At 60.4% G+C, this 57,671-nt stretch carries 49 protein-coding genes and 1 pseudogene (1 of these 50 only partly in view); 25 read left to right on the plus strand and 25 right to left on the minus strand.

What is annotated here, in order from left to right:
• The 9 genes and pseudogenes from GSVR_RS03755 to GSVR_RS03795 all read right to left on the minus strand — a co-directional run.
• Nucleotides 1–182, minus strand: partial view of an Rne/Rng family ribonuclease gene (locus tag GSVR_RS03755; protein WP_239077449.1) — the start only. 2,047 nt of this gene lie to the left of the window's left edge; the window shows 182 of its 2,229 coding nt (coding positions 1–182); the start codon lies at nt 180–182; its stop codon lies off the left edge, out of view.
• A gap of 213 nt (nt 183–395) precedes the next feature.
• A complete protein-coding gene (locus tag GSVR_RS03760; protein WP_173202060.1) occupies nt 396–803 on the minus strand; it encodes a bacteriohemerythrin in 408 nt (135 codons plus the stop codon).
• A gap of 76 nt (nt 804–879) precedes the next feature.
• Complete coding sequence (locus GSVR_RS03765; protein WP_239077529.1) at nt 880–2,958, minus strand: methyl-accepting chemotaxis protein; 2,079 nt, start codon at nt 2,956–2,958, stop codon at nt 880–882.
• A 211-nt stretch (nt 2,959–3,169) separates the two neighbouring features.
• Nucleotides 3,170–3,501, minus strand: a pseudogene (locus GSVR_RS03770) (TVP38/TMEM64 family protein); the annotation flags it as partial.
• Nucleotides 3,502–3,531: 30 nt separating this feature from the next.
• Complete coding sequence (locus GSVR_RS03775; protein WP_173202059.1) at nt 3,532–5,055, minus strand: mercuric reductase; 1,524 nt, start codon at nt 5,053–5,055, stop codon at nt 3,532–3,534.
• Nucleotides 5,052–5,606 carry a peptide-methionine (R)-S-oxide reductase MsrB gene (gene msrB / locus GSVR_RS03780; protein ID WP_239077450.1) on the minus strand — a complete coding sequence of 185 codons (555 nt, stop codon included), beginning with the start codon at nt 5,604–5,606 and terminating at the stop codon, nt 5,052–5,054. The genes GSVR_RS03775 and msrB overlap by 4 nt, the downstream gene beginning before the upstream one ends.
• Before the next feature lie 19 nt (nt 5,607–5,625).
• Nucleotides 5,626–6,474: an epoxyqueuosine reductase gene (locus GSVR_RS03785; protein WP_173202058.1), complete on the minus strand. Its 849-nt coding sequence runs from the start codon at nt 6,472–6,474 to the stop codon at nt 5,626–5,628.
• 102 nt (nt 6,475–6,576) lie between these two features.
• The gene (locus GSVR_RS03790) at nt 6,577–7,050 is read right to left on the minus strand and encodes a ferritin family protein (protein ID WP_173202057.1); all 474 of its coding nucleotides are present in this window, start codon (nt 7,048–7,050) and stop codon (nt 6,577–6,579) included.
• A gap of 256 nt (nt 7,051–7,306) precedes the next feature.
• Nucleotides 7,307–7,822, minus strand: coding sequence for a peptidylprolyl isomerase (locus tag GSVR_RS03795; RefSeq protein WP_173202056.1), 516 nt, complete (start codon nt 7,820–7,822; stop codon nt 7,307–7,309).
• A 287-nt stretch (nt 7,823–8,109) separates the two neighbouring features.
• Here GSVR_RS03795 and GSVR_RS03800 point away from each other — a divergent pair, with 287 nt between their 5' ends.
• The 3 genes from GSVR_RS03800 (at nt 8,110) to GSVR_RS03810 (ending at nt 10,356) form a co-directional block, all read left to right on the plus strand.
• The gene (locus GSVR_RS03800) at nt 8,110–8,766 is read left to right on the plus strand and encodes a peroxiredoxin (protein ID WP_173202055.1); all 657 of its coding nucleotides are present in this window, start codon (nt 8,110–8,112) and stop codon (nt 8,764–8,766) included.
• A gap of 23 nt (nt 8,767–8,789) precedes the next feature.
• On the plus strand, nt 8,790–9,650 hold the full coding sequence (gene prmC, locus GSVR_RS03805; protein ID WP_203978783.1) for a peptide chain release factor N(5)-glutamine methyltransferase: 861 nt from the start codon (nt 8,790–8,792) through the stop codon (nt 9,648–9,650).
• 154 nt (nt 9,651–9,804) lie between these two features.
• Complete coding sequence (locus tag GSVR_RS03810) at nt 9,805–10,356, plus strand: hypoxanthine-guanine phosphoribosyltransferase (RefSeq protein ID WP_173196367.1); 552 nt, start codon at nt 9,805–9,807, stop codon at nt 10,354–10,356.
• A 19-nt stretch (nt 10,357–10,375) separates the two neighbouring features.
• On the opposite strand, the gene GSVR_RS03815 is transcribed toward GSVR_RS03810, so the two are convergent.
• Together GSVR_RS03815 and GSVR_RS03820 are read right to left on the minus strand one after the other, a co-directional pair.
• Nucleotides 10,376–13,246, minus strand: a complete 2,871-nt coding sequence (locus GSVR_RS03815; RefSeq protein ID WP_173196365.1) for a diguanylate cyclase — start codon at nt 13,244–13,246, stop codon at nt 10,376–10,378.
• A 114-nt stretch (nt 13,247–13,360) separates the two neighbouring features.
• Nucleotides 13,361–13,831 carry a peroxiredoxin gene (locus GSVR_RS03820; protein ID WP_173196357.1) on the minus strand — a complete coding sequence of 157 codons (471 nt, stop codon included), beginning with the start codon at nt 13,829–13,831 and terminating at the stop codon, nt 13,361–13,363.
• A 206-nt stretch (nt 13,832–14,037) separates the two neighbouring features.
• On the opposite strand from GSVR_RS03820, the gene GSVR_RS03825 reads away from it, so the two are divergent.
• The 14 genes from GSVR_RS03825 (at nt 14,038) to GSVR_RS03890 (ending at nt 31,828) form a co-directional block, all read left to right on the plus strand.
• The gene (locus tag GSVR_RS03825) at nt 14,038–14,838 is read left to right on the plus strand and encodes a c-type cytochrome (protein ID WP_173196355.1); all 801 of its coding nucleotides are present in this window, start codon (nt 14,038–14,040) and stop codon (nt 14,836–14,838) included.
• On the plus strand, nt 14,838–18,419 hold the full coding sequence (locus GSVR_RS03830) for a nitrate reductase subunit alpha (protein WP_173196354.1): 3,582 nt from the start codon (nt 14,838–14,840) through the stop codon (nt 18,417–18,419). The genes GSVR_RS03825 and GSVR_RS03830 overlap by 1 nt, the downstream gene beginning before the upstream one ends.
• Nucleotides 18,420–18,422: 3 nt before the next feature.
• The gene (gene narH, locus GSVR_RS03835) at nt 18,423–19,874 is read left to right on the plus strand and encodes a nitrate reductase subunit beta (protein ID WP_173196352.1); all 1,452 of its coding nucleotides are present in this window, start codon (nt 18,423–18,425) and stop codon (nt 19,872–19,874) included.
• Nucleotides 19,871–20,416 carry a nitrate reductase molybdenum cofactor assembly chaperone gene (gene narJ / locus GSVR_RS03840; RefSeq protein ID WP_173196350.1) on the plus strand — a complete coding sequence of 182 codons (546 nt, stop codon included), beginning with the start codon at nt 19,871–19,873 and terminating at the stop codon, nt 20,414–20,416. Before narH ends, narJ begins: the two co-directional genes overlap by 4 nt.
• Nucleotides 20,409–21,092 (plus strand): respiratory nitrate reductase subunit gamma, encoded by a 684-nt coding sequence (locus GSVR_RS03845; RefSeq protein ID WP_173196348.1) that lies wholly within the window; start codon nt 20,409–20,411, stop codon nt 21,090–21,092. The genes narJ and GSVR_RS03845 overlap by 8 nt, the downstream gene beginning before the upstream one ends.
• Nucleotides 21,093–21,325: 233 nt before the next feature.
• The gene (locus GSVR_RS03850) at nt 21,326–22,846 is read left to right on the plus strand and encodes a nitrate/nitrite transporter (RefSeq protein ID WP_173196695.1); all 1,521 of its coding nucleotides are present in this window, start codon (nt 21,326–21,328) and stop codon (nt 22,844–22,846) included.
• Nucleotides 22,847–23,029: 183 nt separating this feature from the next.
• Nucleotides 23,030–24,415: a NarK family nitrate/nitrite MFS transporter gene (locus GSVR_RS03855; RefSeq protein ID WP_173196346.1), complete on the plus strand. Its 1,386-nt coding sequence runs from the start codon at nt 23,030–23,032 to the stop codon at nt 24,413–24,415.
• Nucleotides 24,416–24,597: 182 nt separating this feature from the next.
• Complete coding sequence (locus GSVR_RS03860; RefSeq protein ID WP_173196344.1) at nt 24,598–25,986, plus strand: sigma-54-dependent Fis family transcriptional regulator; 1,389 nt, start codon at nt 24,598–24,600, stop codon at nt 25,984–25,986.
• A 176-nt stretch (nt 25,987–26,162) separates the two neighbouring features.
• The gene (locus GSVR_RS03865; protein ID WP_173196343.1) at nt 26,163–26,411 is read left to right on the plus strand and encodes a chaperone NapD; all 249 of its coding nucleotides are present in this window, start codon (nt 26,163–26,165) and stop codon (nt 26,409–26,411) included.
• A 30-nt stretch (nt 26,412–26,441) separates the two neighbouring features.
• Nucleotides 26,442–28,772: a molybdopterin-dependent oxidoreductase gene (locus tag GSVR_RS03870; RefSeq protein ID WP_173196341.1), complete on the plus strand. Its 2,331-nt coding sequence runs from the start codon at nt 26,442–26,444 to the stop codon at nt 28,770–28,772.
• A gap of 101 nt (nt 28,773–28,873) precedes the next feature.
• Entirely contained in the window at nt 28,874–29,179 is a 306-nt protein-coding gene (locus GSVR_RS03875) for a hypothetical protein (RefSeq protein ID WP_173196339.1), read from the plus strand.
• Nucleotides 29,180–29,190: 11 nt separating this feature from the next.
• On the plus strand, nt 29,191–29,547 hold the full coding sequence (locus GSVR_RS03880; protein ID WP_173196337.1) for an ATP-binding protein: 357 nt from the start codon (nt 29,191–29,193) through the stop codon (nt 29,545–29,547).
• Nucleotides 29,548–29,653: 106 nt separating this feature from the next.
• Nucleotides 29,654–31,267, plus strand: a complete 1,614-nt coding sequence (locus GSVR_RS03885) for an ammonia-forming cytochrome c nitrite reductase subunit c552 (RefSeq protein WP_173196335.1) — start codon at nt 29,654–29,656, stop codon at nt 31,265–31,267.
• Nucleotides 31,268–31,429: 162 nt separating this feature from the next.
• A complete protein-coding gene (locus GSVR_RS03890) occupies nt 31,430–31,828 on the plus strand; it encodes a response regulator (protein WP_173196333.1) in 399 nt (132 codons plus the stop codon).
• Nucleotides 31,829–31,871: 43 nt separating this feature from the next.
• On the opposite strand, the gene GSVR_RS03895 is transcribed toward GSVR_RS03890, so the two are convergent.
• Genes GSVR_RS03895 through GSVR_RS03910 form a run of 4 tightly spaced genes read right to left on the minus strand, consistent with a single transcriptional unit; the run spans nt 31,872 to nt 35,922 of the window.
• Nucleotides 31,872–33,047 carry a hybrid sensor histidine kinase/response regulator gene (locus tag GSVR_RS03895; RefSeq protein WP_308936456.1) on the minus strand — a complete coding sequence of 392 codons (1,176 nt, stop codon included), beginning with the start codon at nt 33,045–33,047 and terminating at the stop codon, nt 31,872–31,874.
• Nucleotides 33,048–33,051: 4 nt separating this feature from the next.
• Nucleotides 33,052–33,768 carry a 2-C-methyl-D-erythritol 4-phosphate cytidylyltransferase gene (ispD, locus tag GSVR_RS03900; RefSeq protein ID WP_173196331.1) on the minus strand — a complete coding sequence of 239 codons (717 nt, stop codon included), beginning with the start codon at nt 33,766–33,768 and terminating at the stop codon, nt 33,052–33,054.
• Nucleotides 33,765–35,186 carry an L-seryl-tRNA(Sec) selenium transferase gene (gene selA, locus GSVR_RS03905; RefSeq protein WP_173196329.1) on the minus strand — a complete coding sequence of 474 codons (1,422 nt, stop codon included), beginning with the start codon at nt 35,184–35,186 and terminating at the stop codon, nt 33,765–33,767. The genes ispD and selA overlap by 4 nt, the downstream gene beginning before the upstream one ends.
• Nucleotide 35,187: 1 nt before the next feature.
• A complete protein-coding gene (locus GSVR_RS03910; RefSeq protein WP_173196327.1) occupies nt 35,188–35,922 on the minus strand; it encodes a GntR family transcriptional regulator in 735 nt (244 codons plus the stop codon).
• 224 nt (nt 35,923–36,146) lie between these two features.
• Between GSVR_RS03910 and GSVR_RS03915 the strand changes: the two genes are divergently transcribed.
• The 5 genes from GSVR_RS03915 (at nt 36,147) to GSVR_RS03935 (ending at nt 41,043) form a co-directional block, all read left to right on the plus strand.
• On the plus strand, nt 36,147–37,199 hold the full coding sequence (locus GSVR_RS03915; RefSeq protein WP_173196325.1) for a TrkA family potassium uptake protein: 1,053 nt from the start codon (nt 36,147–36,149) through the stop codon (nt 37,197–37,199).
• Nucleotides 37,192–37,959 (plus strand): sugar phosphate isomerase/epimerase, encoded by a 768-nt coding sequence (locus tag GSVR_RS03920; RefSeq protein WP_173196323.1) that lies wholly within the window; start codon nt 37,192–37,194, stop codon nt 37,957–37,959. The genes GSVR_RS03915 and GSVR_RS03920 overlap by 8 nt, the downstream gene beginning before the upstream one ends.
• A gap of 171 nt (nt 37,960–38,130) precedes the next feature.
• Entirely contained in the window at nt 38,131–39,123 is a 993-nt protein-coding gene (gene galE, locus GSVR_RS03925; protein ID WP_173196321.1) for a UDP-glucose 4-epimerase GalE, read from the plus strand.
• A gap of 11 nt (nt 39,124–39,134) precedes the next feature.
• Nucleotides 39,135–40,022 carry a LysR family transcriptional regulator gene (locus GSVR_RS03930; protein WP_173196319.1) on the plus strand — a complete coding sequence of 296 codons (888 nt, stop codon included), beginning with the start codon at nt 39,135–39,137 and terminating at the stop codon, nt 40,020–40,022.
• 103 nt (nt 40,023–40,125) lie between these two features.
• On the plus strand, nt 40,126–41,043 hold the full coding sequence (locus tag GSVR_RS03935; RefSeq protein ID WP_173196317.1) for an AEC family transporter: 918 nt from the start codon (nt 40,126–40,128) through the stop codon (nt 41,041–41,043).
• 194 nt (nt 41,044–41,237) lie between these two features.
• Here the strand turns inward: GSVR_RS03935 and GSVR_RS03940 are convergent, their stop codons facing one another.
• The 10 genes from GSVR_RS03940 to GSVR_RS03985 all read right to left on the minus strand — a co-directional run bounded on the left by GSVR_RS03940 (nt 41,238) and on the right by GSVR_RS03985 (nt 55,477).
• Complete coding sequence (locus tag GSVR_RS03940) at nt 41,238–41,942, minus strand: response regulator (protein WP_173196315.1); 705 nt, start codon at nt 41,940–41,942, stop codon at nt 41,238–41,240.
• A 194-nt stretch (nt 41,943–42,136) separates the two neighbouring features.
• Entirely contained in the window at nt 42,137–44,809 is a 2,673-nt protein-coding gene (locus GSVR_RS03945) for a sensor histidine kinase KdpD (RefSeq protein ID WP_173196313.1), read from the minus strand.
• 12 nt (nt 44,810–44,821) lie between these two features.
• Entirely contained in the window at nt 44,822–45,145 is a 324-nt protein-coding gene (locus tag GSVR_RS03950; protein WP_173196311.1) for a hypothetical protein, read from the minus strand.
• 58 nt (nt 45,146–45,203) lie between these two features.
• A complete protein-coding gene (gene kdpC, locus GSVR_RS03955) occupies nt 45,204–45,779 on the minus strand; it encodes a potassium-transporting ATPase subunit KdpC (protein ID WP_173196309.1) in 576 nt (191 codons plus the stop codon).
• A gap of 105 nt (nt 45,780–45,884) precedes the next feature.
• Nucleotides 45,885–47,954: a potassium-transporting ATPase subunit KdpB gene (kdpB, locus tag GSVR_RS03960; protein WP_173196307.1), complete on the minus strand. Its 2,070-nt coding sequence runs from the start codon at nt 47,952–47,954 to the stop codon at nt 45,885–45,887.
• A 3-nt stretch (nt 47,955–47,957) separates the two neighbouring features.
• Nucleotides 47,958–49,742, minus strand: coding sequence for a potassium-transporting ATPase subunit KdpA (gene kdpA / locus GSVR_RS03965; RefSeq protein ID WP_173196305.1), 1,785 nt, complete (start codon nt 49,740–49,742; stop codon nt 47,958–47,960).
• Complete coding sequence (locus GSVR_RS03970) at nt 49,739–49,954, minus strand: hypothetical protein (protein WP_173196303.1); 216 nt, start codon at nt 49,952–49,954, stop codon at nt 49,739–49,741. The genes kdpA and GSVR_RS03970 overlap by 4 nt, the downstream gene beginning before the upstream one ends.
• 214 nt (nt 49,955–50,168) lie before the next feature.
• On the minus strand, nt 50,169–52,490 hold the full coding sequence (locus tag GSVR_RS03975; protein ID WP_239077452.1) for a PAS domain S-box protein: 2,322 nt from the start codon (nt 52,488–52,490) through the stop codon (nt 50,169–50,171).
• Between the two features lie 55 nt (nt 52,491–52,545).
• Nucleotides 52,546–53,961 (minus strand): diguanylate cyclase, encoded by a 1,416-nt coding sequence (locus tag GSVR_RS03980; protein WP_173196299.1) that lies wholly within the window; start codon nt 53,959–53,961, stop codon nt 52,546–52,548.
• A 196-nt stretch (nt 53,962–54,157) separates the two neighbouring features.
• Nucleotides 54,158–55,477 (minus strand): radical SAM protein, encoded by a 1,320-nt coding sequence (locus tag GSVR_RS03985; RefSeq protein ID WP_173196290.1) that lies wholly within the window; start codon nt 55,475–55,477, stop codon nt 54,158–54,160.
• A 223-nt stretch (nt 55,478–55,700) separates the two neighbouring features.
• Between GSVR_RS03985 and GSVR_RS03990 the strand changes: the two genes are divergently transcribed.
• The 3 genes from GSVR_RS03990 to secF all read left to right on the plus strand — a co-directional run bounded on the left by GSVR_RS03990 (nt 55,701) and on the right by secF (nt 57,628).
• A complete protein-coding gene (locus GSVR_RS03990; protein WP_173196288.1) occupies nt 55,701–56,066 on the plus strand; it encodes a nuclear transport factor 2 family protein in 366 nt (121 codons plus the stop codon).
• A 136-nt stretch (nt 56,067–56,202) separates the two neighbouring features.
• Nucleotides 56,203–56,547, plus strand: a complete 345-nt coding sequence (locus GSVR_RS03995) for a hypothetical protein (RefSeq protein ID WP_173196286.1) — start codon at nt 56,203–56,205, stop codon at nt 56,545–56,547.
• A 157-nt stretch (nt 56,548–56,704) separates the two neighbouring features.
• Nucleotides 56,705–57,628, plus strand: coding sequence for a protein translocase subunit SecF (gene secF / locus GSVR_RS04000; protein WP_173196284.1), 924 nt, complete (start codon nt 56,705–56,707; stop codon nt 57,626–57,628).
• Nucleotides 57,629–57,671: the final 43 nt, after the last annotated feature.

Consider the following 57,671-nt stretch of genomic DNA (forward strand, 5'->3'; position numbering starts at 1 on the left):
AAGGCTGCCTGCAGGCCAGGTTCTACCCGCAGAACCACTCCCTTGTAAATATTTCCCTTGGTCTGCTCCTGGCCGGTGATCTCGATGTTCAGTTCCATCATACGGCCGTCATGCACGATGGCGACCCGCGCCTCCTCGGGGTGCATCACGTTGATCAACATCTTTTTGCTGGTGGTTGCCATGTATTGGATAAGCCCTTTCGCGCAATACGGTATCTTTACGATCTGTTTAAAACTATCAAATTATATCGATTTCAGCCCTGAAAGCAAGGAAAAGGGAGGTGGGACGGAAAATGGCGGATTTCGGGTGTCTGTCGCGCAAACGCCGGATGGATGTCCGAACTTTTTCGGACCGCCATCCGGCGCGTTCTGAAAGGCCAGGAAGTATGGCGAAAATCAGGATATGCCTTTCGCATTCAGGAAAACGCCGTATTTCTTGTCGCTCCCCTGGATGTGGGTGTTCAGCCAGTCTTTGAGAAAACTCATCACACTCAGTGTCAGTACCGCGCCCCCTGATTGAAACTTTTTCTGCAGTTCGAGCACATGTGCGACCAGTTTTTCGTGCTCGATCTTGTGCTTTGCCAGATCGGGATACCCGTTGACCTGCATGACCTTCTCCTCGTCCGCGAAATGGGTAGCGGTATAGGAGATCAGCGACTGCAGCACGAGACCGAGCATGGCGTCCCCCTGTCCCGCTTTCATGGCATCATGCAGTTGATTGACAAGTTCCACCAATTTTTTGTGCTGATCGTCGAACTTTTTTACCTTCACACTCAGTGTCGGACCCCATTCCATCAGTGCCATTGCTGACCCCCTTGTATATTTTCGCCGGCCGCGACCGTCTTTGTCCTGACACGGCGAGGTATGATCAATTCTGATATTACTGGCCGTCCGCCAGATATCCCACCCGGACCGCGCCCCAGTGCTGCCCGCCGATTACGATCGGCGTGGACATGTCGTTCATGACTTCACCGGTATCGCGCAGGTAGGTCTGCAGAAGAAACGAATCCTGATTGGTGGCGGCGCGCAATCCTGTCTTGTCGTTGAAGATGCGCTTGGTGCGGTTGCCGTCCTTGTCCTTCATCATGTCGCCGGTCAGGGGCTGGGTATAGCGCAGGTTGTGCGACGGATTGTACCCCGAGCGATCCACGCAGATCGCATAGAACATGCGCTTGTTCTTGGTGACGATTTCCTCCTGGATCGGAGAGACGATCTCGTCGAACAGCCGGTCGAAGCGGGTGGAAAATTTGGGAGGAAACGTATTCGGAATGGGGGTGTACTCGGTCGAGAAGAGCGCTTCCCTGCTGATCCGACCATCGGCAAGAACGCGCTCGAGAACGGCTGTCACGCGATCGCGCAACTCGACTGCATGTCCCTTGATCGAATCGTGTTCGTTGCCGACATTGAATCGCCCGACGGTGTTGTAGATCTTTTCGGCAGTCTTGGTCAACTGGCCGAAGGTTGCACTGGCGTTTTCCATGTGGAGTTCGATCTCGTTGGCAGTCTCGGAGACCTGATGGATCTTGGTGGATATGTCCAGGGTGGTGTTGCTCTGTTCTTCGGTGGCTACGGCAATGGTGTTGATCATCCCGGCCGATTCCGACGCCAGGTTGAGGATCGTGGCGATCTGTTCGCTGGCTCTTCCGGAGTTGACGATGCCGTGCTCCACCCGTTCCCGTTCCTCGCTTATGGAACTCATGGCTTCCCGGATATCGTTCTGGATGGTCTTGATGATCGATGATATCTGCTGGGTGGAAGCCGAGGTCTTGCCGGAGAGGTTTTTTACCTCGTCGGCCACCACGGCAAATCCCCGGCCGGCTTCTCCCGCCCGCGCCGCTTCGATGGCCGCATTCAGGGCCAGCAGGTTGGTCTGGTCGGCAACGTCCTCGATCATGCCGACAATCTCTCCGATCTGCCCCGATGACTTCTCCAGCCTGCTCATCACCCCCAGCGTTTTTTGAACCCCGATCCGGATCTGGTCGATGCTGTCAGCGGTTTCACCGACGACCGTGCGCCCCTCAACCGCCGATTCATCGACCTGTCGTGACAGGGACGATGCCTTGGCTGTGGTTGCCGCAACATCGTTCAGCGTAGCCGACATCTCCTCACTGGCAACGGCCACTGAAGCCGACAGTTCCTTCTGCTCGAAGACCGTGGCGGCCAAGCGTTCAATGCCTGACATGGTGCGGCAGGAGGTGATGGCAACATGGCCGGCCTGGACATACAACTCGGAGATGATATCCCTGAGTTTCGCCACCAGCTTGTTGACCTCTTCGGTGAGCGTCCCGATTTCGTCGGAAGAGGTCACTGGAAGCTGCATCGTCAAGTCCCCTTCACCCCGCGACAGCACTGTAATGTTTTCCGAGACGTTGACGATGTTTTTGATGATGGTAAGCCTGAAAAACAGGTACATGGTGCCGACGATCAGCACGAAACAGGCGGCACCCACGGCGCACAGCAGGATCGCCAGATGCTTGGCTCCCGTATACCCCTCTTCCAGCGAGGTGGTCAGCATGATGGCGCCGGTGGGGCCTTTTTCGGGGTGGCATGGCATGCAGCGCTGCTCGTTCGGCAGCGGAATGACGGTGGTGAGGGTGTGGATGCCGTTGGCAGTGCCTTTGACGTCGATGGTCTTGCCGCTCTTGAACGATTCGAGCACCAGCGGGTCAGCAGGAGCCTGCCCGCCGGCTGGTTTGCCCTCCTTACCGAAAATTTTCAGTTCAAGCACGATCTTCTTGTGCTTCAGCTGTTCGACATAGGGGCCAATGGCGCTGGTCTCATTTTTCATCATGAGATCTTCGACCGATTGCCGGATGGCGGAGGCCAGGGCCTTGGAAGACATTTCGTACTGCCGGATGGTCGATTTCAGTCCGAGCCAGAGCGAAGAGATGCCCATCACGCTGAATCCCAGAAACAAGGTAATGCCTATGATGCAGAACACCTTCAGCGCCAGTTTCATCTTCACGATGGTACCTCTCTCATAAGGAAAGTATGGGGAGCAATCCGGAGGGGCAACAAAATTTTTAATTAGATATCACATCCATGAAAATTATAAAACGTTTTTGTGAATGATTTCATGGTCCCTGATGTTGCCATGTGCGGTCTGGTGGGGACGCCCCTGGCACTATCGCCACAGGCGCCGGGATCGGCGGGGGTATGGCAGGTTTCAATCAGTCGATGTTTCTTCGGAATTGGGCATACAGCGCCGGTATCAGTGCAAACAGCCTGAGGAAGGCGAATGAGGCGAGGACGCGCGGCGTGGCGATCCCGGAAAAGGAGTCAACTGTAGCCAGGCTGGCGCCGGCATCGACGAACACGAAGCCTCCGGGGATGATGCCGAACAAGGTACCTGTCATGAAAGTCCGCAGCGGCAGCCGGGTCAGGCTGGCGGCCAGGTTGATCAGGAGAGAGGGGAACAGCGGCACCAGCCGCAGAAATAACAGTAACTGATTCCGCGGAGCTCCAACTCGCGATTGAGTCCCTCCAGCCGCTGCCCATATCTGGACAGCATCCCGTGTATCATGATGGGCAGCTACCGGCGCTGCCATTGCAGCCATGTTCTCAGCAGCCTTCTGGGGAACGGTGTCAGGCGGGTACGGTTATAGGCGTCAGCCAACTTTTTGATGGCCTCGGCCTGGGTCGGATAAGGGTGGATTGTTGCGGCTATGGACCGCAGGCCCAGGCCGTTGGCGATGGCCAGGGAGAACTCGTTGATCATCTCGCCGGCATGCCGTGCAACGATGGTGGCGCCCAGAATCCTGTCGGTACCCCTGCGAAGGTGCACCCGTGCAAAACCTCCGGTTTCGCCGTCCAGCACAGCCCGGTCCACCTCGGTCAACGGCACGGTCAGGGTGGCGATCTCAAGGCCTTTTTTGTTCGCATCCCATTCATACATTCCGACATGGGCGATTTCCGGATCGGTGAAGGTACACCAGGGGATGGTCAGATCCGAGGTCTTCTGTCTGCCCCTGAACAGCGCGTTGGCAATCACGATGCGCGCCAGGGCGTCGGCGGTGTGGGTGAATTTGAAAGGAAAGCAGATGTCGCCGGCAGCGAATACGTTCGAGTTGGAGGTCATCAGGGTTTCGCTGACCGTGACCCCCCGCTTGTCGTAGGCAATGCCCGCCGATTCCAGGTCGAGCCCTTCCACATTTGGACGGCGTCCTGCGCCGACCAGGATCGCATCCACTGCCGTTTCCAGCCAGTGGCCATCTCTCCGAAAGGAGAGCACCCGCTCGTGGCCATGCCGTTCCACCCGCTCGATCGTGGCCCCGGTTTGCAGGTCAATCCCTTCGGCAATCAGGGTGTCATGCAGAATCCGTGCGGCATCGGGGTCCTCGCGCTCCAGGATCTGATGCCCGTGCTCCAACAGGGTGACCCGGCTGCCGAAACGGGCAAATGCCTGCGCCATTTCACAGCCGAGCGGGCCGGCGCCGATTACCGCCAGCCGTGCCGGCAGCTCGGTCAGCGAAAAGATGCTCTCATTGGTGAAATAGCCGGCTTCGGCCAAGCCGGGGATCGGTGGGGCAGCGGCCCGGGCGCCAGTGCAGATGGCTGCCTTTCTGAAAAGGAGGCTTTTTCCGTCCACCTCTACACAATCGGGGCCGGTAAAGCGTCCTTCGCCGATATAAACATCCACCCCCAGTTCGTCCCGGAACCGTGCAGCCGAGTCATGTCGGCTGATATCTGCCCGCAGGCGGCGCATGCGCTGCATGACCGCCGGGAAGTCGATCGCTGCTTCTTCGTTGCCGACAATCCCGAAACCTGCACCGGAACGGGCATCCCACAACGCCCTGGCAGCGCGGATGAGCGCCTTGGAGGGAACGCAGCCAACATTGAGACAGTCGCCCCCCATCAGGTGTTTCTCGATCAGGGCCACTCGGGCCCCCAGGCCGGCGGCCCCGGCGGCGCAGACCAATCCGGCGGTGCCGGCGCCGATCACCACCAGATTGTAGCGCCCGGCCGGCTGCGGATTGACCCAGTCGGGCGGATGGACGTTCCGGGCCAGTTCTCTGTTTTCGGCGGAATCGGGGAGGACGGTGACCGGTTTGGTCATGGAGACGTGATGAACGTCATGGCGGCCGAATTCATGCAGTAGCGCAGTCCGGTCGGCTTGGGACCATCCTCGAAGACGTGTCCCAGGTGCGCGTCGCAACGGCTGCAGACCACCTCGGTACGCTTCATGAACAGGCTGTTGTCGGGGCGTGTAGTGACGTTCTCCGGAGCGATCGGCTGCCAGAAACTGGGCCAGCCGGTGCCGGACTCGTATTTGTGTTCCGAGCTGTACAGGTCGTTGCCGCAGCAGACGCATCGGTAGATGCCTTTTTCGTGGTTGTTCCAGGTGGCGCCGCTATAGGCGGGCTCGGTCCCCTTTTCCCGGGTCACGTGATACTGCTCGGGCGTCAGCTGCTGGCGCCATTCCGCCTCGCTCTTGATCACTCTCTCGCTCATGACGTATCCTTTCGCGGCAGCCGAATACAATCTGATGGAGGCAGGCTGCTTGCCGGCCGCGCTGTGATCACCAGCCGGTGTTGTGGCCTGTCCGTCACAGGCTGCGAAAAATGCCGTGCCTATCAGCAGGACAACTGCTCGAAATATGGCTTTCATGGAGACCTCCTCGTGCCAGTCAGGCGGACAGGGTGCTTCTGCCGGGAGGAATGCGGTCTTCGCAGGGTACTTTGGTCTGGCACAGGCCGCAGCCGGCAGCGCTAACGCCGTAGGTTCCGGCAACGGCTTCCGTGACAGTGTCGTAGACGTAGGCGCGGCACAGCCGCTTGTCGTGCCCCTGGCTGGACAGGGCCTTCACCGGACAGCGCCCGATGCAGGCGCCGCAGGTTCCTTCCCGGTAAAACAGGCAGTTGGCGCGCCGGTCGGCATAGGTCTGCAGGGAGGGCTGCAGCCCAAGATCGGTGATGACGCTTCCCAGGCGGTGGGCGATTCCCACCGGGGTGATCAGGGCATCGTTCAGGCTGAAGGTGCCCAGCCCGGCGGCATAGGCGGCATGGCGTTCCGACCAGGTGGAAGCCACCCCTGCCGGCGAATCGCCCACCTCCCGCCAAGCCGGCATCAGTTGCGGGGGGGCAGCGCGATGTCCCTTCAGTTCCAGCCAAGCGGTGATGTGCCTGCGCAGGGCGACATTGACCTGCTCACCGAAAAATCTGGTAAGAGCCCATTGCCGGGAAGGAAATGTGGATTGTTGGCGGTTGCTGGCGCGTGTGGAAGCGGTGATCGGCAACACCCAGCAGATGACGGTGGCCGGTTGCCAGGGGGCCTCCGGAAAGGAAGCGGCGACCAGTTCGGCCGGGGTGAGGTGAAACTGCCCGATCACGGTTTTGTATTCGGTGAAGAGGGGGTTGTCGGCGCGGGCAAATGCGACCAGTGGTTCATCGAAGTAAGGTTGATCGCTGTCCGGAAAACGATTGGCAGGGGTTTCGCGAATAAATCTGCTGATCTCGTCCCGAATGATCTGTTCCATGGCTGCCTCCGGGGGTCGGCCCGCATGCGCGCCGGATGGGAAATCCGTATGATGATGGGTATGGCGCGGGGCGACCGGTAGGGTATGCCCCGCGTCAGGGATCTAGTTCTCCGTCATGAAGTGCCGTTCGTACAGATCCTCCAGTGCCTGGAGGTGACGGCTCTCCTCCTTGAGGAGCTGACCAAAGAGGTTCCCCATGGGCGCGCCGGCACAACCGTTAGCCACCTTGCCGTAGAAATCCACCGCCCCCTTTTCCAGGTGGATCGCATAAATCAGTGCTTCGCGCACGCCGGATTCGGGACCCAACTCCTGTTTCTTGAGGGTGTAGTCCAAATGCATGGTGGGAATGGTCTGGCTGAAGGCGGCTTCGCCTTCCATGCGCCCCTCCAGGAGTGCCTTTTCCAGCTGGTGCTTGTGCTCCAGTTCGTCAAGGGCGTTCTCCCTCAGTATCTCGCGTGCCCCCTTGTTGGTTACTTTACGAATAGCGGCAAGATAGTTGCGGAAACCTTCCTCTTCCATCTCGATCGCTTTTTCCACGGCAGCGTCGAACGTATAACAGACCTGGTTTTCTTCCATTGGTGACATCCTCCTGGGCATGGTACTTGGATCCTGAACCGATAACGCCATAATGCCGGAGCCCTGGAAGGGCTCGGACGCCACCGATTCAGATTAAAGAGCAATCTGCGGGAATGTTTTAGTTTAACGTAAACACACCTGCGTTTCAACAGCCATTTCCCGCTTGATGGCAGGTATGGCGCGGCTCAGGTCCGCCTAAAAAGACGCCCCGTCTCCGGAAGGAAGCGGGGCGTTGTGCATGGGAAGTCAGCGGCCGTTATGGCTCTATCAGGCGCGCGCTCTTGATGAAAACAGGTTCAACGGGCACATCGCCATGTCCTCCCTTGGTGCCGGTCTTGACCGCTCTGATCTGGTCGACCACCTCCATGCCGTCCACAACCTGGCCGAAGACGCAATAGCCGAAGCGGTCGGCCTGCTTGCTCTGGTGGTTGAGAAACGCATTGTCGACCACATTGATGAAAAATTGTGAGGTGGCCGAGTCGACTACTGCAGTACGGGCCATGGCCACGGTGCCGCGCGTATTGGACAAGCCGTTGGTTGCCTCGTTCTTGATGGCGAACTTGGGCTTCTTCTGTTCCAGGGCCTCGTTCAAGCCCCCTCCCTGGATCATGAAGTCCTTGATGACGCGATGGAATATCAGGTTGTCATAGAAGCCATCCTTGACATAACCGAGAAAATTCTTAACCGTGATAGGGGCTTTCTCTTTAAAGAGTTCAATGGTGATATCCCCCATTGACGTTTCAATCAGGACCTTCGGGTTCTGCTCGGACATCTGAAACCTCCCGTTAATTCGCAACCTTGTGCTCGATGCACGACGCGACTGTATACCACATTATACCGCGAAATTAAACTCCTTTTTCGTTTGTTCTGAAACGGCGGCAACGGGAATGCCTGCCCGGTCGCGTACGGATGGTTCCGCTTGCCGGTACGCACGTGTGTCCATCCCGCTCCGACAGGCGAAGAAACGGCGATCTCACCGATTCGGCGTTGCCAAAACAGGGGCGCTGGAGTATGGTTTGCTAAAACGTACATAACTGATGCTGTAATGGGGAGGAATTCATGAAAACTTCCGTTATGTGTGTGACACAGCTGTTGTTGGCAGCCTGTCTTTGGGCAGGGACGGCCTCGGCCATGCCGGACGGGCCCGGCTGCGAAAATGGAAAGCCGGCCATGCACCGGCATGCCTGCGGCGGGGTGGAGATCGGCGCGCCGGCGCCCCCGTTTACCCTGGAGGGGGTGGCGAATCTGGAGTTCAAAAACGTCAGCCTGAGTGATTTCCGGGGCAAGTGGGTGGTGCTGTTTTTCTATCCCGGCGATTTTACCCTGGTCTGTCATTCTGAAATCAAGGGGCTCGGCGGAGCAGTGGCCGAATTTACCCAAGCGAATGCCCAGGTGCTGGCCGTATCGGCTGACAGCAAATTTTCTCATCTGGCCTGGATCAAGAGTGGTGCTCTGGACACTCCGCAGTTCCCGCTTCTGTCTGATTTCAACAAACGTACCGCCCGGGCTTACGGCGTGCTGGACGAGAACAGTGGCCGTGCCCGGCGCGGTCTTTTCATCATCGATCCCAACGGGGTGGTACAGTACCAGGTCGTGCACAGCGACAAGATCGGTCGCAGCGTCGAGGAAACCCTGCGTGTGCTCAGGGCGCTGCAGACCGAAGAACTCTGTCCGCTCAACTGGAAGCCCGGTGAAAAACCCCTGGGGAAACCCTGATCTCGCAGCGGGAATAGTTCGTCATGGCACATACTGAAATCTGGACAACTCTCAAGGTCCTCAATTGGACCAGGGATTATCTGACCGAAAAAGGGGTAGAAAACGCCCGCCGGGAGGCTGAATGGCTGCTGTGTGCAGCCACCGGGCTGGATCGGGTCGGCCTGTACCTGAACTTCGAGCGGCCGCTCAACGAGGCGGAATTGGCCTCCTACCGCGGAATGGTGGCCCGGCGGAGCCGGCGTGAGCCGCTGCAGCACATTCTCGGGACCCAGGAATTCTGCGGACTGGAATTCGAGGTTTGCCCGGATGTGCTGATTCCCCGTCACGATACGGAGACCCTGGTAACGGAGGCGCTGGCACGGGCGCCGGGCGCCCGCAGCGTCCTGGACATCGGCACCGGCAGCGGTTGCATAGCGATTGCCCTGGCACGGCAGTTGAGTTCCGCGGCAATCACGGCCAGCGATATTTCCGGGGAGGCGCTGGCAGTGGCGCGCCGCAACGCCGAACGCAACGGAGCGACAGTGGAGTTTGTCCAAGGGTCCCTGTTCGAACCGCTGGTGGGAAGGCGTTTCGATCTGATCGTCTCCAATCCCCCTTACATTCCCAGCGCGGATATTGCGGGACTGGAGCCCGAGGTGCGCGAATGGGACCCCCGTGGGGCACTGGACGGCGGCCTGGACGGCCTGGATCTGTACCGCATCCTGATTCCGGCGGCGGTGGAACATCTGAATCCCTCAGGATGGCTGCTGGTCGAACTGGGGGCCGGCCAGGCGCCGGAGGTTGCGCGGATATTCCGTGAGTGCGGCAAGTATCGGGAGCCGATTATTGCTTCCGATCCGGCCAGCATCGAGCGGGTGGTGGGCGCGCAAAGTACCGCTCTCTGAGTCCTTTGGAAAACTATGACAGACTGTGCGGCGGCTGCCAGAACACCGGCGTGGTCCCTGTGCGTCGGAGACGCCGGTTCCCGTTTTTCGGGCGGATGGGGATGAGGCATGAAATCAGGAGATCCGATCACGGCAGCGCAAAGGGGATGGGACAATGACCGTCGATGAAATCAACCAGGTGCTGGCCGAGGCGGACCTTTTGGCCGGCGAAGCCGAGGTTTCGGCCGCCGTCGTGCGATTGGGCGCCGAGATCACGGCACGCCTGAAAGATGCCAATCCGGTAGTGATGTGCGTCATGAACGGCGGCCTGATCTTTGCCGGCCAGTTGTTGACCCGGCTGGTCTTTCCGCTGGAGGTGGATTATGTCCATGCCACCCGGTACGGGCACAAGACCAGCGGCGCCCGGCTGAACTGGACCGTCAGGCCGCAGCTCGACCTGCAGGACAGGACGGTGCTGCTGTTGGACGATATTCTGGACGAGGGCATCACTCTGGCTGCAATCGCCGAGCACTGCTGTCGGCAGGGGGCCTCCCGGGTGCTGACGGCGGTATTGGTGGAAAAGCTGCATCTGCGCAAGGTCACGCCGGGCATGCGGGCCGATTTTTCCGGAATAGAAGTGGGGGATCGCTTTCTGTTCGGCTACGGGCTCGATTACAAGGGGTACTGGCGCAATGCCCCGGGAATCTATGCCGTCAAGGGACTGTAGCCGCCGTTTCCGCCATTCATCAGGAGAGAACCACTGAAGTCTTCTTGGAAAATTTCTCGCGGTACATCCGCCTGTCGCTCGTTTTCAGGGCGAGCGGGAGTTCCGGTCCTGCATGCGCCGTAGCAACGCCAATCGATACGTTCAGGTTCAAGTGCAGGTCCGTAGCGTTCGCCTCATCACGGTATCTGCGTATCCTCTCGACCGTCGCTTCCGCTTCCCGCTCGTCCGTTCTCGGCAGCAGGATTGAAAACTCATCCCCCCCGATGCGGGCCACAATGTCTTCGGTACGAAAGGCCTGGAGGAGGACCAGGGCCGCCATCCGGATCAATCGGTCCCCTGCCTCGTGTCCCAGAGCGTCGTTGACTCCCTTGAGCCCATCCATATCGACCGTGATGATGCTTATCGGAAACTCCCTGCCTCGGGCCAGTCTCTTCAACTCCGCCTCGAAAAAGGCCCGATTGTAAAGATCCGTAAGAGGATCGTGGGTGCTCCTGTAGACCAGTTCCGCTTCAGCCTTTTTCCGCTCCGAGATGTCCTCTCCGATACTCGCCACCCCGCTTACCCTCCCGTCCGAGCCGTACAGGATGGTCCGGTTCCACGAGATGAGGCGCCGCACGCCGCTGCGGGTGGAGATCTCGTACTCGCCATGGCTGGGCAGGGACCCGTCCGCGATCTCCACCATGAACCTCTCTGTCAGGCCCCGGTGGCCGGGATTGAAGATCTCGAACCACCTGCGTCCCAGGACCTCTTCCCTGGGCCATCCGGTCAGCCTGAGAAGAAAGTCGTTGCAGAAGACGATGCGGCTGTCGAGATCGAGCTCTACTGCCAGGAGTTGGATGTTCTCCAGCGTTTCCCTGAAGCGCCGTTCCGATTCACGCAGGGATTGTTCGACCCATTTGCGTTCGAACAGTTGTCCGATCTGGCTGCCGAGCGGAGCTATCGCGTCGAGCAGGCCGGGATCGGGCTCCCGGGCGTCACGGCTGAAGAACTCCATCACCCCCGCTACGGTCCCACCCAGCACAATGGGAAAGGCAAAGGCCCCGCGCAGGCCGCTTTTCTCCGCAGCGGAGCGGCGGGGGAAATTCTCTTCCATCAGCACATCCGACACCCAGGCCGGGCTGCCGGCCGACCACACCCGCCCCGGCAGCCCCTCCTCGGGGTAGAAGGACATGATGCGGTTCAGCGCCTCAAACGAGGCGATATCCAGGTCCGGCCGATGCCACATGTCCAACAGCAGCAGCGTTTCCTTCTTTTGATCCATCCACCAGACGGTGCCCACTTCCCAGCCGATTGCCTCGCAGATCGTCTTCAGCACCCGCGGAATCGCTTCGCCGACCGTTGTCGACTCGGCCAGAATGCTGTTCACCGCGTGTTGCGAGGCGAGGCGCCATTCGGTCAGTTTGCGTTTCGAGATGTCCCGTACCAACTCGACCGCGGCTACGATCCTGCCCGTGGAGTCCCGTACCGGCGATACGGCGAACTCCAGTTGGCGGCGGGAGCCATCGGCAAAGAGCATCTCCCGCTCACCGCAGTGCACCTCTCCGTCCCGCAGCGCTTCGACCACGAGACATCCCTCACAATGGGACTCCCTGCCGTGATAGGCCCTGAAGCAGAGTTCTCCCGCATGGTCTCCCAGTAGTTCCGAAACGAACAGGTTCTGATAAAGAATGCGGAGATCCAGATCAACTACGGTGACCATGTCGGCAATGGCAGCGATGAACGCCTCGGTCCTGGCTCGTGCTTCCTGCGCCTCTGCCAGGGCGGCCGCGACCTCCTGGGCGAACTCCCGGGATATCCTGTGCATCTCATCCTGCTTGTCGTGGAGATCCTTGATCATGGTGTTGAAGGCGACGGCCAGTTCCTCGATCTCATCTCCGCTCTTGATCCGGATTTCCTTCTCCCCCCCTTCGAGGCCGGACAGACTCCTGATGTGGCCGGTCAGCGTGCGAAGCGGTGCGGTGAGGGCCCTCATGCTCAGCCAGACGATCGCCAGGGACACCAGTACGCCGACGATCACCGCCATGATCGCGAAACGGGTGGCCTCCCGAACCGGCGCATAGGCTTCCTCCAGGGGGTAATTGGCTGCCAGGATCCAATTGGTGGTTTTCAGTCCCAGGACGGAGGTCAGGGCCCGTAATCCCCTTGAATTCACGGTTTCCTCAGTCCCGTTGAATCCGGTGATCCCCTTGTCGAAGACACGATTGACCCCCGGCGGTACGTCCTGTTTCAGGATCCTGCTCCGGTCGGGATGCATGATCATGGTCCGTCGGGTGTCGTAGATGTAGATGTAACCGGTCGTGCCTATCCTTGTGCGGGCGTGTTCTCCCAGGAGGTTGTCCTTTGTCAGGTCGATGCTCCCCCCCAGCACGGCGATGATCGTGCCGTCAGGGCCGAAGACGGGGGCGGTGAACATCATGGTCGGATGGTGGTGGGTCTGCGACGAGAGAAAAGGGGCGGATATGACCGGTTTGCCCGACTCGATCGTTCTGCGGAAGTACTCGCGAAAGGCGTAACTTTGCCCCTGACGCCTCAGATCGGGAGATTCGGCGATCAGCCTGCCCTGTGAAGAGAAAAGGTAGATGCCGTTGTCGAAGAGCGTCAGCAGACCGGAGTCGCTACTTAGCAGGCGCTGTGCCAGGGAGTGGTCGGTGACGGCCCTGCCGGGAATGGTGGCCGCCTTGGCGATGATGGCATCCTGCGTGCGCTTGATGGTGTTGTCGAGGTCCCGTGCGATCTCGGTGATGAGGGCGTACTGCTGGGCAGCGATGGTGTCGCGGAAGCGCTTTTCGAAATAGGAGATGATCGGGAACGCGGATGCGACCATCAGCGCCGTTACCAGCAGGGAGACGACCAGGGACATCTTGGTTTTCAGGCTGACGAATCTTCGCACGAGTGCTCCATTATCGGTGGGCGCTGGACTGGCCTGCCAAACAGGGGAGAGACCGGGAGAAGGTTCCCGGCAGCCGCTACTGGCCGCGTGGTCGCCGTAGCTCCCGGTGCGGGATCATGATCGGACCGTTTTCAGATACTCCAGTACCTGTGCGGGATGCTGCTCGGCTTTCGCCACGGTGGGCCAATGTTTGCGGACAACTCCGTCCGGTCCGATTATTACGGTGGAGCGGATCGTGCCCATGGTCTTTTTGCCGTAGCTTACCTTCTCCCCATAGGCGCCATAGGCCTGCATCATGGAGGCATCAGGGTCCGACAGCAGTACGAAGGGCAGGTTGAAGGCCTCGATGAACCTGCCGTGGCTCGCCAGGCTGTCTTTACTGACACCCAGCAGCACTATGCCGCTGTCGTTCAGTGTTTGATGGCTATCCCGAAAGGCGCACGCCTCTTTGGTGCAGCCGGGGGTGTTGTCCTTGGGGTAGAAATAGATCACTACGGTCCGGCCGGCATACTGTTTCAAGTCATGTTGTTGCCCGTCGCTGCCGGGCAGCGAAAAATCGGGTGCCTGCTTTCCTTCCAATGCCATATCGCTTCCTCCTGAGATTATCCGTCGATTAGAGACGAGTCAATTTGTTCATTGTAATTGCAAAAAGGGCAAGATCAATCCTTTTTGAAGGCCGCAGATAAAAATGTTCGTCTTTTGACTTGGGTCAAAACATTTGCCCAGAGAAATAATAAAAAGGTGTTACACAAATCATAGGGCTTGCGGTTTCCATGAAAGGAGGCTGAAACATGTTTACGCGTCGCCAGTATCTCTGCGGGTTCATCCTGCTGCTTTCTCTATTGGCAAATGGCGTTTTTGCCCAGGGTGATCAGGGCAAAGAGCTGTTTGAAAAACACTGCGCCAGTTGTCACACCATCGGTGGCGGCGACTCCGGGGGACCTGATCTGAAAGGTGTCACTGCCAGGCGTCCGACCGATTGGCTGGAGCGGGTGATTGCCGAGCCCGACAAGCTGACCGCCGGAAAGGACGCCACCCAGGCCGAACTGGTCAAGAAGTACGGTTTCGAGATGCCGAATCTGGGGATCAGCAGGGACGACGCCAGGAAAATCATCGCCTTCCTCGGTGCCGAGGCATCGTCCGCCGCCAGTGGGGCTGCTACACCGGCCGCGGCGCCCCCTGCCGCAGAGAAGGCCATCACGGTCACGCCCGAACTGATCGCCACCGGCAAACAGCTCTTCACCGGGGAAAAGCGATTCAGCAAGGGAGGGGCCCCCTGCGGCGCCTGCCACGCCTTTACCTATCCGGGCGTACGGGGTGCCAACCTGGCATCCGACCTGACCCAGCTCTACGAGGGTATGGGAGAACAGGGCATGCGCGGGGTGCTCACCTCGCTCAAGTTTCCGATCATGAGATGGGTTTACGCCGACCGGCCGCTGAGTGACGAGGAAATCGCTGCCCTGATCGCTTTCAGCAAGGATGCCGGCGAGCAAAAGGGGGGACAGCCCGGTAAGGGGGTGGCTGCATCGGGAGCGGCCCTGTTCCTGTGCATCATCGTTGGGTTGACTCTTTACAAGAGGAGGATCGGATAATGTCGAACGATCGCATCAGGGACGAACATAGCCCGGAAGCCAGGGAATGGGAGCAGTTTTACCGGAACCGCTGGCAGTACGACAAGGTGGTGCGCAGCACCCACGGCGTCAACTGTACCGGCGGCTGCAGTTGGATGGTGCACGTCAAGGACGGCGTGGTGGGCTGGGAGCTGCAGGCCAACGATTATCCGCAGTTCAACGCTGATATTCCCAACCACGAACCGCGCGGCTGTCCTCGCGGGATCAGCTTTTCGTGGTACCTCTACAGTCCGCTGCGGGTGAAATACCCCTACCTGCGCGGCGTGCTGCTGGATCTCTGGAAAGAGGCCCGGGCGCGGCACGACGACCCGGTGGAGGCCTGGGCCAGCATCGTTGAGAACGAGGAGACCCGCAAGGCCTACACCAGCAAGCGCGGCATGGGCGGTTTCCGGCGCGGTACCTGGGAAGAGGTGCTGGAGATCATCGCCGCCTCCACCATCTACACCGCCAAGAAGGACGGACCGGACCGGATCATCGGCTTCAGCCCGATTCCGGCCATGTCCATGATCAGCTATGCGGCCGGCACACGCTTCCTGCAGCTCCTGGGGGGGGTGGCCATGAGCTTTTACGACTGGTACTGCGACCTGCCTCCAGCCTCGCCCCAAATCTGGGGCGAACAGACCGATGTGTGCGAGTCGGCCGACTGGTACAACTGCAGCTATTTCGTGCTGTGCGGTTCCAACGTCCCCATGACCCGCACCCCGGACGCCCACTTCCTGAGCGAGGCACGCTATCGCGGGGCCAAGGTGGTGGTCATGTCTCCCGACTACAACATGGCCACCAAGTTCGCCGACAGCTGGCTGCCGGTGGAGCAGGGGCATGACGGCGCCTTCTGGATGGCGGTCAACCACATCCTGATGAAGGAGTTCTATCTCGATCGTCAGACCCCCTACTTTCAGGAGTATGTCTCCAAATATACCGACATGCCCTTCCTGGTGAAGCTGAAACGAGAGGGAGCGAGCTGGTGGCTGCCGGGGGATTTCCTGCGGGCCGGCGAGATCGGGCGCGGACAAGCGGTGGACCTGCCGGAATGGACCCTGTGCGTACTGGACCAGGCGGGCCAGGTGCGCATCCCCAAGGGGAGCATGGGCAGCCGCTGGGGCAAGACCGAGGGGCACTGGAACCTGGATATGGTCGACTTGGTGGACGGTGAGCCGATCGACAGCCGCCTGACCCAGATCGGCGGCAAGAGCTGCATGGTCCGTTTCACCTTCGAAGGCTGTGGCAATGTGCTGCGCGAGGTGCCGGTTTCGCGCGTGGTGACCGCCTCTGGCGAAGAGGAACTGGTGGTGACGGTCTTCGACCTGCTGGCAGCGCAGCTAGGGGTATCGCGCGGCCTGGGAGGGGACTATCCGCAGGATTACAAGGACGACAAACCCTTTACTCCGGCCTGGCAGGAGAAATATACCGGTATCAGCCCTGAAACTGTGCTGCAGATCGCCCGCGAATGGGGCGAAAACGGCGAGAAGACCCAAGGGCGCAACATGATCATCGTCGGCGCCGGCATCAATCACTGGTACCACAACGACCTGATCTACCGCGCCGCCATTACCGCCCTGATCCTGACCGGCAGCGTCGGTAAGCAGGGGGGCGGGCTAGGGCATTACGTCGGCCAGGAAAAGGTCGTGCCCCTGGCCCCTTGGACCTCCGTTGCCATGGCCCAGGACTGGATCAAGCCGTCGCGCCTGCAGAACACCCCCAGCTTCTGGTACATGCACTCGGACCAGTGGCGTTACGACCGCAGCTTCGTGGATTACTTCAAGCCCGAGACCGGCGAGCCGATGCCGCTGCATGCCGCCGATTTCAACGCCAAGGCGGTGCGGCTCGGCTGGCTCCCCTTTGCCCCGCATTTCAACGACAGCCCGGTGCGGATCGTCGCGGAGGCGGCCAAGGCAGGGGCTCAGAACGACGACGAGGTGAGAAAGAATATTGTCGAGCGCCTGAAGAGCGGCTCGCTGCGCTTTGCCATCGAGGACATCGATGCCAAAGAGAATTCTCCCAAGGTCTGGTTTATCTGGCGCGGCAATGCCATCTCCTCCAGCGCCAAGGGGCACGAATATTTCCTCAAGCACGTGGTGGGGGCCCCCAACAGCGCCGTAACGGCCAAGGAATGCGCCAAGGGGCAGGTCAAGGATATCGTCTGGCATGACAAGGCGCCGGAAGGGAAGGTGGACCTGATCGTGGACCTGAACTTCCGCATGGACACCTCCACCCTCTACTCCGACATCGTCCTGCCGGCCGCCACCTGGTACGAGAAGCAGGATATGAACACCACCGACATGCACTCCTTCATCAACTGCATGGATGCGGCCGTGCCGCCGGCCTGGGAATCAAAGTCGGATTGGGAGACCTTTGCTGCTATCGCCAAGAAGGTCAGTGAACTGGCCCCTAAGCACTTCCCGACCCCGTTCAAGGAGGTCGTGGCCGCGCCGCTCCTGCACGACACCCCCGGCGAGATCGCCCAGCGCAGCGTCAAGGACTGGAAACTGGGCGAATGCGAAGCGATCCCCGGCAAGACCATGCCCAACCTGGCCATTGTGGAACGGGACTACGTCAACCTCTATAACCGCTTCATGTCCCTGGGGCCGGCCATCGGGCACCTGGGCGCCCACGGCGTGAATTGGGAGGCGGACGACGTTCATGAGAAGCTGCTCCGGGAGATGCCGACCCGTCAGTGGGGGGGCAAGCGTTTCATTGACCTGGAGAACGCGCAGAACGTGGCTGATGTGCTTCTGGCCCTGGCCCCTGAATCCAACGGCGAACTGGCCTATCGCGGCTATCAGAACCTGGAAAAGCGGGTCGGCAAGCCGCTGACTGCGCTGGCGGAAGGGAACCGCGGCTTCCGGCTCGACTACGACGCCCTCAAGGGACAGCCTCGCCGCTACATCAACTCCCCCATCTGGAGCGGCATCGTCAGCGACGAGCGCCCCTATGCGGCCTACACGCTCAACGTGGAGTACGGCGTGCCCTGGCGCACCCTCTCGGGCCGGCAGTCGCTCTACCTGGATCATCCCTACTACCGCGCCTTCAGCGAGGGGCTGCCGACCTTCAAAGGCAGGATCAATCCCGCCTGCCTGGACGACATGGACCAGCCCGACGGGCTGGTGCTGAACTTCATGACCCCCCACGGCAAGTGGAGCATCCATTCCACCTACAGCGACAACCTGCGCATGCTGACCCTCTCCCGGGGCGGCCAGGCGGTCTGGATCAACGACAAGGACGCCGAGGAGGCCGGGATCGCGGACAACGAGTGGGTGGAACTCTACAACAACAACGGCGTGGTGGTCTGCCGCACCATTGTCAGCTCCCGCATTCCCCAAGGAGCCGCGATCATGTACCACGCCCCGGAGCGGACCCTGGCGATTCCCAAGTCCCGCAAGAGCGGCAAGCGGGGCGGGGTCCACAACAGCCTCTCCCGCGTGCGGCTGAAGCCGACCCTGATGCTGGGGGGCTACGCCCAGTTCAGCTATTACTTCAATTACTGGGGGCCGACCGGCGTAAACCGCGACTGCTACATCATCGTCAGAAAGTTGAGGGGGTGAGCCATGGACGTCAGAGCACAACTGGTAATGGTTCTCAATCTGGACAAGTGCATCGGCTGCCACACCTGCAGTCTTTCCTGCAAGAACATCTGGACCGACCGGCAGGGTGCCGAATACATGTGGTGGAACAACCTGGAGACCAAACCGGGGGCCGGCTATCCGAAACAGTGGGAGGACCAGGGTAAATTCAAGGGGGGCTGGGTCAGGGAAAACGGTACGCTCAAACTGCGGGCGCTGGGCAAGCTGCCGACCCTGCTGAACATCTTCTTTCAGCCCAACATGCCCCGGCTGGATGATTACTACGAGCCCTTCACCCATGACTACGCCAATCTTTACAGGGCGGCCGAAGACAATGACCAGCCGGTGGCTGACACCATCTCCCTGGTGACCGGCAAAAAGATCGACACCATCAAGGGGGGACCCAACTGGGACGACGATCTTTCCGGCTCCTCCCTCTATGCCGCCAAGGATGTGAACCTGGAGGACCGGAAGATCCTGGAGGAGTACGACCGGCTGTTCATGTTCTACATTCCCCGGCTCTGCAACCACTGCCTCAATCCGGCCTGCGTGGCGGCCTGTCCCTCGCGGGCCATCTACAAACGGGGCGAGGACGGCGTGGTACTGGTGGACCAGGAGGTCTGCAAGGGATGGCGCTTCTGCACCAGCGCCTGCCCCTACAAGAAGGTCTACTACAACTGGACCAGCGGCAAGGCTGAGAAGTGCATCTTCTGCTATCCCCGCACCGAAACCGGCCAATGCAATGCCTGCGCCCACAGCTGCACCGGCAGGATCCGCTATCTGGGGGTGATCCTTTACGACGCCGAGCAGGTGGAAGCCGGGCTGAACGTGGAGGACCGTGACCTGATCGCGGCCCATCGCAGCCTGATTCTCGATCCGCTTGATCCGCGGGTGCTGACCAGTGCCCGAGCCAACGGTATTCCCGAGGCATGGCTGACAGCGGCCGCCAAATCGCCAGCCTATACCCTGATCAAGGAGACCGGTATGGCCCTGCCGCTCCACCCCGAGTTCCGCACCATGCCGATGGCCTACTACATCCCGCCGCTCTCGCCGGTGCTTTCCTCCAAGACCGTTTCTCACGAGCTGATGGCCTATGAGGGCATCCCGAGCTTGGAGACCCTGCGGGCGCCGATCGGGTATCTGGCCAACCTCTTTTCCGGTGGCAACCAGGAAGTGGTGGCCGAGGTGATCAGCAAGCTGATCGTGCTACGCAAGGAGATGCGCCGCCGCACTCTGGGCGGGGAACCGGACGAGTCGGTACTGGGGGGGGTAGGGCTGGAACCCGCCCTGGTGGAGCGCCTCTGCCGGCTTTTCACCAATGCCAGGTACAACGAACGCAACGTCATTCCTCCCCAGCAGCGAGAAGCGCTGGAGCCGGAACGGCGCAAAGGGGGCAGGGGCTTTGGCCTTGCCCATACTGCGCGAGGTGGTCTATGAAGCCAGGAGAATCGTATCGTCATCTGACCATCCTGTTCGACTATCCGCAGGACAAAGTCGGCCTCCTGGCTTCGGCCGAAGCACTGGCCGGCTGCCTGGCGGCCAATCATCCGCAGGCGGACATTGCTCCCTTTGTGGAGTACCTGCGGGCCAGCGAGCTGGGGGAGCTGCAGGAGGAATACGTCCGCACCTTTGACTTCAACCCGCTCTGCGCCCCGTATCTGAGCCATCACCTCTACGGCGACAACAACAAGAAGGGGGCTTTCATGATCCGGCTCAAGGAGTTGTATCGGCAGCACGCCTTTACCCCCCGCACCTGCGAACTGCCCGATCATGTGGCGATCCTGTTCGACTGCGCCGCCCATCTGGTTGCCAAGGGGGAGATCGACATGTGCCGGGACCTGGTCAAAACCTTCGTGTCCGAGGGGCTCGGCACAATGCACACCGCCGCAGCCGATAAGGATGATCTGCACTGGAGATATCCGATTGCCGCCGCCGTGATCCTGAGCGAGGCCGAGTGCCGGGAGGTTCATCATGCTTGATACGTTTATCTTCGTATTTCTGCCGTACACCGCCCTGGCCCTGCTGATCGGGGTCACTCCCTACCGCTACCTGACCAACCGCCTGACCTGGACCACCTATTCCACCCAGTTCCTGGAGCGGGACACGCTCTACTGGGGGATCACCTCCTGGCATCACGGCATCATCCTGATCCTGCTGGCCCATCTGGCCGGCATTGTCTGGCCGCAGGGCATGCAGCGGCTGTTAGGCAATCAGCAGACCCTGGTCGTGCTGGAGAGCATCGGCCTGGGACTGGGGCTGCTGGCGCTGTTCGGCTGCCTGGTGCTGCTGCTGCGCCGGGTCAACAGCGGCATGCTCGGGCGCGTCACCTTTGCCGCCGATTGGGTTTTGCTCTACCTGTTGATCTTCCAGGCCGCTTCCGGGATCTATGTAGCCATCTTTATGCGCTGGGGCTCGGTCTGGTACCTGCACACCGCGGTGCCGTATCTCCATTCGCTGTTGCTGTTCAGGCCGCAGATCGAGTATGTGGCCGACTTCCCGCTGGTCTTCAAGCTGCATGCGGCCCTGGCCTTCCTGATCGTGGCCCTGCTGCCCTTTACCAAGCTGGTGCACCTGCTGTTCCTGCCGTGCCGTTTCCTGGCCGACCCGCCGATCCTGTACCGCTGGCTCGGCAAGGGAGGTGTGGGCCGGGATTGATGTGGAGCTGAAAAACCTTGCTATGGAGGGCACAGAGGGCCTGATGGGCACTGATGTCCCGCGAAGAGTTCCCCCCTTTGAAAAAGGGGGGACAGGGGGGATTTGATGTATGAAGGCGACGGCAAATCCCCCTAAATCCCCTTTAGGCCCTTTGGGTCCTTTGTTAAAGGGGGACTTTGCTCCCTGTGGCAAACGCCGTGCGGTTTCATGATTTCTTCTGGGAGGATCTGACGATGCTGGAAGTCGCCACATGGAAATCGCATAAGAACCTCTTCCTCAACACCCTGGCCTTTACGGTCTGCTTTGCGGCCTGGATGTTCAACGGCGTGCTGGTGACCTATCTGGTTGACAACCAGGTTTTCACCTGGGGGCCGGTCCAGATCGGCTGGCTGTTCGGGATTCCGGTCCTGACCGGCTCGATTTTCCGTTTGCCGGCCGGCATGCTGACCGACAGGTTCGGCGGCAAGCCGGTGTACGGAACGCTTCTCATCCTCTGCGCCATTCCGATGTATCTGCTCTCCAAGGCCGACAGCTTTACCTCATTTGCCCTGTGCAGCTTCGGTTTCGGCATGGCCGGGGTAAGCTTTTCGATCGGTATTGCCTTCACCTCGGTCTGGTATCCGCGCGAGCGGCAGGGCACGGCGCTGGGAATCTTCGGTGCCGGGAACGCCGGGGCGGCCCTGACCACGCTGCTGGCCCCGACCATGCTCAACCGGCTGACCGACAATGGCGCCAACCTGGAAGGCTGGCGCGCGCTGCCGGTCTATTACGCCCTGATCCTGGCGGTCATGGGGGTAATTTTCTTCGTCTTCAGTGACAACAGAAAACCGGCCGGGTCCGGCAAGCCCTTCTTCGCCATGCTGACACCGCTCAAACATGTCCGGGTCTGGCGTTTCGGTCTGTACTACTTTCTGGTGTTCGGCTGTTTCGTGGCCTTTTCCCAATGGCTGGTGCCCTACTTCGTGAATGTCTATTACCTGCCGCTGGTGACCGCCGGCCTGTTCGCCTCGATGTTCAGCCTCCCATCGGGGGTGATCCGCGCCCTGGGGGGCTGGATGTCCGACAGGTTCGGCGGCCGCCGGATCATGTACTGGGTGCTGGGCGCCTCCACGGTCATCAGCCTGATGGTGACGATACCGAGGATGGAGATCCAGTCCCCCGGACGAGGGGTGATGGCCAAGCGGGCCGGCACGGTCCAGGCGGTGACCGGCGAATCCATCGTAGTAAGGGAACTGAAAAGCAGCTTGGCCGTGCTGGGGGACCAATCCTACGCGTTGAAGGCCAAGCCGGTGGTACTGCAGGGTTTCGACGACCGGATGCTGATACTGCCTGGGAAGCAGACCTGGCAGGAGCCGGTGGTCACGGTCGGGCAGACGGTCAAGAAAAAGGAGCTGCTTGCCAAAGGGGTGACGCGGATATTCTTTCAGGCCAATGTCTGGATCTTTGCCGTGCTGGTGCTGGCACTCGGTGCGATCTGGGGCATCGGCAAGGCGGCGGTCTACAAGCTGATCCCGGATTACTTTCCGGACGAGGTCGGCGTGGTGGGGGGGATGGTGGGAGTGCTCGGCGGCCTGGGCGGTTTCGTCTGCCCGATCGTGTTCGGGTATCTGCTGGAATGGACCGGGCTGTGGACCAGTTGCTGGATGTTCATGTTGGCCCTGTCGGTGGTCTGCCTGGTTTCACTGCACCATGTCGCCCAGAAGATGATGAAGCAGAAGCATCCTGACGATATGCGTACGTTCGAGCAGCATTAAGTGGTTGTTGAAAAACGGGCATCTCGCCGCCGTCCTCGTCAGCCCTCTTGTGCGGCGTAGCGCTGCTACGCCTCCGCGGGGCTTCCTGCGGGTGCGACGATCTGCCCATTTTTGAACAACCTGAGAATTTCAACAGCCTGTTTTTTAAAACAGCACGGCAAACTACCGGGCAAGGAGAAGGCTATGTCATCACGTGTGTTAACCGAATGGAATCCTGAAAACGGACAGTTCTGGGAAAACAGGGGCAAGGCGGTCGCCAGCCGCAACCTGTGGATATCGATTCCGGCGCTGTTCCTGTCGTTTGCGGTCTGGATGGTCTGGAGCGTGGTGGTCGTCAACCTGCCCTCCATCGGATTTCCGTACGACCCGAACAAGCTCTTCTGGCTGGCGGCCCTGCCGGGACTCTCCGGCGCCACGCTGAGGATCTTCTACTCGTTTATGGTGCCGATCTTCGGCGGCCGTACCTGGACCACCATCAGCACCGCCTCGCTGCTCATCCCGGCCGTGGGGATCGGATTTGCCGTGCGCGATCCGCAGACCAGCTACAGCACCATGCTGATCCTGGCGCTCTTGTGCGGCTTCGGAGGGGGCAATTTCGCCTCCAGCATGGCCAACATCAGCTTCTTTTTCCCCAAAGCCCAGAAGGGTACCGCCCTGGGGCTGAATGCCGGACTCGGCAATCTGGGGGTAAGCGCCATGCAGTTCATCGTGCCGCTGATTATCACCACCGGGGTGTTCGGCGCCCTGTGCGGAGATCCCCAGATGTGCATCATCAAGGGGGTGAGCAGGCCCATGTGGCTGCAGAATGCCGGCTTCGTGTGGGTGCCCTTCATTCTCGTTTCGGCCATTGCCGCCTGGTTCGGGATGAACGCCATTGCCAGCGCCAAGGCCTCCTTCAGCGAGCAGGCCGTCATCTTCCGCCGCAAGCACAACTGGCTGATGTGCTGGCTGTACCTCGGCACCTTCGGCTCCTTCATCGGCTACTCGGCCGGGCTGCCGCTGTTGACCAAGTCCCAGTTCCCCGGCATCAATCCGACCCAGTACGCCTTCCTCGGTCCGCTGGTTGGGGCTCTGCTCCGTCCGGTGGGGGGCTGGTTGGCAGACAAGCTCGGCGGCGCCCGGGTCACCTTCTGGAATTTCATCGTCATGGCGGCGGCCGCGTGCGGGGTGATCTTCTTCCTCCCCAGCCATGGCAGCGGCGGCAATTTCTGGGGCTTTCTGGCCATGTTCATGCTGCTGTTCGCCACCACCGGCATCGGTAACGGCTCCACCTTCCGCATGATCCCGGTCATCTTCCTCACCGAACGGCAGCGGGAAGCGGCCGGCAAGGGGCAGGCAGCCCAGGAGCAGGCCGTCAGAGACGCCAACAAGGAGGCAGCGGCAGTGCTCGGTTTCACTTCGGCCTTTGCCGCCTACGGCGCCTTCTTCATCCCCAAGAGCTTCGGCACGTCGATCACATTGACCGGTGGACCGGAAGGAGCACTTTACGGTTTCATCGCCTTCTACGCCACCTGCATCGTCATGACCTGGTGGTTTTATTCGCGTAAAAACGCCGCCATGCCCTGTTGACCGTAATGGGCACGAACCAGTCCACGGGTAACACGTCAGAGGAGGATTCATACCATTTTCAGGCAATTCCCGGTTCGGGCGTGAATGTGTCCCGGAGGTTGCCGGCGTGCAAGGATACGTTTTTGCGTGCAGATGCAGGAACGTTGTGTTACCGTTTGGTAACCTTTGCGGGTCCGGGGAGAATGGTGAGTAACTGTATCGATATACCGAACATTTATCAGGCAATCCTGGAAAGCATGGGGGAAGGGATCATCGTTGCCGATGCCGAGGGCACGCTGATTTTCATCAATCGCACCGCTGAACGTCTCCGAGGTATCAAGGCCGCCAACTTCATCGGTCGCAGCATCCTGTCCATCCATTCACCCCATTCGGCGGAACGCATCGCAAAACTCCTGGAGGCCCTTAAAGACGGCTCCATCAACACATCGCGGCGGGTGATCGATGTCAGGGGCAGATACTTCGAGAACAGCTACTATCCCATCCGGCATCCGGACGGCGGCCTCTATCGGGGAACCCTCATGATAAGCAGGGACATCACCGAAAAGCGGCGCCTCAAGGAAGAGAACCTGCTGCTGAGGGAGAAAATGTCCCTGGGCAGTGCCTTCGAAGGCTTCGTGGGGACCAGCCAGGCCATTCTGCAGGTATTCCGGACCATCTCAACCATCGCCTCCCTCGATTCCACCATCCTGATCACCGGTGAAAGCGGCACCGGCAAGGAGTTGGTGGCCACAGCCATCCAGCAGCACAGCAAGCGCCGCCATAAACCGATGATCACGGTGAACTGCGCCGCCCTGCCGGAACACCTAGTGGAGTCGGAGCTGTTCGGCCACGAGCGGGGAGCCTTCACCGGGGCCGTTTCCAACCGCCGCGGCAAGTTCGAGCAGGCCAACGGCGGTACCATCCTGCTGGACGAGATCGGCGATCTTCCGGCCAGTGCCCAGGCCAAGCTGTTGCGCGTCATCCAGGAGAAGACCGTGGCCCGCCTGGGGGGGGAGCGCGACATCCGGGTGGACGTGCGCATCATTGCCGCCACGAACCGGGATCTGCAGACGCTGGTGGAGTTGGACCTATTTCGCCAGGATCTCTACTACCGCCTCAATGTGATCACCATCCACGCCCCCCCCCTGCGTGAGCGGCGCGAGGATATCGTCCCGCTGGCCGAGCATTTCGTCCGCCTGTTTGCCGAAAAGATGGAACGTCCGGTCAAAGGGCTCAGTGAACCTGCCGTCCGAATTCTGGCCGCCTATGATTACCCCGGCAATGTCCGCGAACTTGAACACGCCATGGAGCGCGGCGTGGCGCTGTGCTGCGGCGACTTGCTGGAGCCGCAGGACCTGCCGCCCCATTTTCTGGCGGCCCGCAGCGCGAACAGCTCCGCCATCGGACAGGAGGATGAACAGAATGCGTTACGCCCCCTGTCGCATTCCGTCGGCGATTTCGAGCGGCAACTGGTTCTGGATGCCCTGCTCAAAGCCGGCGGCCGCAAGGCCGATGCGGCCCGGTTGCTCAACATCTCCCGCAAGACCCTCTGGAAGAAACTGAAGCAGATCGAAGCAGTGGAAACCAGGTAACATTCCCGTACATCGACGTTACCGACTGGTAACGTCAACGTGCGCCTCTTTTCTCCCCCGCCTATCCGGCCTTCAACTCAACCACTCGAAATGTATACACATAAAGGCCGTGTCGCCCGTATGGCACGTTCCCTGCTAAACGTCCCGGTTGTAGAACGCACAGCAAGGGGAAAACCATGCCCGTTTCGGGAATTGTGATTATCTGCAGGGACGGTCGCGCCGATACCGTTGCGGCGCAGCTTACGGCGCTCGAGGGGGTCGAGGTACACGGGGTATTGCCCGGCAACCGGGTGGTAGCGGTGGTGGAGGCTGATACCGTTGACAGAGAGGTTTCCCTGGTCTCTGGCCTCCATGAATGTGACGGGGTGGTCTCGGTCCAGGTTGCCTATCATAACTTCGAGGACATTCAGTGGCGTGCAGTGTGATGCGTTTTTATTTCGGGTACGGGAGGACGTATGGGACTGAGCAGACGTGATTTTTTGAAGACCAGCGCCGCAGCCGCCGCATTGGCGGCAGCCGGAGCATCGATGAGGAATCCGCTGGGGGTGCAGGAAGCTGAAGCCGCCGACAGCTCCGGCATTACGTGGGGCAAGGCCCCCTGCCGTTACTGCGGTGTCGGCTGCGGCGTGCTGGTGGGGGTCAAGGGGGGCAGGATCGTGGCCACCAAGGGTGACCCGCAGGCACCAGTCAACAAGGGTCTCAACTGCATCAAGGGCTACCTCCTCTCCAAGGCGCTGTACGGCAGGGACCGCCTCACCACGCCGCTGATCCGCAAAGGCGACAGGATGGTCGAGGCCTCCTGGGACGAAGCCCTGGACCTGATCGCCTCCAAATTCAGGGAGTCGATTGCCAAAAACGGGCCGGACTCGGTGGCCATGTTCGGTTCAGGACAGTGGACTGTGTTCGAGGGCTATACCGCTTCCAAACTCTTCAAGGGGGGCATCGGCACCAACAACCTGGAACCCAATGCGCGCTTCTGCATGGCCTCTGCGGTCGTGGCCTTCATGAATACCTTCGGATCCGACGAGCCGATGGGCTGCTACGATGACCTGGACTTGGGAGACACCTATATCTTGTGGGGCGCCAACATGGCCGAGGCGCATCCGGTGCTGTTCTCCCGCCTGATCGACAACAAGCTCAAAAATCCCAAGGTCAAAATCATCGACCTGGGTACCCGTCGTACCCGCACCACCCAGATGGCGGACCAGTACATCCCTTTCAAGCCGCAGGGCGATCTGGCGCTGGCCAATGCCCTGGCCCATGTGATCGTCCGCGACGGCCTCTATGACGAGGCCTTCATCAAGAAACACTGCGTCTTCAAGCGGGGCAAGGAAAATGCTCCCTACGGCCTGACTGACAAGGAAAACTTCAACGAGGGACCCAATGACGTCAAGGTCCTGACCTTCGAGGAATACCGGGAGTACCTCAAACCCTTCACCCCGGAGTGGGGCGAGAAACTTTCGGGGGTCCCCGCCAAGACGATAGTCGAACTGGCCCACCTCTACGGCGACAAATCCCGTAAGGTCAACTCGCTCTGGACCATGGGGGTCAACCAGCATGTGCGCGGCACCTGGGTCAACAACCTGATTTACAGCCTGCACCTGCTGACCGGCAAGATCTGCCGTCCCGGGGAGAACCCGCTCTCCCTGACCGGTCAACCCTCTGCCTGCGGCACGGCCCGCGAGGTGGGCACCTTTTCCCATCGCCTGCCGGCCGACATGGTGGTCATGAACGAGGATCACCGCAAAAAGGCCGCCAAAATATGGGGCATCGATCCGGCCAGGATTCCGGCCAAGCCGGGGCCGCATGCCATCGAAATGTTCCGTGCCGTTGACCGGGGGGAGATCAAATGCATGTGGGTGCAGTGCACCAACCCCTTCCAGTCGACCCCCAATCTGGCCCGTTACCGCAAGGGAGCCCGCAAGGATGGCCGCTTCATTGTGGTTTCCGACATCTACCCAACCCGCTCGACAGAGCTGGCTGACGTGGTGCTCCCCTCCGCCTCCTGGGTGGAAAAGGAGGGGGTCTTCGGCAACACCGAACGCCGGACTCAGCAATGGTTCAAGATGATCGATCCCCCCGGCCAGGCCAAACCGGATGCCTGGCAGATGATCGAGGTTGCCAAACGCCTTGGTCTTGGCCACCTGTTTCCCTACAGCGAGCAGAACTTCCATAAGGAAATGTGGGAGGAATATCGCCAGTTCACCATCGGTACCGGCAAGGACCTGGCCCCCTATGAAACCTATTTTACGGTGCGCGGCCTGCGCTGGCCGATAAAAGCGGATGGCAAGGAGACCAGGTACCGGTATGTGGAAGGGGATGATCCCAAGGTTGGAATGGGCGAGGGGATCAAGTTCCATAAAGCCCCCAACTACAAGGCCACCATCTGGGCCCGCCCCTACGAGCCGGCTGCGGAGGTGCCGGACGGGCAGTACCCGTTCTGGCTCAGCACCGGCCGTTTGCTGGAGCATTGGCACACCGCCACCATGACCGGGCGCATACCGGAATTGAAACGCGCCATGCCCGGCGCCACCCTTGAGATGCATCCCGAGGACGCCGGCCGCCTCGGCATCAGGAATCGCCAGAAGGTAAAGATCAGCTCCCGACGCGGATCGATTGTCCTGCCGGTGGAACTGAACGGTCGGGGCAAGCCCGAGAAGGGCAATGTCTTCACCACATTCTTCGACGAAGCCAAGCTGATCAACGACCTGTGCATCGACGCCTTTGATCCGCTTTCCAAGGAACCGGATTTCAAGAAATGTGCGGTAAAGATCGAGAAGGCGTAGCGATGTCAAAGCCGAAAGAGCGACCGGATATCGGCAGCACACTGCCTCCGGTTCTCGCGATTATATCTTCATATGAAGCAGTCCCCAGGAGGTCGGTTGCCATGAAGACTCTGTCCCGCTGTCTTATCCCGCTTGCTTGCCTGTGTGCGCTGGCTCTTCCCGCAGGAGCCGCAGAAAAGGGGGGCGATTATGCCAAGGATGCCGCGTCTGCCGAAGGGACACCAGCCACGGTCCCGCATCGCATGGATGACAAGGCCCACGCGGATTGTCTGGCCTGCCATCTCACGGGGGTGCGCGGTGCCCCGGTAACACCGCATCCTGAACGCCGCGACTGTGCCCAGTGTCACGTGCAGGGTGAGATAAAGCGAAATACGCCGGAAAAGAAAAAAGACGGAAAGAAACGTTAGAAGGATCCCGCATGGGCATCTCCCGCAAGGATTTTTTTCGCCAGAGTCTGCTGTCCCTGGGGCAAACCGCCCTGGATCTGGCCGGCGCGCTCAAGGCCCCGGCCGATGCATCGGCTCCCGTGCCGGAAGTGCCGTATCCGCCGCAGCCGCGTGAGGACATGATGGCGACCTCGTTCAACGAGCGCTGTCTGGCGCGGGAATGCGGCTGCTTCATCTGTTCCGAGCGTTGCGAATCCGGGGCCCTCATGGTGGTGCCGGGGCAGGGGGTGCGGATCGATGGGGCGCGCTGCATCGGATGCGGCACCTGTGAGTACATCTGTCCGGTTACCCCCAAGGCGGTGGCCCTGGTACCGCGGGAAGGAACATAGTTTTTTTTGACTCACATCAAGGTTTTTATCGGAGAACGCGTGCAGAGTTCCTCCGGAAAAGATTCAATGCAGCACATGATATCCACCACATGAGAGGAGAGAAACAATGCAGAAAAAGAAACTGGCCCTGTCTGCAGCAGTAGCCGGTGCGATCGCCATGCTGGCGCTGCCCGCGCTGACTGTCGCAGTCAACAAGCCGGCCACCAAGGTGGCCAACGACGGCCGTGCCACGTGCTACGAGTGCCATGATGAGGTCAAGGTCATGAAAGAGGGCTCCAAGCATGCCAAACTGGCCTGTACCGTTTGCCACGACAAACTGGATGCCCACGCCAAGGACCCGGAAAAGAACAAGCCCGGCACGGTCATCGACCAGGCTCTGTGCGGCAAGTGTCACAAGAACCAGATGGAGAGCTTCTACACCCTGAACCGCGATGGCGGTGCACGCAAGGAAAAGGGGGTGCCGACCGGTCGTTCACCCATGCAGGACAAGCTCCTGGCAGGTCACGGTTTCACCTTTGAGCACGACGAACCGCGCGCCCATGCCTTCATGGTAATCGATCAGTTTGCGGTGGACCGCTTCCAGGGGGGGCGCTACCAGTTCAAAGGGGGCTGGAAGAACATCGACAAGATGGGCAAGACCTGGGATGTGCTGGAGGACAAGGGTAAAGGGACCAAGCTGACCGAAACTGCCATGGCCGGCAATCCGACCTGCATCCAGTGCAAGACCTCCGACCATATACTCACCTGGAAGTTCATGGGTGACAAGGGGGGCAAATTCGACCGCACCTCCGATGTCAACGACGTGGCCAAGGCGACCAACAATCCGCTGGGCTGCATTCACTGCCACGATCCCCACGGCACGCAGCCCCGCGTGGTGAGGGACGCACTGATCCAGGCCATCCAGAAGGATCCCAAGGGCAATATCTTCTCCAAGAACGGCGCCACTGACCTGAAGGTGGTCGATTTCCGCGGTTTCCGCAAGATCGGTGTGATGAGCAAGACCGATTCGCGCATGATGTGCGCCCAGTGCCATGTGGAGTACAACTGCAATGCCGGCAGCCAGTGGAGCGACGGCAAGCCGGTCAAGTACGACGACCAGCGCACCAATCACTTCCCGCTCAAGAACTCTCTGCAACTGCTCAAGCACTACAAGGAGCTGGACTTCTTCGATTTCAAGCATGCAGTCACCGGTGCCCGCCTGATCAAATTTCAGCACCCCGAGGCCGAGACCTATGCCGGCAGTGTGCACGACAAGGCCGGCGTGCAGTGCCACCAGTGCCACATGCCCAAGATGAAGGGCAAGGATGGCAAGAGGTTCTCGACCCACGGCGTGGTCAAGCCCAAGCTGGCGGTCAAGGCCTCCTGCCTGGGGTGCCATACCGACAGCACGGTCGAGAAAAAACTGTATGAAATCGAAACGATCGTCAACTATACCAAAGGTAAGATGCGCAAGGCGGAATACTGGCTGGGCCAGTTGATCGACACCTATGCCGCGGCACAGCGTCTGGGCGTGGCTGAAAGCGTCCTGGCCCAGGCCCGCGAGAAGCATGAAGAGGCCCATGCCCTGTGGGAATACTGGACCGCCGAGAATTCCGACGGGTTCCACAACCCCTCGCTGGCCCGCGAGAGCCTGACCGGCTCCATTGCCGCCTCCAAGGCAGGCGTGAAGATCCTCAACGACGCCATGGCCGTGGCCAAGAAGGATGAGCCGAAGAAGTAGGTTTCTGCGCCTTCGGATTCAACACGGAGTGCCCCGTTTCCTCGCGAGACGGGGCACTTTTTGCGTGTATGGGTGCCGGAATACCACTGACAAAAGATAAGGATATTTTATCATCCTGTGGTAAGGTACGCGGGAAGCATACAACGGCGTAAGGGGACTGCCATGAAGTGTCTGATAGTAGATGATGACGAGCTGAGCCGTCAGTTGATTGCAGAGGTTCTGCGGGAGGTGGCGACGAGTGAAATGGCTCCGAACGGAACGGAGGCGGTAAAGAAGTTCCGGGCGGCCATGCGGGCGGGAGATCCCTACGACCTGATCATTCTGGATATCATAATGCCGGGTATGGACGGACACGAAGCGGCCAAGGCCATTCGAGGCATCGAGCAGGAGCAGGGCCTGACGCCCGACAAGGGGGTCAGCATCATCGTGCTTTCCTGCCTGAACACCCCCAAGGATGTGATCGAATCCTACGTTTCGGCCCAATCAGCGGCTCACCTGGTCAAGCCGGTTTCCCACCAAAAATTGATGAAGTCCCTCAGAACACTGGAATTGGTGCCATAGTCTTCAGTTTTTTACACAGTGGCCCGAGGCGTGCAGGGATACCTCATGAATCGGGACTCTCCTCATCCGGCAATGCCCCGAACAGTATGATGAATTCGCTCCCTTTGCCCGGACTGCTTTCCACCCAGATGCTCCCTCCGAATGATTCGACCGCCAGCTTGCAGTAAGCCAGGCCGAGGCCTGCGCCGACCTGTGGTTGGCCGTTCCGACGCGATTGTACGAACCTCTCGAAAATATGTTCCTGGTCCTCTTCGGGAATGCCCGGACCGGTGTCTCTGACGCTTAGGCGCACCAAGTGGCGGTGCTCCGTCAGTGTCTGAAGATGGGCGGCCGCGTAGCGGGGGACTTCCGGCAGCTGCTGGCCGTCGGTTGGGAGCGCATGGCAGGAAATGGTGATCTCACCGTCAGGGGGGGTGAATTTCAGTGCATTTCCGACCAGATTGGCAATGATCCTGGAAAACGCGCTGCGGTCGACTTCGATCATCGGCAGCTCCTGGTCCAGGTCAACGTTCAGTGTGACCGATTCCTGCTGGGCCAGGGCGGCGAATCTTCCGGAAGCCGCCAGGATCGTTTCCTGCGGACTGCAGGGGCGGATGTTCATGCTGGTCCGCCCTGCTTCGAAGCGATGGATGTCGAGCAGGTTGTCGATCATCCCGACCACTTCGTTGCAGCTGTCGATGGCTGACTGAAGATATTCGACCTGTTCGGAATTGACCGGTCCCAGGCGCCCCTCGCGAATGATGTCGATGGACCCGATCACCGCTGTAATCGGGTTCTTCAGATCATGGGAGAGCATCGAGACGAAGTCGTCCTTTTCCCGCTCCAGCCGTTGTTTTTCAATGAGCGTCCGGCGGAAGTCAATGGCCCGCTCCACCCGCTGGAGCACATCGCTCAGATCAAAGGGCTTGGCAACGTAGTCCAGGGCTCCGCTGCGCATGCACTCCACGGCCAGGCTTTCGCTGCCATGGGCCGTCATCATCATCACCGCCACATCGCTGCCCGAGGAGCGGATCAGCTCGAGCACCTGGATGCCGCTGATGCCCGGCATCCTGATGTCCAGCAGCACCAGCGAAAACTGACCCTCCGGCAGCATTGCCATACAGGTCTCCCCGTCCATTGCCCAGTCGGTAACATATCCGGCTTCCTCCAGGTGCAGCTTGAGGATCTGGGCGATATCCGGCTCATCGTCGACGATCAGGATACGGGCTGGTTTCAGCATGATTTTACGCTCCGGATGATTGATAGGCGGCCAGGAAGGCTTCCGCCAGAACCAGATCTTCAGGCGTGGTGATCTTGATGTTGCGGTAATCCCCCGGCACGATCCTGATGGGGCTCCCCTGGCGTTCGATCAGGGAGGCGTCGTCGGTGCCGATGAAACCCTCTTGTTCGGCCCGGCAATGGGCCTGATAGATCAGGTCGAAACGGAAGGACTGCGGGGTCTGGGCCTGCCAGAGTGTTTCCCGGGCAGGGGTTTCCACCACCAGGCCATCCCGGACGATCTTGACCGTGTCCTTGGCCGGAACCGCCACCAGCGCCCCTTCGCCGGTGCGGGCCACCTCAATGGAGGCCTGCAGCAGCCCGGCGGGAATGAGCGGCCTGACCCCGTCGTGAATCAGCACCACATCCTCCCCGGCAGCATGGCGTTCGAGATACCTGAGGCCGTTCATGACCGAATGCTGACGTTCCTTGCCACCGGCCACAATGTCCATCACCTTGCGGAATCCGCACGCTTCCACTACCTGCTCGCGGCAGTAGGAGATCTCGTCGGCCGGAATCACCAGGCAGATGCCATCGATCAGTGGCGACTGCTCGAAAACGGCAATGGTGCGGGCGATGATCGGCAGGCCATTCAGTTGCAGGTATTGCTTGTTGATCGATGCACCCATGCGTTTTCCCATGCCTGCAGCGGGAATCAGGGCGAACGACTTGGCTGATGTCATCGTTTCTCCTGTGTCAGAAAATCTGCCGCTTCAGCCAGGGAAGCGCCTAGGGAAACGATATCACGATCAAGAATGGTACGCACGTCCAAAAGAAAACGGTCGCGGTGGATCCGGCCGATGACAGGGGTGCCGGCCCGGCGCAGGGCTGCCTCGATCCGTTGGGGCGCAGCCGAAGCAATCTGCACTTCGATCAGGGTGGTGGGCAATTGCAGCAGCGGAAAGGAGCCGCCACCGGCGCTGGACTCTCCCTGCTGTTTGCGGAGTTCGACAACAGGAGGCAACCCGCGCCGGAGCCTGCGGATGATCTGGGTGGCCCGCGCAGACAGTTCCCCGGCCGGCATGGTCAGCATCCTCAGGGTGGGAATCTCCCGCAGGGCGCGCTGTTCGTCGCGGTAGAGCCGGAGGGTCGCCTCCAGTGCGGCCAGAGAGAGCTTGTCCATGCGGATGGCGCGCAGCAGGGGATGCCGCTTCATCGGTTCCACCAGGCTGCGTTTGCCGGCAATGATACCGGCCTGAGGGCCCCCTAGGAGCTTGTCGCCGCTGAAGGTGACCACATCGGCGCCAGTCTCCAGATAACGGGCGATGGTCGGTTCGCCGGCAATGCCGTAGGGAGCCAGGTCCACCAGGCAGCCGCTGCCGGCGTCCAGCATGACCGGTATGCCCTTTTCCCTGCCCAGTACTGCCAGCTCTTCGATCGAGGTGTCTGCTGTGAAACCGACCACGGCGAAATTGCTGGTATGCACTTTGAGAAAGAGGGCGGTTGCCTCGGAGGCGGCTGCCTGAAAGTCACGGAGGTGGGTACGGTTGGTGGTGCCTACCTCCACCAGCGCTGCGCCGCTCTGGCGCATGACATCGGGGATGCGGAAGGAACCGCCGATTTCCACCAGCTCTCCCCGGGAGAGGACCACCTCGCGGCCGATAGCCAGCGTGGAGAGGGCCAGGATTACGGCGGCAGCGTTGTTGTTCACCACCAGGGCCGCTTCTGCGCCGGTCAGCTCGCAGATCAACCCTTCCACGTGCGCGTTGCGTTTGCCCCGTGCGCCGTCCTGCAGATCGTATTCCAGGTTGCAGTAGCCACCGGAAATCTCCAGCATCGCCTTTTCGGCCTGAACCGCCAGAGGGGCGCGCCCCAGGTTGGTATGCACCACCACGCCGGTGCCGTTGATAACGGAGCGCAGGCTGTGGGTGCTGCGCCGGGCAAGGCCGGATTCGATGGATGCGATCAGGGCGGATCGGTCATCCGGAGCGCCGGCCCGGCCGGAGCGGACCTCTTCCCTCAGTTCGGCCAGGGCCAGCCGCACAGCCGCGATCACCTCGGCACGGGGATGCGCCGCCAGCAGAGGGGCCATCTCGGGCCATGCCAGCAATCGGTCGACCTTGGGGATCGCCTTCAGTATCTCCTGGATTCGGGCGGACATGCTAGAGGTCGATCTGCGGCGCCGAGGCCATGGCCGGGAGGCCTTCGCTGCCGCCAACGGCAAGTCCCTTGCCGGATATCACGATGTTTTTTCCATCCATCAGCACCTTGCCGCCATATTCGGCATTTTTGCGCACCAACGATTCGGCGGCCTCGGCGTCCCGCTTCCGAAAGGCTTCGATGATCTTTTCATGTTCCATGACCGAAATCTTCATCCTGCCGGGCAGGCTGAGCGACATCAGGCGCAGGCGCTGGAAGCGGGTCACCACACTGGTGATCAGTTCGCGCAGCTTGTCGTTGTCGGCGGCTTTGATGAACAGGTCGTGAAAATCGCTGTGGATTTTGAAGAAGGTCTTGATGTCGTTCTGTTCGGCCAATTCCGAGAGCCGGACGTTGATGGCCTGGAGCCGGTCAAGTTCCTTGCCGGTCAGCTTTTCGCAGGCCCGCCGGGCAGCATAGCCTTCCAGAATGCTCTTGATGGCATAAAATTCCTCCACATCCTTCTGGCTGAATTCGCTCACCACTGCACCCCGGCGTGGGATGACCGTCAGGTACCCTTCCGATTCGAGCTGGCGGAAGGCCTCCCGAATGGGAGTGCGGCTGATGCCGTACCGCTCGGCGAGTTCGGGTTCGGAAACCCTGCTGCCTGCCTTGAGCGAGCCGGAAATGATTGCATCCCGAATATTTTCAAGGATCTTTTCACGCAAGGTAAGATGTTTTTCCATGGGCTTTTTCATGCGCAGGCTGCTCCTGGATAAATTTTTCGCATTGTATACTGTATGCAGGGATTGTCAACTCTAAGCTCATGGTTTTACGGAAGTATCATGTTGGCTATCGCATACTGATCATGCGTTTTGCGGCCCTTTGGGCGTGCGGTTTACGCCGGTGTGTGAGCCGGTGCCAATCATCCCTTGAATTTTGACGTTTCAGCGGGTAATCTGCACCGCATTCGAGGAGAGACATGGACCCGGTACGGCACCTTAAAATCTCAATGCTGGTCCTGTTGCTGCTGGTTTCGACCGGTATCTTCGGCTATATGACCATCGAACATTGGCGCTTTCTGGATGCCCTTTATATGACCGTCATCACGCTGGGCACGGTGGGGTTCCGGGAGGTGCACGACCTGTCGGACAGCGGCAAGGTCTTCACCATGGTGCTGGTGGTCGTCGGCGTCAGCGTGATCGGCTATATCGTGGGCAGCCTGGCGCAGATCATGTTCGAGGGGCAGATCCAGCGGGTGATGGGGAGGAACAAGGTGGAAAAGATGATCAAGAACCTGAAGGGGCACTACATCATCTGCGGCTTCGGTCGGATCGGCTCCCTGATCTGCAAGGAATTCAAGGCCAACAAGGTCGATTTCGTGGTGGTGGAAAAGGATGCCGAAACAGCGGAAAAGCTGCATGAGGAGGGCTACCTCTACATGCGGGGCGACGCCACCATGGACGAGGCGCTGCTCAAGGCCGGCATCAGGAACGCCAGGGGATTGATCTCCGTGGTGACCTCGGATACCGAAAATGTCTATATCACCCTGACCGCCCGTGGATTGAATCCCGATCTCTACATCCTGGCCCGTTCCGGCGAAGAGGGCTCTGACATCAAGCTCAAACGGGCCGGCGCCAACAAGGTGGTGTCCCCCTACATCATCGGCGGCACCAGGATGGCCCAGTCCATCCTGCGCCCCAATGTGGTAGATTTCATCGAAATAGCTACCGGCAGCGAGCATCTGGACCTGCAGATGGAAGAAATCACCATCCCGGAACACTCGGCCTTTGCGGGCGAAACGCTGGTGAGTTCGGGATTCAGAAGGGAAACCGGTGTGATCATCATCGGTATCAAGAAAGATCACGGAAAAATGGTATTCAATCCTCATTCGCAGGCCAGGATCGAGGCCGGCGATACCCTGATTGTTTTGGGGGAGCCATCGGCAGTCGTCAAACTGGAAGAACTGGTGGCATGCCCGGCCTCGGACGGCCTGATCATGCAACACCAAAAGGAGAATACCAGCCATGCATGAACGCGTCCATGCCCACGTCCCCTATCTGCGCCTGTCCGACCAGCTGGAACATATCATCCGGCAGCGCATCAACCCCGAAATAGCCTTTTCGGCCGAAGGCCTGGACCTCCTGGCAGGGGAGGAGCTAACGGCACAGGCCCGCCTGCTGCACACCGCCGGGCTGGCAACCACCATCCACGCGCCGTTTCTGGACCTGAATCCGGGCGCGCTGGATCACACCATTCGTGAGGCAACCCGCCTGCGCTTCCGGCAGACGTTCCAGGCCGCCAGGATACTGCAGCCGCGTGCGATCGTGTTTCATCCCGGCTACGACGACCTGCGGTACGGGGACAAGCGCATGGCCTGGCTGGAGAACAGCGTCGATTTCTGGCGCGAGTTCATCCCGATTGCCCGGGAGATCGGCTGTACGATTGCCGTGGAAAACATCTTCGAGAAGGAACCTTCGACCCTGCACGCCCTGCTGGAGACGGTCGACGATCCCTGTTTCCGCCACTGCTTCGATGTGGGCCACTGGAACATGTTCACCACCGTTACCATGGAAGACTGGTTTGCCGAGCTTGGCCCGTTTCTGGCCGAGGTGCATGTGCACGATAATCACGGCCAGGCCGACGAGCATCTGCCGCTGGGAGAGGGGGAGATCGATTTCGACCTGCTGTTCGGCCTGGTCGGTCACTACGCCCCCCATGCTATCCTGACCATCGAGGCCCATACTCCTGAGCGCCTCGAACGGGCGCTCAGGAATATCCGTACATACGTATGAATTGATTCCAGACCAAAAGTATTCGAACAGGGATACACAGGATAAAAACCGGGAGTGATCGCCAAAATTATTTAGCGGCCACGATCGTACCGATGAGATTTTCATCCCGCACATTCTGTCCATCTCTGTAAATTATCTCGGCAGCAATTTCATTCCCAGTAAGGAGTATCGATGTCAGAAACTATTCTTGTCACCGGCGGCTGCGGCTATATCGGCAGTCACGTCATTCGTCAACTCAGTGAGGCAGGGCGCAGGGTGGTGGTATTCGACAACCTCTCCACCGGTTTTCGCGATGCCCTGGTCCACGGCGAGGAACTGATCGAGGGGGACCTGTCCGACCGGGACGTCCTGGAGGCCGCCTTTCAGCGGCATAGCTTCGACACGGTGCTGCACTTTGCCGCTGCCATCATCGCCCCGGAGTCGGTCTCGTTGCCGCTGAAATACTACGGCAACAATACCCGTAACACCCTCGGACTGCTGGAAACCTGCATAAAGCACGGCGTCAAGCGCTTCATCTTCTCCAGCACCGCTGCGGTCTACGGCATTCCCGAGGGGGGCGTGGCAGCGGAGGAGAGCCCGCTGGCACCGATCAACCCTTACGGCACTTCCAAGCTGATGAGCGAGTGGATGCTGCGGGACGTATCGGCGGCCCACGACATGAAGTACGTGGCCCTGCGCTACTTCAACGTGGCCGGCGCCGATCCGCAGGCACGCATGGGGCAGCGTACCCCCGAGGCGACCCACCTGATCAAAGTGGCCTGTCAGGCCGCGCTGGGGATGCGGGAAAGCGTCGGCATCTACGGCACCGACTACCCCACCCCTGACGGCACCGGCATCCGCGATTATATCCATGTTGAGGATCTGGCTTCAGCCCACCTGCATGCCCTGGAATACCTGGAGCGGGGCGGGGAGCCGACCGTCATGAATGTGGGCTATGGCCGCGGCAGCAGCGTGCGGGAGGTGCTGGAGGTGGTCAGGGAGGTCAGCGGTGTAAACTTCCCGATAATAGAGGCCGAACGCCGGCCGGGCGATCCCGCCTCGCTGGTGGCGCGGGCCGAACGGATCGGGCGCCTGACCGGATGGCAGCCGCGTTACGACGATCTCCGCACCATCGTGGCCGATGCCTGGAGATGGGAACGCACCCTTGCCGGACAGGGACGGTAGGGAGATCGCCGGTGTCTCTGCGCAGCCTCCGCATTCTGAACGAGATTGCCCGCAAAGGAAGTTTTGCGGCAGCGGCCGAATCGCTCGGCCTGACCCAATCGGCGGTGAGCCTGCAGATCAAGAAGCTGGAAGAGGAATTCGGTGAGCAGTTGTTCGAGCGAACCGGTCGCAGCCCGCGGCTCAACCCGAATGGCAGGCTGGCGGTCGAACGGGCCCGTGAGATTCTGGCCATCTACGACGGCATCAGAGATGAACTGGCCTCCCAGTCCGGGATCAGAGGCGAGCTGGCCCTGGGGGTCGTGCCGACCGTGATCACCGGTCCCTTGCCCCCGGTGCTGGCCCGGCTGCGGGAACAGTACCAGGAGCTGCACGTCAGGCTCCAGTGCAGCCTGTCGGCCGAGTTGGTCAGCCAGGTGAACGAGGGGGGGCTGGATGCGGCCCTGACAACCGAACCCCCCTTTGCCGTTGCCCCGGGATACGAGTGGCGGACCTACGACATCGAGCCGTTCTTCGTAGCTGCTCCCGCGGGAAGCCGGGCAAGCGGCACCGAGTCCCTGTTCGAGCGTTTTCCCTTTGTACGCTTCGACCGGACCGCTTGGGCCGGGGCCATTGTCGACGGATATCTGATGGCCCAGGGCATCCATCCCCGGGAGGTTGTGGAGCTGGACTCGCTGGAGGCCGCGCTCGGCTTGGTGGACCAGGGGCTGGGCATCGCCGTGGTACCGCTCAACAGGCGCCGCCTGGCGGAGGCGCGCAGGCGGTTCTCGCTGCAGCCTTTCGGTTCTCCACACTTGACCCGGCGCGTCGGCATGTATCAGAGATGCCGGCATCCCCGCCGGGTCCTGACTGATGTGATCTTCAAGGAACTGTGCCGTGAATGCGGACTGCCCGAATCGTGAAGCGACTTAAATAAAACTTGAGTATCAAGTAAATTTTATCAATTTTTATTTGTATGATCCCTGTGCTATCCTTTCTCTACCTGTAGGGAAAGGATGCTCCCCCATGACCTCCATAACCGATGCCCTGATCCCGGTGCTGGCCCTGATCCTGACCGGTTTCCTGATCCAGCGCACGAACTTCCTGCCCCCCTCCTTCTGGCCTGCGGCTGAAAAACTGACCTACTTCCTGCTCATGCCCGCCACTCTGATCAATAGTCTGGCGGGTAAGCGGATCGGCTCGCTCCCCTGGCTGAAAATCCTGATGACGGTAGAAGGCACTATCCTTTTGAGCGCCGTGCTGGTGACGCTGTGGTGGCTGCTCAATCGGCGCATGGATGGCCCGGCCTTTACCTCGCTCTTTCAAGGGGGGGTACGCTTCAATACCTTTGTGGCGCTTGCTCTGGCGGAAAGCCTGTTCGGCAAGGAGGGGCTGTTTGTTGCCGCACTGGGGGCCGGATTCATGATCATGCTGGTCAACCTGCTGTGCGTCACTGTTTTCTCGCTCACGGTCAACCATGGTGGGATCGATCTGAAACGCCTGCTGGGCGACCTGGCCCGCAATCCGCTCATCATCGCCTGCCTGATCGGGGTCGGACTCAACGCTTCCGGCCTCGTGTTGCCTGCGGCGTTGAGCGGTACCCTGGCTCTGGGGGGCAAAGCGGCCTTTCCGGTGGGGCTGATGGCGGTGGGGGCCGCCTACCGGGCCAGCCATCTGGAACGGTATTGGCAACCGCTGCTGGTAAGCTGTCTGGTGCAGTTCCTCTGTAAACCGATGACTGCCTGGTGGCTGGCAAAGACGATGGGGCTGTCCGGCGTGGCGATCGGCGTGGCCGTGCTGCTGTTCAGCGTGCCGACCGCGCCCACGGCGTACATTCTCTCGCGGCAGATGGGTGGGGACCACGAGGGCATGGCCTCGATCATCACCGTCCAGACCTGCCTCTCGTTCTTTACCCTGCCGGTCACGATCTGGCTGTTGATGTGACCATATCCCTGAATCCGTGAATCCTTCCAGACTTCACTCGCTACCTATACCTTGCTCTTGCATTTCCGGCATGAGAAGCATGTCGGCGTAGGTGAGCCGGCAGTGCCGACATGAAACGGAGCCGGCGACGATCGAGCTCCGGCATGACGCGCGCTTCGGCTTCCCGGCTTTATGGATTCAGAATACGTACAACACTACTCGCTCTTCAAACGGTAGCCTACCCCCGGTTCGGTGACGATATGGCGCGGCCGGGACGGATCGGCCTCGATCTTGCGGCGCAGGTTGCTTATGTTGACCCGCAGGAGGTGGGGCTGCTCCAGGTAGGCCAGGCCCCAGATCTGTTTGAGGATCTGGCTGTGGGTCAAAACCTTGCCGGCATGGGTCACCAGTAGCCGCAGCAGGTCGTACTCGGTCGGCGTAAGCTGCGCCTCTTCACCCCGCACGCATACCCGGCGGCGGGTCAGGTCCACTTCCAGATCGCCGCTGGCGAACACCGGCTCGGGCGCATCCTGCAGCGCGCGCCGCAAGGTTACCCGTATGCGGGCCAGCAGTTCCCCCACCCCGAAGGGCTTGGTGAGATAGTCATCGGCCCCGGCATCCAGGGCCGCCACCTTGTCATCTTCCCGCTCCCGCACCGACAGCACGATGATCGGCACCTGCGACCACTCCCGGATGCGCCGGATCACCTCGATCCCGTCCAGGTCAGGCAGTCCCAGGTCAAGCAGAATCACGTCCGGCCGGGAGGCAGCCGCGGCAGCCAGACCGGCATGGCCGTTCTCCGCCTCCAGCAGCGCAAATTCGTTGCCGCTCAGCACCGTGTGCAGAAAGCGGCGGATGGCCGGTTCGTCATCGATGATCAGGATGCGCGGGGGATTGTCTGCGTTGCGTTCGGCTACCATGGTACCTCGCTTTTACGACGTAACATCTGCCACAGAGACACGGAGAAATACCGAAAGGCATGGCACACGGAAAAAGCGGAAACGTCAGGATTTAACTGAAAAGTTATCCGCCGTGATCCGTTTGTACCGTCTTTTCCGCGTTCTATGTCTTTGAATTTCTCTGTGCCTCTGTGGCCGATTTGTTGATTTTGCTCTTATCGTGCCGGCGTTTCCAGCGGCAGGCGTATTACGATCCTCAACCCGCCCCCCTCCCGGTTCTCGGCGCTGATCGCGCCTCCGTGCGCCTCCACGATGCCCTTGCAGATCGAAAGTCCCAGCCCGGTGCCGCCGGCCCCTTCCGGTACGGGGATGCGGTAGAACTTGTCGAAGATCCGCTTCAGGTCGTGCTCTGGCACGCCCGGGCCCCGGTCTGCCACCTCCAGCAGCAGTTTTCCGCTATCGATCGTGGCAACGATTTCGACGGGACTGCCGGCCGGCGAATATTTGAGCGTGTTCTCCAGCAGATTGACCAGTACCTGGGTCATCAGCACCAGATCCATCGGCACCAGCGGCATGCCCGGTTGCATCCTGAAGGTCACTTCGCGCTCGTTGATGCGCGGCTCAAGGGCGGCCATGGCGCATCCGACCAGATCCTGCACGTCGCACGGCTCCAGGTTCAGCCTGACCGCTCCTGCCTCGATGCGGCTCATGTCCAGCAGATTGCCGACAAAGCGGTTCAATCGCTCCGCTTCTCCGCAGGCATTGTCCAACAGTTCGCGGCGGGTTTGCTCATCGAGCCGGGTCCCGTTGTCGCGCAGGGTGGAAAGCACGCCCGTGACCGAGACCAGCGGCGTGCGCAGATCGTGGGAGATGGAATTCAGCAGGGCCCGCTCCAGGTTTTCCCGCGCCTGGAGAATCTGGGCCTGTTCCGCCTGGTGCGAGAACCTGATCCGTTCCATGGCCATGGCGGCCTGCATCGTGAATGCCTCCAGCAGGCGCCGGTTGTCCTGGGAGTGATAGGCCTGTTCATTCTCCAGCCTGACTCCCATGACACCCAGCACACTGGCGGGGGTTTGCAGCGGCAGGTAGATCAGGTCGGCGGAAACGAGCGTATCGGTGGCCCGCCCGGCCGGATGGTTGTTACGGAAGGACCAGTCGGCCACAGCCTGTTCCTTCATGCCAAGCGTCAACCCTCCGCTGGCCGCCTGAATATCGAGCCGTTCCCCTTCCGGCAGCAGGATCGCCACCCGGGCATTCAAGGCTTCCTCCACATTCCTGACCACTCCCCCCAGTACGGCTTCGATGTCAACGGCAGCGGCCAGGTCACGGCTCAGGTAGTACAGGCTGGCGGTCTGCAATTCCCGGGCACGTATCACTTCGGCCCGTTCGCGTGCACGCGCCACCAGCGTGCTGATCACCACCCCCACCACGAACAGCCCCAGAAAGGTGAGCAGGTACTGGGTGTCGGCCACGGCAAAGGTCATATGGGGGGGGACGAAGAAGAAGTCGAATGCCAGCACGCCGATAAAGGCGGTGGCAATGGCCGGCTTGCGCCCCAGGCGCACTGCCGCCACCACCACGGCCAGCAGGTAGAACATGACCATGTTGGTCGGTGCCAGAAAAGGACGCAGCAGTTCGCACAGCAGCGTTGCGGCGGCTATCAGTATCAGGCCGAAGGCGTAACCGTGCAGCTTCAACGGGCGGCGGTGCTTCCGTGCTGCGGTTTTGACCTGCTGTTCCGGTTCGAAGCTGACCACCACCACATCGATCATCCCGCTTCCGCGGATGACGCGGTCCACGATCGGCGGCTGCATGATCTCCCGCCAGCGTGCCTTGTTCGGTTTGCCCATCACAATCTTGGTGATGTTGTGCCGAGCCGCGTACTCCAGCACCGCCTCGGTGATGTCGGTAGCGGCGAGAGTCGCCACCTGGGCCCCCAGGCTTTCGGCCAGACGCAGATCGCGCCAGATGCGCTCACGATTTTCCTGAACCTGCCGTCCGCCAGCGGGGAGCTCGATATATACGGTCAGCCACTCCGCCTTCAATTCCTCAGCCAGGCGACAGGTGGCGCGGATCAGCTTTTCGCTGTAAGGACTGCCGCTGACGCAGACCAGCAGCCGTTCGGCCGTGGGCCAGGGACCGGGGATGGACTGGGTCTCCATGTAGGCCCGCATCTGGTCGTCCACCCGGGCGGCGGTCCTGCGCAGCGACAACTCCCGCAGAGCCATCAGATTGCCGGGACGGAAGAACTTCTCAATCGCCTGGGCAGCCTGATCGGGTATGTACACCTTGCCCTCGTGCAGTCGCTGCAGCAGATCTTCAGGGGAGATGTCGATCAGCTTGATCTCGAAGGCCAGGTCCAGCAGACGGTCCGGCACCGTCTCGCGCACCTTGACACCGGTAATCTGGGCCACGACGTCGTTGAGGCTCTCGAAATGCTGGACATTGACCGTGGTATAGACATCGATGCCGGCTGAAAGGATCTCTTCCACATCCTGCCAACGTTTTTCGTGGCGGGAACCGGGGGCGTTGGTGTGAGCCAGTTCGTCCACCAGCACTATCTGAGGCCTGCGGGCCAGGATGGCGTCCAGGTCCATCTCCGGGAGCGCGACACCCAGATACGGGACCTGTCTGCGCGGCAGAACTTCCAGTCCCTTCAGGAGGGCATCGGTTTCTGTGCGGCCATGGGATTCCACGTATCCCACCACCACGTCGCGGCCGTCCCGCTTGCGCTGTTGTGCCGCTTCCAGCATGGCAAAGGTCTTGCCGACACCGGCCGCATAACCGAGGAAGATCTTGAGCTTGCCCAGTTCGGCCGTGACCTCCTCGGCCTGGGCCAGCTTGAGCATCGCCTCGGGCGAGGGGCGTATGTCATCCCTGCGGTTCATAGGCTTTCCGGCTTATCGGACGGGAATCGTGTGAACAGTTTCATTGATGACCAATTTATTCTGCGTGAACACGCCTTGCAATAGATAAATCGAGCCGTTGACGTCCTGAAACCACAGGTTGCAGGTATTCGCCCTGTCCCCGCTGGTTACGCTGATCAGCTTCCATGACCGTGGGATTGACGGCGGTATGTGTGCTGTCATCAGGTCGTGAAGTTTCAAGGTTTCCATTGCGGTACGCTCATCGACCACGGGCGGGGGAACAGGGGGCGGGAAGGATACGCCGCGGGCCATGGGAACAAGCACCAGGCACGCCAGGATAATGATCATGATTTTCATGTCGTTCCTCCGTCTTGGTCGCATTGTCGAATCGGGGACATGGCACGATACTGCCGGGTCACTGTTTCGGGTTCAGGCGGTCCAGTTCCAGATTCAATGACAGCACATTTACGCGCGGCTCTCCCAGAAAACCGAGCTGCCGGTTTTCGGTGCCCTGATTGACCAACCTGACCAGTGCTGCCGGATCCATCCCACGCGCTTTGGCCACCCGCGGGACCTGAAGCATGGCCGCCTCCGGCGAGATGTGCGGGTCGAGCCCGCTGGCCGAGGCCTGGACCAACTCGGCCGGGATCGGTCCGGTCACTCCGGTGTCGCGAAGCGCCTTGACCCGCTCTCCCACGGTCTTGAGGTAGTCCGGGTTGGTGGGGCCTGCATTCGAGCCGCCAGAAGCCATGGGGTTGTAGCCGAAATCGGTGGTGGCCGACGGTCGGGGCCAGAAGTACTTCGGATCAGAGAATGGCTGTCCGATCAGGCGTGAGCCGATCTCTTTGCCCTCCTCGCCGACGATGAAGCTGCCGTTGGCCTGCCGCGGAAACACGACCTGGGCAATGGCCGTGACCACGGCGGGGTAGATTGCGCCGCAGATGACGGTGAAGGTCACTAACATGAGGATTGCCGGTTTTATGTCTTTCATGATTTGTCTCCTGGTGGGGTAACTTCCCCCCTCACCCGGCCTTTGGCCACCTTCTCCCTCCGGGAGAAGGATAGGATGAGGGAAGGTGGAATGCATGGTCGAGATTTACAGCAGTGCCCCCACTACCATGTCGATAGCCTTGATCCCGGCAAACGGCGCGATGATTCCGCCCACCCCGTAGAGCAGCAGGTTGTGGATCAGGAGTTTCTCGGCCGGCAGGGGACGGAACTTCGTGCCCTTCAGCGCCAGCGGCACCAGCAGCGGGATGATCAGCGCATTGAAAATAACCGCCGACAGAATGGCGCTCAGGGGTGTCGCCAGGTGCATGACGTTCAGCACTCCGAGCTGCGGGTAGAGGGAGATCATCATGGCCGGGATGATGGCAAAGTATTTGGCCACGTCGTTGGAAATGCTGAAGGTGGTCAGGTTGCCGCGGGTCATCAGGATCTGCTTGCCCACCTCGACGATGTCCAGCAGCTTGGTGGGGTTCGAGTCCAGGTCGATGATGTTGGCTGCCTCACGTGCCGGCTGGGTGCCGGTGTTCATGGCCACCGCCACGTCAGCCTGTGCCAGGGCCGGGGCATCGTTGGTACCGTCGCCGGTCATGGCCACCATGAAACCCGCCTCCTGGCTCTCCTTGATCAGGCGCAGCTTGTCTTCCGGTTTTGCCTGGGCCAGGAAGTCGTCCACCTGGGCCTCGGCAGCGATGGCGGCAGCGGTCAGCGGATTGTCGCCGGTGATCATGACAGTCTTGATTCCCATGCTGCGCAGTTGCAGAAAGCGCTCCTGAATGCCGGTCTTGACGATATCCTTGAGGTCAACCACCCCGAAGATTTCACTATCCCGGCAAACCACCAGCGGGGTGGAGCCGGCCCGGGCGATCCTGTCCACCACATCGTCCAGATCGCCGGGGATGGTCGTGGCACCCCGCTTTTTGACAAAGGCGATGGTAGAGTCGGAGGCACCCTTGCGGTACTGTTTGCCGCCGGTGTTGAGCCCGGAGAGACGGGTATTGGCGCTGAAGGCGATGGCCTCGGCGTCCGGTGGGAGCGCATCAGCCTTCAGGTTGTACTTCTGCCTGGCCAGTGCCACCACGCTGCGCCCCTCCGGTGTCTCGTCGGCCAGCGAGGCCATCAGTGCCGCCTCTGCCAGTTCCTTTTCCGAATGTCTTCCGACGGGGACGAAGGCTACTGCCTCGCGGCTGCCCAGGGTGATGGTGCCGGTCTTGTCCAGAAGCAGCACGTTCACGTCTCCGGCCGCCTCGATGGCCCGGCCGGACAGGGCGATGACGTTCTTTTGGAAGAGCCGGTCCATGCCGGCGATGCCAATGGCCGGCAGCAGCGCCGCGATGGTGGTCGGTGCCAGGCAGACGAACAGCGCCGTCAAGACAGTGAGGGAGACCGGGGACCCCTGTCCTGCGGCCTTGACACTATAGATTGAGAGCGGGCTGATGTTGGCGCATACCAGCAGGAACACCAGGGTCAGGGCGATGAGGAGCACCTCCAGGGCGATCTCGTTGGGGGTCTTGCGCCGCTTGGCCCCCTCGATCAGGGAGATCATCCGGTCCAGGAAGGTTTCGCCCGGATTGGCGGTGATTCTGACGATGATGCTGTTGGCAATGACCGTGGTGCCACCGGTCACGGCGCTCCGGTCGCCGCCCGACTCGCGCACCACCGGCGCCGATTCGCCGGTCACGGCCGCCTCGTTCACCAGCGCTGCTCCTGCCACCACATCACCGTCGCCGGCAATCGTCTCGTTCGCCTCTACCAGAATCAAATCCCCTTTACGCAGCTGGCAGGCACCGACCGTGGTGCAGGGGGCGTCGAATTTCGGCCTTTCCAGACGCTTGGCAGTCACATCGGTGCGGGTTCGGCGCAGGCTGGCGGCGCGGGCCTTGCCGCGCCCTTCGGCCAGGGCCTCGGAAAAGGTGGCGAAGATGACCGTCAGCCAGAGCCATGCCGACACCATGCCGGTGAACCAGGCGGGCTCCTTGTTGGCGCCGATGAGGGACATGACGAAGGTCACCAAGGTGATGACGCTGGCAATCTCCACGCAGAGCATGACCGGGTTACGCCACAATTCAATCGGGTTCAGTTTTCGAAATGATTCAACCAGCGCCAAGCGCATGATTCGGGCATCAAACATGGATACCGGTTCCGGTTTGTGCGTGGACATTGCTCAGTTACCTCCCAGCATGATCAGATGTTCTACGATCGGTCCCAGCGACAGGGCCGGGAAAAAGGTCAGGGCACCGATGATCAGGACCACCAGGGTCAGCCACAGGGCGAACGGTACCTTGTCGGTCGGCAGGGTTCCCAAGCTGGGTGGCACATATTTCTTCTCCGCCAGTGAGCCGGCCATGGCCAGCATCGCCACTGCCGGCGCATAGCGGCCCACCAGCATGGCCAGCGCCCCGAGGATGTTGTAGAAGTTCGTGTTGGCGCTCAGGCCCGCAAAGGCGCTGCCGTTGTTGTTGGCCATGGAGGCAAAGGCATAGAACACCTCGGAAAGGCCATGGGCACCCGGATTGGCCATGGACGACAGGGCCTGCGGAGTGATCATGGCGATCCCCGACAAGATCAGCACCGTGACCCCGGCGGCCAGGACGGTGACCATTGACAGCCACATCTCCCGCACCTCGACCTTCTTACCCAGGTATTCAGGGGTGCGGCCGATCATGAGTCCCGAGACGAACACGGCGATCACCGCAAAGGCGAGCATGGTGTACAGCCCCGAGCCGACGCCACCGGGAACCAGTTCTCCCAGGAGCATCAGGCACATGGGGATCATGCCGCCGATGGGGGTCAGAGAGTCGTGCATGGTATTGACCGCACCGGTGGAGGTGCCGGTGGTGGATACGGTGAACAGGGAGCTACCGATCAGGCCGTTACGAATCTCTTTTCCCTCCATATTAACTCCCTGCACGCCCAGCGTGGCCACAAGCGGATTGCCGGATGTTTCGACCCCCTGCAGCACGGCAAAGGAGACCAGCAGGATCAGGAGCATTACACCCATGAGCATCCGCCCCTGCCGCGGGTTCCCCACCATGACGCCGAAGGTATGGGTAAGGGCGAACGGTATCAGGAGGATCAGCAGGATCTCCACCATGTTGGTGAGCGGGGTGGGGTTTTCATAGGGATGGGCCGAGTTGGCATTGAAAAAGCCGCCGCCGTTGGTGCCCAGCTCCTTGATTGCCTCCTGGGATGCGACCGGCCCCATGGGGACCGTGACCTCTTTCACGGTGATGGTCTCGGTCACGGGATTACCTCTGGCATCCTTGATCGGATTCCCCCGGTCGTCTTTTTTAGGCGCATCATAGGTAGTCGCCTGGACCAGGGGGACGGTCCGATAGGCGCCGAAGTTCTGGATCGCCCCCTGGGAAACCAGCAGCAGGGCGGCCACCAAGGAGATCGGTACCAGGACATAGAGGGTGCAACGGGTCATATCCACCCAGAAGTTGCCGAGCAGGGAGGTGGTGCGTCGGGAAAAGCCGCGGATCACGGCGATGGCCACGGCAATGCCGGTGGCGGCGGAGACGAAGTTGTGTACCGCCAGCCCCACCATCTGGGTGAAGTAGCTGGCTGCCTGTTCTCCGCTGTAGGCCTGCCAGTTGGTGTTGGTGACGAAGCTTACGGCGGTGTTGAGCGCCAGTTGCCAGGTAAAGGCCGGGAACTTTTGCGGGTTGAGCGGTAAAAGATGCTGGGTCATCAGGATGGCGAAGAGCGATACGAACAGTGCCAGGTTGAAGAGGATCACGGACCAGGAGTAGCGCTTCCATCCCATCTCATCGTCGCGGTTTACCCCGCAGATGCGGTAGATGAGGCTCTCGCACGGGGCAAGAACCGGGGACAGGAAGGTCCGCTCTCCTCGAAATACCTGGGCCATGAAGGCGCCCACGGGCCGGACAAGGAACAGCAGGATGACGAAAAAGAGGATCGCTTGCAGCCATTCGTAGGTGTTCATTTCGGTTCCTCCAGATTGAGCAACTGCCGGGCTATGGCAATCGGTATCACTTCCCATACCTGCCGCCGGCGGTCGAACACCGGGACCTGACCATGTCGGTAAGCAGGGGGCGGCACTGTGGTGATGCCCTCTTCATATCTAAGGATATCAGGTTCCTCGAAGCTCTCTCCCTCGTAGAGGCCGTTGTCGGTATTGAACAGATAGGTCTTCATGGTCATGCTCCCTGCGCATCGGATTATCGTCCATGATTCGATGCTAGCAGGGGAAGCATAAAGGCGGGGTCAAAATGGGGCGGAAGAAGGTCAAGAAAACATCAAGAAAAGGTTCCGGGGAAGGGGATTGGAATGTTACCGGGAGCGGCTGCCGATCGGCTCCTGGTCGCGGCGGGAGAGCGGGAAAGATTTTGTTACTGGCGATCGATCACGATTAAGAATCCTGGAGCAGGGCCTGTTGGACACGCTTGAGAAAACTCTCTGCGGTAAAAGGTTTCTGCAGGAAATCGATCCCCTCTTTGAGCGTGCCGTTTGCGAACAGTTCGTGGGCGTAGCCGGATATGTAGAGCGCCCTGAGATGAGGCAGCGAGTGGTGCAGGCGTTCGTACAGTTCCTGGCCGTTTATTTCCGGCATGACTACATCGCTTACCAGGAGGTCGATGGCACCACGATGGTCACGGACCAGTTCCTGAGCCGCCGAGGGGAGTGCGGCCACCAGTACCCGGTAACCGCAGGATTCCAGCAGGTCAACGACCATTTCCCGGACCATGTCGTTATCCTCGACCACCAGGATGGTCCTTCCGCCGGCATTTTCGAGGTGGGGAGCGGCCGCTGCGGCGGTCTCCGCCGGAGCGGCCGCAGACTCCGCGCACGGCGGAAGAAAGATCCTGAAAGCGGTTCCCTCACCCACTCGGCTGTTGACGGCAACATAGCCATCGTGCTGTTTGACGATACCGTAGACCGTGGCCAGCCCCAGTCCGGTGCCGTGCCCGATCTGCTTGGTGGTGAAAAAAGGCTCGAAGATGTGTCCGAGGGTGTGGTCGTCCATGCCGCAGCCGCTGTCGGAAAAGGCGAGCAGGGCATAACGCCCCGTCGCCAGGCCCGGATGCAGCCGGGCGTACTCGTTGTCTACCATCACGTGGCCGCTTTCGATCACGATCGAACCGTTGCCCTCGATCGCATCCTGGGCATTGACCGCCAGGTTCAGGAGGATCTGCTCCACCTGCATGCGGTCGGCCAGGATCGTTACCTCTCCCGGGGACGGCCGGATGTCGATGGCGATATTGGCCCGTATCGTTCTGCGCAGGATGTCGTGGAAACTGCCGACCACCTCGTTCAGGTCGACCGGGTGTAATTGCAGAACCTGTTTGCGGCCGAAGCTGAGCAGCTGTTTGGTCAGATCCCGTGCCTTGCCGGCCGCGTTGATGATGCCCTGGGTCTTGTCGGACAGCGGATCCCCGTCGGGCAGTTTGCGCCGGATCATCTCGGCATAGCCGATGATCGGAGTCAGCAGATTGTTGAAGTCGTGGGCAATCCCTCCCGCCAGTTGGCCGACAGCCTCGATCTTCTGAATATGGTGCAATTGGGATTCGAGGTGCTTTCTCTGCTTGTCGGCTTTATGACGGTCGATGGCGATGCTGGCCAGGTGGGCGGCGGATTCGATCAGCTGGATTTCGAAGCGGTCCGGTGAGCGCGGTTCGCGGTGGTAAATGGCGAAGGTACCCAGCAGGGCGCCCCCGGCCGATATCACCGGTTCCGACCAGCAGGCCCGCAGCCCCGCCTCACGCGCCGGAGTGAAACCTTTCCAGTAGGGATGCCCCTCGATGTCCTCCACAATCACACGTGTGCGGGTATGGGCGGCGGTTCCGCAGGACCCCATGCCCTGACCAACCCGCAGACCATCCACGGCCTGGTTGTAAGAGTCCGGAAGGCTCGGTGCGGCGCCGTGGCGCAGCCGGGTGCCGGAATCGTCCAGCAGCAGCACCGAGCAGAGCGCCCCTTCGTACTCCTGCTCCACGAACCGGACGATATGCAGCAGCAATTCCGGCAGATCCACACCGGTTGCCAGTTTTTCCAGGATGAGGGATTTGGTAGTTTCCCGGCGCTCGCTCCGTTTGCGTTCGCTGATGTCCCTGACGATGCTGAGAATCAGCGGCTGAGCATGTCCGCTCATGATACGGGCGCTCACCTCGACCGGCAGGATCTTGCCCGCTTTCGTCAGATGGGCCGATTCAAAGGTGGCCTGCCCTTTCTCCTGGATGGTCCGGATGTTGGCAGCGATGCGGGCGGCATATTCCGGTGGTTCGATGTCGTTCAGGCGGATGCCCAGCAGCTCTTCCTGCGCATAGCCGGTCATCCGGCAGAGGGCGTTGTTGACCTGCAGCAGCCGCCCCTCCAGGTCGAGCAGCAGGATGGCCTCATGGGCGGCGTCGATCTGCTCCGCCTTGATCCGCAGCTGTTCCTGCTGATCCTGCAGGGTGGTCCGTGCCATCTGCAGCCGTTCGAGATGCCGCGTCAAAAGCTGCATGAGCAGGATGACCGACAGGCACAACGCTGCCGTCAGGCAGGTCTGCAGAATGACACTGCGCACACCCGGCGCTGCAAGCAGCGACACCGGACCTGAGGCGGTGATCAGCTCACTCCGTTCGGCGATGATGCCCCAGGCCGAGATGCAGACCACCGCGGCCAGCAGCAGGCCCACTGCCGCCCTGATGCGGGTTTTCAGTTGCGCTATGGTGGGTTTGCCCTGTGGCATGACTGGGTGCTGTTTCCCGGGGATGTTCCCCTGGTTCGTCCCGAAGGACGGATCGTCACGAAGTGGCAGTATTCGGCAACTCTTCATACACTACGCGGTTTTTGCCCTGTCTCTTGGCTGAATAGGTACAGTTGTCGGCCCGATGAATGAAACCCTTGGCATCGTCTTCGGGGCGCAGGCAGCTGATACCGATGCTGACGGTCATGGAGACCTGTTTTTCCGCCACCGGTATAAATACGGTTTTTGCGAACGCCAGCCGCAGCCGTTCCGCGACCCGGAGCGCTTCCTCACCATCGGTTTCCGGCAGGATGGCGACAAACTCCTCGCCACCGTAACGGTAGGCCGAATCGGTGTGGCGGATGCTTTCCCGGATAACCTGGGCCAGCCCTGCCAGGACGCGGTCCCCCTCCAGGTGGCCGTAGGCATCGTTGAAGCGTTTGAAGTCATCCACATCCAGAAGCAGCAGCGACAGCGGATGCCGATAGCGCTCGGCCCGTTCCATTTCGATCTGGAGTTGGCTGTGAAAGTGGCGGGAGTTGTAGAGGCCGGTCAGGGCATCGGTGATGCTCAGCTCGTAGTAGCGGTGTTCGCTCTCCCGCAGCGCCTGCTCGGCTTGCTTGCGTTCGGTGATGTCCTGGAGCGTCTCGATGGCGCCGATAATCTTGCCATCCCTGTCCCTGATCGGAGCAGCCGTGAAAAAGAGCCATTTGCCCCCGCTGCCGAAATGGGGGAAGTAGTCCTCAGCCTCGTAGGCACCCTCGATGATGGTGGAGCGTCGGCATTCCCTGGCGTAATTCCTGATCAGGAATTCCTCCGAGATGCCATCCACGATCAGGTCGGCCATTACCGGCCTTTCGGTAGAATAGAAGGCCCGCCAATGGTGTCGGGTCCCGATCATCTCTTCGGCGGAAACGCCGGTAATGTTGGCGCAGGCGCGGTTCCAGTGGGTGATGGTGTGACGGGCATCGATGACAAAGGTTGCCACCGCAAAACCTTCCACGATCTGTGCAAGCCGTTTCCGGCTCTCCCTCAGATCTTCTTCGATCTGTTTCCGCAGCAGGCGCTCGGCATATTTGTGGACAACCTTGGAAATCAGTGCCGGCACTATCGCCAGATAATTGTTGTCCCGATCCTTGATGACGTATTCGTAGGCTCCCGCCTGCAGTGCGTCCGCCGCTACATCTTCGGAACCGTGGTCGGTGAGGATCACCAGCGGGATCTTGACATCCCGTCCGATCAGCATCCGGCACAATTCCAGTCCGCATATCCCGGGCAGGTGGTGATGGATCACCACCACGTCGCAGGGGAGCGGTTCGAAGCCCAGGATCTCCAAGGCTGCCGCTGAACTGGTACAATTCAGAATGTTGCACGGAATGCCGCTCGTGTGGAATGCCTGCCTGAATGTCAGCTGATCGTGCTCGTCGTCATCCACCAGAAGGATGCGCAACGGAATGGCTCTCTGTGTTGTCATGACTCACCCTCCGGAAACAGTCGGTCAACCGTCGGAAAAGCGGGAACACTCAGGATCACAGCGATCCGCAGCCTTCTTCCCGGAACGGTCTTTCTCAGTGTGTCACGTGTTTTAAAACATTGTTTAATCGTTGCACAGTGTCTTTGCGCTGTCAACGCAAATGTGGGCCCGATCCGCGTCTGCCGGGGAACCCGGCTCACAGCGGCCAACCGGTTTCCAGGTCCGGGGGATAGAAATTCTCACGCGTCCGGTTGTAGTATCCGAACTGGAGGCGGGGGAATTCGCTCTTCAGGCGCTGCAGCAGGCGGTACATGCCGATGCCCTTTCCGTTGACCGCCATGGCGCGGTTGTAGTAGTCAGGATCGATGGAGAGGTTGCGCATCTGGATCATATCCACCCCGGTGTCGGCTACGAAGCGCAGTAGCGCTTCCACCTCCTCCGGCGCGTCGGAGACGCCGGGGGAAACAAGGTAGTTGATCATCGTAAAGCGTCCCGCCTCCCGGGCGGTCCGTACGGAGCGCAGTACATCGCCGAAGCTGTAGCCCTTGGGGCGATAGTAGCGGTTGTAGGTGTCCTCGCGCACCGAGTTCATCGAGAAGCGGAACGAGTCCATGCCGGCATCGCACAGCATGGCGATGCGGTCGGGCAGGGAGCCGTTGGAGTTGAAGTTGACCGTACCCCGCGCGGTAGCCTGTTTCAGCCGGCGGGTGGCCTCGGCGATCGTGTCGGCCTGAAGGATCGGGTCCCCTTCGCAGCCCTGGCCATAGGAGACGATGGCCTGATCGGCCTCCTGCAGGTGGGGCAGAGCGATTTCGCAGATCTCCTCCGGCGTGGGAACAAAGCCGATCCGCTCGTGGTTGGATGGGCAGCATTCCGCGGCCTGCAGGCTGATGCAGCCCAGGCAGGCCGAATTGCAGACCGGCGAGGTCGGCAGCGGCGCCTCCCAGCGGCGATAGAAGAGGTTCTTGGCCGCAAAGCAGTGGTAATCCACGGCGCAGCGGGCCAGTTGTTCGAGCAGGCGATTGCCGGGCATCTCCTTCAGCATGCGGCGCACCAGCGGGTCCAGCGTGCGGTCGTCGTAGTTGGCCGGGTTCCAGTTGCTGTTGGCATCGACCCTCGTGGCAGCCACCACAAAGCAGTCGCGCTCCTCATCCCAGCCCACGGCGGTGTACGACCACAACGGCAGATGGGTCTGCTTTCCGGAATAATCGCAGGCAGGCAGCAGGGTACGGACATAGCCGGGCGCCATGAAGGCGGCCACCGCCTGGACCCGCTGATCTCTGCGCCCCTCCCGGACCGTCTCCACGGTGACGAAGCGCTTCCGTGCGGCATCCCAGGCAATGGGGGGCATGGAAGGCATGGTGAAGAGTCTGCTGTCCTCGGGGAGCGGTATCAGTTCGATCTCTTCGGGCAGCACCGCTTCGGTGCCGTTCATTCCGGCCATGCAGAGATCGGGATGGTCGTAGATTGTGCCTTTGGCGTCGGCATAGAGGAGTTTGGGGAGGCGTTTCGACATGGCATGGGTCCTTTTACGGGCGCGTATAATGGTGCAATTGTTCATTATGCATGGCCGAATAATCATTGGCAAGGATAAGCGGGTTGCCCATGCCGGCAAGAGCAGGGCACATTTGTCTTGCGATCAGATACCGCCTTTGCTATCTCCGAATGAACTGCATTGGCCGGCACCATCTGTTTACGGTCAGAGGAAGATTCCGGCACTCATCATGTAACTCCGGGGGATGAAAGGAATGGACAAGGCATTTGCTGAACACTTCGCCGCAGAATGGATTGACTCGTGGAACTCGCACGATCTTAAAAGAATTCTCTCGCACTACGAGGAAGACTTTGAAATGTCGTCGCCGGTAATCATTCAGGTGGCCGGGGAGGCGTCCGGCACGCTTCGAGGAAAGGCTGCCGTCGGAGCGTATTGGAAAAAGGCTCTGGAACTTATTCCTGACTTGAAGTTTGAGCTGCTGTCAGTTCTGGTCGGAGTAAACAGCATCACGCTTCATTACAAAGGGGCGCACGGCCGTCTGGTAGCCGAAGTCTTCCACTTTGGCTCGAATCAGAAGGTGACCCGCGCATGTGCGCACTATGCCATGTGACCTGTGTCCCAACCTCGGCCGCACGGGGCGCTGTACCGGAACCATTGCGCACTCAGGGCCTCTCCACAGAGTGACACCCGCAGCCGGGAACAGAAGTTTCTTGCCACACGCAGCAGCTTTACTATAAGGTTGCCCGATGCGAGTGTGGAAAATCCGTCATAAGGAGCGGAACTATCTGCTGCCGTTGATTCTGGCGGTAGTGGTCTTTTTTATCGCTCATGGGATCTGCGTCCCACAGCTCTTCGCCCCTCAGGAGGCGCAGTTTTCCAAACCCCGGGAGGCCAAGCGGCAGGCCGTTGTCAACGGTCAGGCCAAGTCTCCGCAGTCCAGAATCCTGAAATCCTCCCAGACCTTTACCCTCTGCACCGGTGTCAGCGTATCCGATGTACCGGTATACCGTTTGCTGACCTTCAGTTGTCCCCCGTATTCTTCCATCGCCGTATTCGATTCCGCCAGCCCTTCCCGGGCACCTCCCGCGTAGAGCCCATCGTTCCGTTGTACTGACTAAAATTTCAGCACCCGCTTCGTGGTGCACAATCTTCTCTCAGCCTCTGTCCGCCCCTGGTCCCGGTCCCGTCTACGTGTGCCCGAAGACTTGTGGTGCATGGAGCGCTTTGGAAACCGGAACAGGAGAAAAAATGGAACTCATTCGCCGGACAAAGATCGACTTCATCGGCAAGCGCAAGATTACCTTCGTCATTTCGGGCTTTATCGCCATTATGGGAATCATCGGCATTGTTCAGATCGGCAGAAACGCGGCCAATATGGGCATAGATTTTTCAGGGGGTACGTCGCTTCAGCTCAGTTTCGCGCAGCCCGTCTCGCTGGAGCAAGCCCGGGCAGCCCTGGCCAATCACAATCTCAAAGAAGTAAACCTGCAGGAGATAAAAGATGGCAACAAGCTCCTGATCAAGGTCGGCAAAAGCGGTACCGAGAAGGGGGCCGACACCATCACGGACCTGTTGAAAAGGGCGTTTCCCGAAAATGCATTTGTTGTCGAACACTCCTCCGAAATAGGTCCTTCGATCGGCGACAAGCTTAAAAGGGATACCCTGAAAGCGGTGGGTATTTCCATGCTTGGAATAGCGGTGTACATAGCCTGGCGCTTCGATCCCCGCTTCGGCATCGGCGCCATAGTCTCCACCCTGCATGACGTACTGGCAATGGTGGCCCTGTTTTATGTCATGGGCAAGGAAATCAACCTGCTGTTCGTCACGGCGGTGCTGACGATCGCCGGCTATTCCCTTACCGACACGGTGGTGGTCTTTGACAGGATCAGGGAGAACCTGCACAGGAATCCGTCGGGGTCCATGGAGGCCACCTTCAATACGAGCATCAACGAAGTGCTGTCGCGGACCGTGGTTACCTCTCTGACCACCTTTCTGGCGGCGGTGTCGCTGCTTGTCTTCGGCGGTGAGGTCATTCACGATTTCGCCCTGGCCCTGGTCGCGGGTGTCGTCATTGCCACCTACTCATCGATATTCATCGCCAGTCCGATAGTTGCGGAACTGGAAATCAGACGGGCACGGAAGCAGCGTGGTCCGATGCCGGAAGGAGCGTGAACATGTCGCAGTCTCATGATATACCGGGGGGCAGGAGTCTTCC

This window comes from Geobacter sp. SVR (genome assembly GCF_016865365.1).
Classification (GTDB): Bacteria; Desulfobacterota; Desulfuromonadia; order Geobacterales; family Pseudopelobacteraceae; genus Pelotalea.

Coding starts and splice junctions, on each gene's coding strand:
- kdpC (WP_173196309.1), bottom strand. CDS start 45,779: ATGAAAGACATAAAACCGGCAATCCTCATGTTAGTGACCTTCACCGTC.
- GSVR_RS03830 (WP_173196354.1), top strand. CDS start 14,838: ATGTCGAACGATCGCATCAGGGACGAACATAGCCCGGAAGCCAGGGAA.
- GSVR_RS03855 (WP_173196346.1), top strand. CDS start 23,030: ATGTCATCACGTGTGTTAACCGAATGGAATCCTGAAAACGGACAGTTC.
- GSVR_RS03880 (WP_173196337.1), top strand. CDS start 29,191: ATGGGCATCTCCCGCAAGGATTTTTTTCGCCAGAGTCTGCTGTCCCTG.
- GSVR_RS03985 (WP_173196290.1), bottom strand. CDS start 55,477: ATGTCGAAACGCCTCCCCAAACTCCTCTATGCCGACGCCAAAGGCACA.
- msrB (WP_239077450.1), bottom strand. CDS start 5,606: ATGAAAGCCATATTTCGAGCAGTTGTCCTGCTGATAGGCACGGCATTT.
- GSVR_RS03765 (WP_239077529.1), bottom strand. CDS start 2,958: ATGAAACTGGCGCTGAAGGTGTTCTGCATCATAGGCATTACCTTGTTT.
- kdpB (WP_173196307.1), bottom strand. CDS start 47,954: ATGTCCACGCACAAACCGGAACCGGTATCCATGTTTGATGCCCGAATC.
- GSVR_RS03790 (WP_173202057.1), bottom strand. CDS start 7,050: ATGGAAGAAAACCAGGTCTGTTATACGTTCGACGCTGCCGTGGAAAAA.
- GSVR_RS03950 (WP_173196311.1), bottom strand. CDS start 45,145: ATGAAAATCATGATCATTATCCTGGCGTGCCTGGTGCTTGTTCCCATG.
- prmC (WP_203978783.1), top strand. CDS start 8,790: ATGGCACATACTGAAATCTGGACAACTCTCAAGGTCCTCAATTGGACC.
- GSVR_RS03975 (WP_239077452.1), bottom strand. CDS start 52,490: ATGCCACAGGGCAAACCCACCATAGCGCAACTGAAAACCCGCATCAGG.
- GSVR_RS03810 (WP_173196367.1), top strand. CDS start 9,805: ATGACCGTCGATGAAATCAACCAGGTGCTGGCCGAGGCGGACCTTTTG.
- GSVR_RS03935 (WP_173196317.1), top strand. CDS start 40,126: ATGACCTCCATAACCGATGCCCTGATCCCGGTGCTGGCCCTGATCCTG.
- ispD (WP_173196331.1), bottom strand. CDS start 33,768: ATGACATCAGCCAAGTCGTTCGCCCTGATTCCCGCTGCAGGCATGGGA.
- GSVR_RS03990 (WP_173196288.1), top strand. CDS start 55,701: ATGAAAGGAATGGACAAGGCATTTGCTGAACACTTCGCCGCAGAATGG.
- narJ (WP_173196350.1), top strand. CDS start 19,871: ATGAAGCCAGGAGAATCGTATCGTCATCTGACCATCCTGTTCGACTAT.
- GSVR_RS03940 (WP_173196315.1), bottom strand. CDS start 41,942: ATGGTAGCCGAACGCAACGCAGACAATCCCCCGCGCATCCTGATCATC.
- GSVR_RS03910 (WP_173196327.1), bottom strand. CDS start 35,922: ATGAAAAAGCCCATGGAAAAACATCTTACCTTGCGTGAAAAGATCCTT.
- GSVR_RS03800 (WP_173202055.1), top strand. CDS start 8,110: ATGAAAACTTCCGTTATGTGTGTGACACAGCTGTTGTTGGCAGCCTGT.
- GSVR_RS03890 (WP_173196333.1), top strand. CDS start 31,430: ATGAAGTGTCTGATAGTAGATGATGACGAGCTGAGCCGTCAGTTGATT.
- GSVR_RS03895 (WP_308936456.1), bottom strand. CDS start 33,047: ATGCTGAAACCAGCCCGTATCCTGATCGTCGACGATGAGCCGGATATC.
- GSVR_RS03860 (WP_173196344.1), top strand. CDS start 24,598: ATGGTGAGTAACTGTATCGATATACCGAACATTTATCAGGCAATCCTG.
- kdpA (WP_173196305.1), bottom strand. CDS start 49,742: ATGAACACCTACGAATGGCTGCAAGCGATCCTCTTTTTCGTCATCCTG.
- GSVR_RS03820 (WP_173196357.1), bottom strand. CDS start 13,831: ATGGCATTGGAAGGAAAGCAGGCACCCGATTTTTCGCTGCCCGGCAGC.
- secF (WP_173196284.1), top strand. CDS start 56,705: ATGGAACTCATTCGCCGGACAAAGATCGACTTCATCGGCAAGCGCAAG.
- GSVR_RS03945 (WP_173196313.1), bottom strand. CDS start 44,809: ATGAACCGCAGGGATGACATACGCCCCTCGCCCGAGGCGATGCTCAAG.
- GSVR_RS03980 (WP_173196299.1), bottom strand. CDS start 53,961: ATGACAACACAGAGAGCCATTCCGTTGCGCATCCTTCTGGTGGATGAC.
- GSVR_RS03875 (WP_173196339.1), top strand. CDS start 28,874: ATGAAGACTCTGTCCCGCTGTCTTATCCCGCTTGCTTGCCTGTGTGCG.
- GSVR_RS03825 (WP_173196355.1), top strand. CDS start 14,038: ATGTTTACGCGTCGCCAGTATCTCTGCGGGTTCATCCTGCTGCTTTCT.
- GSVR_RS03995 (WP_173196286.1), top strand. CDS start 56,203: ATGCGAGTGTGGAAAATCCGTCATAAGGAGCGGAACTATCTGCTGCCG.
- selA (WP_173196329.1), bottom strand. CDS start 35,186: ATGTCCGCCCGAATCCAGGAGATACTGAAGGCGATCCCCAAGGTCGAC.
- GSVR_RS03850 (WP_173196695.1), top strand. CDS start 21,326: ATGCTGGAAGTCGCCACATGGAAATCGCATAAGAACCTCTTCCTCAAC.
- GSVR_RS03970 (WP_173196303.1), bottom strand. CDS start 49,954: ATGAAGACCTATCTGTTCAATACCGACAACGGCCTCTACGAGGGAGAG.
- GSVR_RS03845 (WP_173196348.1), top strand. CDS start 20,409: ATGCTTGATACGTTTATCTTCGTATTTCTGCCGTACACCGCCCTGGCC.
- narH (WP_173196352.1), top strand. CDS start 18,423: ATGGACGTCAGAGCACAACTGGTAATGGTTCTCAATCTGGACAAGTGC.
- GSVR_RS03870 (WP_173196341.1), top strand. CDS start 26,442: ATGGGACTGAGCAGACGTGATTTTTTGAAGACCAGCGCCGCAGCCGCC.
- GSVR_RS03775 (WP_173202059.1), bottom strand. CDS start 5,055: ATGACCAAACCGGTCACCGTCCTCCCCGATTCCGCCGAAAACAGAGAA.
- GSVR_RS03760 (WP_173202060.1), bottom strand. CDS start 803: ATGGCACTGATGGAATGGGGTCCGACACTGAGTGTGAAGGTAAAAAAG.
- GSVR_RS03785 (WP_173202058.1), bottom strand. CDS start 6,474: ATGGAACAGATCATTCGGGACGAGATCAGCAGATTTATTCGCGAAACC.
- GSVR_RS03915 (WP_173196325.1), top strand. CDS start 36,147: ATGGACCCGGTACGGCACCTTAAAATCTCAATGCTGGTCCTGTTGCTG.
- GSVR_RS03795 (WP_173202056.1), bottom strand. CDS start 7,822: ATGTCCGAGCAGAACCCGAAGGTCCTGATTGAAACGTCAATGGGGGAT.
- galE (WP_173196321.1), top strand. CDS start 38,131: ATGTCAGAAACTATTCTTGTCACCGGCGGCTGCGGCTATATCGGCAGT.
- GSVR_RS03885 (WP_173196335.1), top strand. CDS start 29,654: ATGCAGAAAAAGAAACTGGCCCTGTCTGCAGCAGTAGCCGGTGCGATC.
- GSVR_RS03865 (WP_173196343.1), top strand. CDS start 26,163: ATGCCCGTTTCGGGAATTGTGATTATCTGCAGGGACGGTCGCGCCGAT.
- GSVR_RS03920 (WP_173196323.1), top strand. CDS start 37,192: ATGCATGAACGCGTCCATGCCCACGTCCCCTATCTGCGCCTGTCCGAC.